Source organism: Leclercia sp. UBA5076 (assembly GCF_002416465.1).
Taxonomy (GTDB): Bacteria; Pseudomonadota; Gammaproteobacteria; order Enterobacterales; family Enterobacteriaceae; genus Enterobacter.
This window is the reverse complement of sequence record NZ_DIAO01000007.1, coordinates 1-57176: the sequence shown is the minus strand read 5'-3', so window position 1 is coordinate 57176 and position 57176 is coordinate 1. Positions and strand designations below refer to the sequence as shown.

Below are 57176 nucleotides of genomic sequence, written 5' to 3'. Positions count from 1 at the left end.
GTGATCATGCCGAGCTACACCTTTGTCTCCACCGCCAACGCTTTCGTGCTGCGCGGGGCGAAAATCGTCTTTGTCGATATCCGTCCGGATACCATGAACATTGACGAGACGCTGATTGAAGCGGCGATCACCGACAAGACCCGCGCCATCGTGCCGGTACACTATGCCGGGGTGGCGTGCGAGATGGACACCATCATGGCGATTGCCAAAAAGCATAACCTGTACGTGGTGGAAGATGCCGCACAGGGAGTTATGTCCACCTACAAGGGCCGCGCGTTGGGCACCATCGGGCACATCGGCTGCTTCAGCTTCCACGAAACCAAAAACTACACCGCAGGCGGAGAAGGCGGCGCGACGTTGATTAACGATCGCGCCCTGGTGGAGCGTGCGGAGATCATCCGCGAGAAAGGGACCAACCGCAGCCAGTTCTTCCGTGGGCAGGTGGATAAGTACACCTGGCGCGATATCGGCTCCAGCTATCTGATGGCGGATCTGCAGGCGGCGTACCTGTGGGCACAGCTGGAGGCGGCAGACCGTATCAACCAGCAGCGTCTGGCGCTGTGGCAGACCTATCACGATGCGCTGGCTCCCCTGGCGCGCAAGGGCCGTATCGAGCTGCCGACCATTCCGGCTGATTGCGTCCATAACGCCCATATGTTCTATATCAAGCTGCGGGATAACGACGATCGCAGCGCGCTTATCGCGTATCTGAAAGAGGCCGAAATTCTGGCGGTGTTCCACTATATTCCGCTGCACTCCAGCCCGGCGGGGGAAGCCTTTGGTCAGTTCGTGGGTGAAGATCGCTTTACCACCAAAGAAAGTGAGCGGTTACTCCGCTTACCGCTGTTCTACAACCTCGCGGCGGTCAACCAGCGCACGGTGATCAATACCCTTCTGAGTTATTTCGGCTGATATGTCTCTGGCGAAAGCATCGGTGTGGACCGCCGCGTCCACACTCGTCAAGATCGGCGCGGGATTGCTGGTGGTAAAACTGCTGGCCGTCTCCTTTGGCCCGGCGGGTGTCGGGCAGGCGGGGAACTTTCGCCAGCTGGTCACCGTCCTCGGTGTACTGGCCGGGGCGGGGATCTTTAACGGCGTGACCAAGTACGTGGCGCAATATCATGACGATAAGGCGCAATTACGCACGGTGGTGGGTACCTCATCAGCGATGGTGCTGGGCTTTTCCACCCTGCTGGCGGTCATCTTTTTACTGGCGGCAGCACCCATCAGCCAGGGGCTGTTCGGTCACACGGGCTATCAGGGTCTGGTAAGGCTGGTGGCGCTGGTGCAGATGGGCATCGCCTGGGCGAACCTGCTGCTGGCGCTGATGAAAGGCTTTCGCGATGCTGCCGGCAATGCGCTGGCGCTCATCGTCGGTAGCGTCATCGGGGTGGTTGCCTATTACGTCTGCTACCGGCTGGGCGGCTATGAAGGCGCACTGCTGGGGCTGGCGCTGGTGCCCGCGCTGGTGGTCGTTCCGGCGGCGTTTATGCTGATGCGCAGGGGCACAATTCCGCTGCACTATCTGAAGCCCGGATGGGATCGGCTTCTGGCGGGGCAGCTGGGCAAATTTACCCTGATGGCGCTTATCACCTCCGTCACCTTGCCGGTGGCCTACGTGATGATGCGAAACCTGCTGGCGGCGCACTACAGCTGGGATGAGGTGGGGATCTGGCAGGGGGTCAGCAGCATCTCCGATGCCTATCTGCAGTTTATTACCGCCTCCTTTAGCGTCTACCTGCTGCCCACGCTCTCACGGCTCACCGCCCGGCAGGAGATCACCCGCGAGATCCTCCGTTCGCTGCGCTTCGTCTTACCGGCGGTGGCGGTTGCCAGCTTTACCGTCTGGTTGCTGCGCGATGTCGCCATCTGGCTGCTGTTTTCCGCCAAATTTACCGCGATGCGCGACCTGTTCGCCTGGCAGTTGGTGGGGGACGTACTGAAAGTAGGCGCTTACGTCTTTGGCTATCTGGTGATTGCTAAAGCGTCGCTGCGGCTCTACATTCTGGCGGAAATCAGCCAGTTTGCGTTGCTGACGGCATTCTCTCACTGGTTGATCCCCGCGCATGGCGCGCTGGGAGCGGCTCAGGCCTATATGGCCACCTATATTGTCTATTTTGCTGCCTGTTGCGGCGTCTTTCTACTTTGGCATAAACGCGCATGACTGCACTGATTCACGTCCTGGGATCGGATATCCCACACCATAACCAGACCGTACTGCGGTTCTTTAATGATGAACTGGCTCCCGGCAGCGCGCTGGCGCGCGAATTTATGGTGGTGGGTAAGGACACCGGCCTTAGCGCCGCCTTCCCGGCACTGCAGCTGACCTTCTGGCCGGACAAAGCTACGCTTGCGAAAGCGGTGATCGCCAAAGCCAAAGCCAACCGCCAGCAGCGGTTCTTTTTTCACGGGCAGTTTAATACCGGCCTGTGGCTGGCCTTGTTGAGTGGTGGGATCAGGCCCGCGCAGTTTAACTGGCATATCTGGGGCGCCGACCTGTATGAAGTCTCCCGGGGCTGGAAGTTCCGTCTCTTCTACCCGCTGCGGCGTATGGCGCAGGGGCGGGTGGGCTGCATCTTTGCCACCCGCGGCGATTTAAACTATTTCGCAAAACAGCACCCGAACGTGCGCGGTGAGCTGCTCTATTTCCCGACCCGCATGGACCCGTCGCTGAACGGGTTAGCCCGGGAGGTGAAACGGGAGGGTAAACTGACGATTCTGGTGGGTAATTCCGGGGATCGCAGTAACGAACATATTGCGGCCCTGAAGGCGGTTCATCAGCAGTTTGGCGATACGGTCAACGTGATCGTGCCGATGGGCTATCCTGCTAATAACGCGGCATACATCGATGAAGTCCGTCAGAGTGGACAGGCATTATTCAGCCCGGACAATTTGCAGATCCTCAGCGATAAGCTGGCCTTTGATGACTACCTGGCATTGCTGCGTCAGTGCGATCTGGGCTATTTCATTTTCGCGCGCCAGCAGGGGATCGGCACGCTCTGTCTGCTGATCCAGGCGGGCATTCCCTGTGTGCTTAATCGCGACAACCCGTTCTGGCAGGACATGACCGAACAGCACATTCCGGTGCTGTTTACCACCGATGACCTGAACGAAGAGGTGGTGCGTGAAGCCCAGCGACAGCTTGCGCAGGTGGATAAAAACGCCATCGACTTCTTCAGCCCGAACTACCTTACGCCATGGCACCAGGCGCTGCGGATCGCCTCAGGAGAGAATGCATGAGCCAGTTGCAATTTAGCGGCCTGCTGGTCATCTGGCTTCTGAGCGCCTTGTTTATCGCCACGCTGACGTGGTTTGAATTCCGCCGGGTGCGCTTTAACTTCAACGTCTTCTTCTCGCTGCTGTTTCTGCTGACCTTTTACTTCGGCTTCCCGCTGACCAGCGTGCTGGTGTTCCGCTTCGATGTGGCCGTCGTACCGCCGGAGATCCTGATGCAGGCGCTGCTGTCGGCGACCTGCTTCTATGGGGTCTATTACGTCGCCTATAAGACGCGGCTGAAACCGGCCAGCAGCGACGCATCGCGACGGCCTTTGTTCACCATGAACCGGGTTGAGACGCATCTGACCTGGATGATGCTGATGGGCATTGCCCTTGTCACTGTCGGTATCTTCTTCATGCACAACGGCTTTTTGCTGTTCAAGCTTCACTCCTACAGCCAGATCTTCTCCAGCGAAGTCTCCGGGGTGGCGCTTAAGCGCTTCTTCTATTTCTTCATTCCGGCGATGCTGGTGATCTATTTCCTGCGTCAGGATGCCCGGGCGTGGCTCTTCTTCCTGGTCAGTACCGTGGCGTTTGGCCTGCTGACCTATATGATTGTCGGCGGCACGCGCGCAAACATCATTATCGCCTTCGCGATCTTCCTGTTTATTGGCATTATTCGCGGCTGGATCTCGCTGTGGATGCTGGCTGCGGCGGGCGTGCTGGGGATTGTAGGGATGTTCTGGCTGGCGCTGAAGCGCTACGGCATGGATGTCAGCGGCGACGAAGCGTTTTACACCTTCCTGTACCTCACCCGCGACACCTTCTCGCCGTGGGAAAACTTAGCCCTGCTGCTGCAGAACTACGACAAAATCGATTTTCAGGGGCTGGCGCCCATTGTTCGCGATTTTTATGTCTTTATCCCCACCTGGCTGTGGCCGGACAGACCGGGCGTGGTGCTGAATACGGCAAACTACTTTACCTGGGAAGTGCTGAACAACCACTCCGGGCTGGCAATCTCACCGACGCTGATCGGTTCGTTGGTGGTGATGGGCGGCGGCTGGTTTATCCTGCCTGGGGCGATTGCCGTTGGGCTGATTATAAAATGGTTCGACTGGCTCTATACGCTGGGCAATCAGGAGACCAACCGCTATAAGGCAGCGATTTTGCATAGTTTCTGTTTCGGTGCCATTTTCAATATGATCGTACTGGCGCGAGAAGGGCTGGATTCGTTCGTCTCCCGCGTGGTCTTTTTCATGGTGGTTTTTGGCGCCTGTCTGCTGATGGCGAAGCTGCTGTACTGGCTGTTCGACAGCGCCGGGTTAGTGCATAAGCGCGAACCGGTAAACGGCAGGGCGCTTTCGCGAGTCTGAGTAAGGATAATAATGACTGATAATACCTCAGCACCGCAGTATGACTTGCGGGGCCTGAAGCTGATTGGCTGGCGTGATATGCAGCATGCGCTGGACTATCTCTGTGCCGGGGACGGGATCAAAACCGGCACGCTGGTGGCCATCAATGCAGAAAAAATGCTTACCCTTGAGGATAACGCCCAGGTGCGCGACCTCATCGAGGCGGCCGAATTTAAATATGCGGACGGGATAAGCGTGGTGCGCTCCGTGCGTAAGAAGTACCCGGGGGCGAACATCTCTCGCGTCGCGGGGGCCGATCTCTGGGAAGCGCTGATGGCGCGGGCGGGGGCAGACGGTACGCCAGTCTTCCTCGTCGGCGGCAAACCTGGGGTTCTGGCGCAAACCGAGCAGAAATTGCGTGACCAGTGGCAGGTGAATATCGTCGGCAGCCAGGACGGCTATTTCAGCCCTGACGAGCAGCAGGCGCTATTTGCCCGTATTCGAGACAGCGGGGCGAAGATCATCTCCGTCGCGATGGGTTCACCGCGCCAGGAGATCCTGATGCGCGACTGCCGTCAGGTCTATCCGGATGCGCTCTATATGGGCGTGGGCGGCACTTACGATGTCTTTACCGGCCACGTAAAGCGCGCGCCAAAAGTGTGGCAGAACCTGGGGCTGGAGTGGCTCTATCGCCTGTTATCCCAGCCGAGCCGGATCACCCGCCAGCTCCGTCTGCTGCGTTATCTCGGCTGGCACTACTCCGGACGCCTGTAATATCTGAATCGCAGCGCGATATACTGCTCGCGCTGCAATCCGCCCGTAAATCTGCTGCTTTTCTCAACAATACATTCATTTTTTTAACGCATCGTTTGCCATTTCACAAAATTTAAGAAACCATTCCCCCCCGTCACTACCGTACCAGGCTGTTTTTGCATCACCCGTAAACATAAACGGTCCATTACGCACAGCCTGTGATAGCGCATCTGTACCTATAACAATAACCGGCGCAGGCCGGGAGAGTCGCAAGCACAACCGAGGATTTATGTCAGAGAAAAAACCGGAGCTTCAGCGTGGGCTGGAAGCTCGTCATATCGAACTTATCGCCCTTGGCGGGACGATTGGCGTGGGCCTGTTTATGGGCTCCGCCAGCACCCTGAAATGGGCCGGGCCGTCGGTCCTGCTGGCGTATATCATCGCCGGGCTGTTCGTCTTCTTTATCATGCGTTCCATGGGGGAGATGCTGTTCCTCGAGCCGGTCGCCGGTTCGTTCGCCGTTTATGCGCATCGCTACATAAGCCCGTTTTTTGGCTATCTCACGGCGTGGTCGTACTGGTTTATGTGGATGGCGGTGGGCATATCGGAGATCACCGCCATTGGGGTCTACGTGCAGTTCTGGTTCCCGGAGATGGCACAGTGGATACCTGCGCTTATCGCCGTGGGGCTGGTGGCGCTGGCGAACCTCGCCGCCGTGCGTCTGTACGGTGAGATCGAATTCTGGTTTGCGATGATTAAAGTAACCACCATTATCGTGATGATTGTCATCGGCGTGGGGGTGATCTTCTTCGGCCTGGGTAACGGGGGTCAGGCGATTGGCTTTGGCAACCTGACGGAACACGGCGGCTTCTTTGCTGGCGGCTGGAAGGGCTTCCTGACGGCGCTCTGCATTGTGGTGGCGTCCTATCAGGGGGTTGAGCTTATCGGGATCACTGCCGGGGAGGCGAAAAACCCGCAGGTGACCCTGCGCAGCGCGGTCGGCAAGGTGCTGTGGCGTATCCTCATCTTCTATGTCGGCGCGATTTTTGTTATCGTCACTATCTTCCCGTGGAATGAGATTGGCAGTAACGGCAGCCCGTTCGTGCTCACCTTTGCCAAAATCGGCATTACCGCAGCGGCGGCGATTATCAACTTTGTGGTGCTGACGGCGGCGCTCTCCGGCTGTAACAGCGGCATGTACAGTTGCGGGCGTATGCTCTACGCGCTGGCGAAAAACCGTCAGCTGCCGGCGGCGGTGGGAAAAGTCTCCGGCGCCGGAGTGCCGGTGGTGGGCGTTGCCATCTCGATTATTATTCTGCTGGTGGGGTCATGCCTGAACTACATCATCCCGAACCCGCAGCGTGTCTTCGTTTATGTCTACAGCGCCAGCGTTCTGCCAGGTATGGTGCCGTGGTTTGTGATCCTGATTAGCCAGCTGCGTTTTCGTCAGGCGCATAAAAACGCGATTGCCAGCCATCCGTTCCGCTCCATTCTCTTCCCATGGGCTAACTATTTAACGATGGCGTTCCTGATCTGCGTGCTTATCGGCATGTACTTCAACGAAGACACCCGCATGTCGCTGTATGTCGGGGCGATATTCCTGGCGGCCGTTAGCGCGGGATACAGGCTTTTTGGCCTGGGGCGACACGTGGAAAGGGTCAAAACGCAGTAATATGCGGCAAAGTGCGCAAAGTCTAAGCAAACGCGCATTTATTTTAAAAAAGCACTAGACAGCAGACCGAGACCTCCGTAATATCCAGCCCCGCAACGGCGCTAAGCGCCCGTAGCTCAGCTGGATAGAGCGCTGCCCTCCGGAGGCAGAGGTCTCAGGTTCGAATCCTGTCGGGCGCACCATTCACCCGGTGCTGGAGCTGCGGTGGTCTGTTAAGTAGGCAGAACCGCGTGAAAGAGTAAAGAATCAAGTAGTGGTGGCTATAGCTCAGTTGGTAGAGCCCTGGATTGTGATTCCAGTTGTCGTGGGTTCGAATCCCATTAGCCACCCCATTATTTAAAGAGTTGTGAATTGCGAAGGTGGCGGAATTGGTAGACGCGCTAGCTTCAGGTGTTAGTGTCCTTAGGATGTGGGGGTTCGAGTCCCCCCCCTCGCACCACGACTTTTAATGAATTGAACTAAAAATTCAAAAAAGCAGTATATCGGCGAGTAGCGCAGCTTGGTAGCGCAACTGGTTTGGGACCAGTGGGTCGGAGGTTCGAATCCTCTCTCGCCGACCAATTTTGAACCCCGCTTCGGCGGGGTTTTTTGTTTTCTGCTTTTCCTGCCCCTGTTGTTTATTGCCGACAGCGATATCCTGGCCTGTCGTGAATAAGTGACATATAACCTATTGAAATGAATCAATATATCGCTTTATCCGTCAGCCTGTCTCTTCCTGGAGACTCTTTGGCCTGATTATTGGCCCATTCTGCCGCCCGTTTCCTGATTGACAGGGATAATTTCCTTTTATCTTAAAAAGTTGAGATACATACAACTTCGTAATGCAACATTGGCACATTGCATGCAATAATATGCGTGTAGATGCTCATTCCACCTCTTATGTTCGCCTTAGTGCCTCATAAACTCCGGAATGACGCAGAGCCATTTACGGTGCTTATCGTCCACTGACAGATGTCGCTTCGGCCTCATCAAACACCCTGGACACAACGTTGAGTGAAGCACCACAAGTTGTCAAACAGACCTGTTTAACGCCTGCTTTTTAGCAGGCGTTTTTTTATGCCTTATCTGCAGTAGCGCGTCAGGATCCCCACCACCATCAGCAGGGCACAGCCCGAAACGCCATACAGCGCCTGTAGCGGCCCCAGCACGTCAGCAACCAGTGCCGTGAGGCCGGTAAAGAGCGATGCGCTGGCGGTTTGCCATCGCCAGGCCCTGCCGCTGGCCGAGGAGATCAGGTCAGCCTGAAAGCTGCTTAACAGGCTAAAAGTGCCCACCGCAAAAACGACGTTCGAAGCGAGATGGGCGACAAAAACGACCCCCAGCGCTTGCATCCCCGATAGCAGCGGGATCGTCCCGTAGGCAAGTAAAAAGAGGCCGAGGCAGGTCAGCAGGAGGCGGTTTTGCCCGGCGTAGCGGGGCAGGCTCTCTCTTTTCAGCAGCAGCGGGCCGCACAGCTGTCCCATGCTGCGGGCAAAAAGCAGAGGCAGGGCCAGCCCGGCAGCATCATTCGGCTCGATCTGCTGCGCCAGTGCAGGCAGCAGCGCCATAGCGGGTGAACCCACGGCGGCGAGGGCAGGAAGCAGCAACAGGCTGCGTTTTTGCTGCGCTCCCAGTGCCTGCCAGCGCATCGCCACCGGTCTTTCGGTTTCTGCTGCCTGCTCAGGCGCCAGAGAAGGCAACGCGCTGCCAGTGAGGCGCAGCATCAGCAACGAGCCCGCAAAGGTGAGCGCGTCGATCCCCAGCAGTGCCAGCGCGGGCAGATGATGAAACAGCACCATACCCAGCCCGGTGCCCAGTAGCACCTGCGAAGCAAAAATCATCGTCTCCAGGCAGGTCGCCGCAGGCAGCTCGGCTTCGGACAATCCTCGCCGAAACAGCAGGGCCAGCGCGGGCCAGCTCATGCCCGTCAGAAAGGCCTCGGTGGACTGCACCGCCAGCAGCGCTACCATGCTGTGAAACTGAATGCCCAGCAGGGGAAACAGCAGGGCGAGCAGACCCAGCCACTCTGTCAGGAGCAGCAGGCCGATGGGTGAAAAACGCATACAGAACTTCTCCCCGACGAGGCTGCCCAGAAATCCCGGTAGCAGGGCAAACAGATATGCCAGGGTCAGTAAAGAGGCGGGAGCCTGCCACTCCAGCAGCAGACCAAAGACCATCACCTGGGTTAAGCCATTTCCCACAGAGGTAAACAGAAAAGCGCAGGCCAGCAGGCGCAGCCAGCGATGACAGCGCAGCGCGTGAAAAAGCGCATACAAAAGCGTGTTCATGAAACGATCCTTTCAAAAACAATTTAATCCACGCCGTAAAAGGCGTGTACAGAAAAAATGTTCAATGAAAGGAGATCGTTACATTGGCGGAGTGGGTCTCTGAAGAAGATGCTAAGAATGTAGCAAATAAAAAAGGAGGCCGTCAGGCCTCCTGTGCAATTATTGCTGCGGGGGATTGTTCTGTAATGTCAGCAGCAGACCGTCGCGGCGCATTTCGGCAGCCTCTTCCGGCAGATGCAGTTTATCCAGCGTATCCGCCAGCCAGGCATAATCGAACGCATCCGGGCGCTGTTTTAACGCGGCGCGGAAGGCGAGGCTGGCCTCTTTCCATTCGCCATGTCTGGCCAGTGACTGACCCAGAGTGCTCCACAGCAGAGGGCGATCGCCCACGGTTTTGATCTGCTGGCGCAGCATTTTCTCGATCTGCTCCGGATTATTGGTTTTCAGGCGTGGGATCACCATCACCAGACGATCGTCGTACTGGCGTTTCAGGCCATCAAGGATGATGCTCTGGGCGGTATCGTGATCGTCACACTCAATCAGGTGTTCCGCCATCGCCACCTGCAGGGTCACCTGCTGGCGCGTTTTGCGGCTCTGATTTTTCCACCAGGCCTTCAGGCCATCGCTACCCTGATCGGCTCGCGCCTGGTCCATCAGCCCGATCCATGCCTGACGTTGCAGGCTGTCGCGCTGCTCTTCATCGCCGACGTCGGCTTTCGCCATCGACGGGATGATGTCCAGCAGCGAGCCCCACGCGCCGGTGCGGATATAGGCCTGCTCAGCCAGACGCAGCACCTCCGGATGACGCGGCGCGATCTCCAGCAGGCGATCGACGCCGTGACGGGCGGCATGGTTTTCGTTACGCGCCAGCTGCAGGCGCACACGGGTGATCTCAACCGGGATCGGATCGTTTTCAGCCAGCTCGGCGGCACGCTCCAGATGCTGATTGGCGCGTGCTTCGTCGCCGCGCTGCTGTGCGGCTTCCGCCGCCAGCAGATAGTTGACCACCGGCTGTTCAGCATGATCGGCATTCTTCGACATCAGCTTCTCAACCTGCTGATAGTCCCCTTCAGCCAGTTTCAGCAGGGCCTGTTCGGTCTGCTTACGGGCACGGCGGCGCTTGCGGCCGACAAACCAGCTGCGGGTATGGGCCCCGGTACGGAAGATGCGGCGCAGGATCCACTCGATCGCCAGAAACGCCACCATCACCAGGATCAAAATGATCACCAGCCCGGTGACGCTGGTTTCGATATTGTAGTTATCGGTCTGGATCAGCACGTAGCCCTGATGACCCGCCAGCATAGGACCCAGCACGATCCCGGCGAGCAGCAGTGCGAAGAGTAATAAAACTTTTAACATAATTACTCTCCTTGCGGTGCGCTGTCAGGGGCGGGAGCTGGAGCTGGGGCAGGAGACTGCTCCGCCGCTTCGCCCGGCTGTGCCAGCAGGTTACGCACGCGCGTCTGCATCAGCTTCTCCAGAATCGGCTGGCTCTCCAGCTTATCCGGAACGTTCATGGTGATGTTCTGTTGGCTCAGCTTGTCCACCTCTTCGAGGAAAGCGGTAGTGGTGGCATCGTCGGTATCGTAGTAAGCGCGTACCCAGGTGGAGACATTATCCAGCGCCTGCTTGTAGGTCTCTTCCTGATGGCGAGGCACAGCCTGCGCGGCCACCAGCAGACGTGAACGCAGGTTCTCGCGCAGGTAGACGTCCTGATTCGGCGCGAGCAGCGGCACGGCGGTCTCATCGCGGCGGCGAACGGTGATAAAGCTGTCCATAAAGTTCTGCCAGCTTTTTTGCAGGTTGATGCGCCACTCGCTCAATGAGCTGGAGAGTTCGCTGCTGTCGGAATCCATCGGGGAGTCGTCGTCGTTATTATCTGCCAGACGCAGGTTATCGATCTGGTTCGACAGCTGATTCACTTTCAGGATGATGCCGTCATAATCCACCTGCGATACGGTCGACAGGCTGGCGATATCCGCAGTGATTGCCCGGCGGGCAGTGATCAGGCTTGGGTCGTTCATGTCGCCCAGGCTGGCATCGGCGCTTTTCAGCAGCGCGGCAGCGGTGGTGACATCCTGATCGCTCCACAGCTTGCGCCCGGCCAGTTTGACCAGGAAATCAGCCTGCGCCAGCAGCCAGGTTTTGGCATCGGTACCGGAAATAGCCGCCACTTTTTGCTGCATTTCATCCAGCTGTTTGGTCAGCTCGTCCTGCTTACGGGTGGCGGCGGCCAGCTGATCGGCCTGCTGTTTGAGCACCCCATCCAGCTCGGCTTTTTGCGACTGCTGCGCCTGTTGCAGGGCGGTGATTTGCGTCACCAGTTCGTCGTTCGTGGCAACCTGATTGGTCGCTTGTTTTTTCACCAGTCCATACAGACCGACGCCAGCGGCCAGCGCAATGGCGATGGCAATCGCGCTTAACGCCAGACTGGTTTTATTGCTGCCATGCTTTTTCTCTGTCGTTTCTGGCTGTGGCGTGGTGTCCACAGTCTCCCTGGTCTCTTCAACCACGGCGGAGGATTTTTCTTGTTCCGTCATTATGGCTTCCCATTATGAGAGGTTATTGTAATGCGCGCAGCAGCGCATCGTTGTCGGCGTTATCAGCGATCCGAATATCTTGCCAGCCCAGTTCCCGGGCGAGGTTCGCCAGACGCTCACTGACGACCAGAAGCCGACAGCGGAGTAACCAGTTTTCACGATACCATTGTGGGATCAGCGACCAGAGGTGTTGCAACATTTCGCCGCTGGTCACCACAAGGGTAGTGACGCCGCGCAACTGCCAGCGCATCGCCTCTTCTGCACCGTCATAGTATTTATTACAACGTTGATAACATTCGCAAAATGTCACTTCTGCTCCGCGCTCGCGCAGCGTGTCGCCCAGCAGTTCCCGCCCACCGTTGCCGCGCAAAATCAGAATGCGCTTTCCCACAACGGTTTGTAATTCAGGTAATTGTAGCAACACTTCACTGGTTTCCCGATCCAGCGGATAGCGAATCTCTTTGCCACTTTCGGTATGCAGCGCCAGGGCGGTGGTTCTGCCGATAGCGAAATAGCGTGGCGCATCCGGCCAGCGCTGGCCTTCCTGCTGCAGCCGGGCGTGGGCAAATGCCACGGCATGTTGCGACAGGGCAAACAGCATGTCATCGGCCCGCAGCGCGGCAAGATGGCCCGCGAGCAGGGGAAGTTCCCGGCCCGGGGAAAACTCAATCAGCGGAAAGCTCCACGCCACCTGCCCCAGTGCGCGCAGACGGCTCACTAACTGATCTCCTGCGGGAGAAGGGCGGGTGACGAGAATACTCATGCCGGGGGTTCTCCATTATAGACATCCGCGAGAATTTCACGGGCGCCGTTATCCAGTAGCTCTTCCGCCAGCGAAATACCCAGCTGTTCGGCGTCCTGCGGTTTGCCGCGACGTTCGCCGCGTACCATCTGCGAACCGTCCGGCGCGCCAACCAGCGCGCGCAGCCACAGTTCGCCATCTGTTAATTCAGCATAGCTGCCAATCGGCACCTGACATCCCCCTTCCAGGCGGGTATTCATGGCGCGCTCCGCCTGCACGCGGATTGCGGTCTCGTCGTGATTGAGCGGTGCCAGCAGCGCATGGGTACGGGTATCGTCGAGCCGGCACTCAATGCCCACCGCGCCCTGGCCCACGGCCGGCAGCGACTGTTCCGGGGAGAGCGCCGCCTTGATACGCGACTCCAGGCCCAGGCGTTTCAGGCCAGCTACCGCCAGAATAATGGCGTCATATTCACCATTATCCAGCTTGCTCAGGCGGGTGCCGACGTTACCGCGCAGGGAGCGGATGATGAGATCCGGGCGATACTCGGCCAGCTGGCACTGGCGGCGTAAACTTGACGTGCCAACGATGCTCCCTTGTGGCAGAGCATCCAGGGAGTCGTAGTGATTCGAGACAAAGGCATCGCGTGGATCTTCCCGCTCGCAAATGGTGACCAGACCCAGCCCCTCAGGGAAATCAACCGGGACGTCCTTCATGGAGTGAACCGCGATATCGGCGCGACCTTCAAGCAGTGCCAGTTCAAGCTCTTTTACGAACAGACCTTTCCCGCCCACTTTCGCCAGCGGTGTATCAAGGATGACATCGCCGCGCGTCACCATCGGCACCAGCTCTACACGCAAACCTGCATGGCAGGCCTCAAGGCGCTGCTTAACATAATGTGCCTGCCAGAGCGCAAGGGGGCTTTGGCGTGTGGCAATTCTTAAAACATTGTCTAACATGCTTGTTACCGTCTTAATCGTCTGCTGACCATCCTAACATTGTTGTCTCAGGACTGTCAGGTTTACGGACGTAGAAGGGGTTCAGGACAGGGCAGCGATTCAGGTTGCCTGCTGCCGTATTCAGGAATTTACACGTTCAGAACGGTGCTACACTTGTATGTAGCGCATCTTTCTTTACGGTCAAACGGCAAGGTGTTAAATTGATCACGTTTTAGACCATTTTTTCGTCTCCATGACCATAAAGATAAGGGCGAAAAAGGGTGACGGCTACTTTCGAAATACTGTGAACGCGTAATCCTCGGTCTTGCTGAAGGTGAGCGCTTTCTGAACATCAGGCGATACGTCTTGTACCTCTATATTGAGACTCTGAAACAGCGACTGGATGCCATCAATCAACTGCGCGTCGATCGCGCGCTTGCTGCAATGGGACCTGCTTTCCAGCAGGTTTACAGTCTGCTGCCGACATTGTTGCATTATCACCATCCGCTGATGCCAGGTTACCTCGATGGTAACGTTCCCAAAGGCATCTGCCTTTTCACGCCTGATGATACCCAACAGCACTATCTGAAAGAGCTGGAACTCTATCGCGGTATGCCGGCGCAGGAGTCGCCAAAAGGCGAACTGCCTATCACCGGCGTCTACACCATGGGCAGCACCTCTTCGGTGGGGCAAAGCTGCTCGTCGGATCTCGATATCTGGGTCTGCCATCAATCCTGGCTTGATAATGAAGAACGTCAACTGCTGCAGCGTAAATGCAGCCTGCTGGAGAGCTGGGCGGCATCGCTCGGCGTGGAAGTCAGCTTCTTCCTGATTGATGAAAACCGTTTCCGCCATAATGAAAGCGGCAGTCTGGGGGGCGAAGACTGCGGCTCGACCCAGCACATCCTGTTGCTGGATGAATTTTACCGTACCGCCGTGCGCCTGGCCGGGAAGCGTATCCTGTGGAGTATGGTGCCGTGCGACGAAGAGGAGCATTACGACGATTACGTCATGAAGCTCTATGCCCAGGGTGTCCTGACGCCAAACGAGTGGCTGGACCTGGGGGGCTTAAGCTCGCTCTCTGCGGAAGAGTACTTTGGCGCCAGCCTGTGGCAGCTCTATAAAAGTATCGATTCCCCGTACAAAGCGGTGCTGAAAACGCTGCTGCTCGAAGCCTATTCCTGGGAATACCCAACCCCGCGCCTGCTGGCGAAAGACATTAAACAGCGTCTGCATGATGGCGAGATCGTCTCTTTCGGTCTTGATGCCTACTGCATGATGCTTGAGCGCGTCACCGAATACCTGAAAGCCATCGACGATCCGACCCGTCTCGATCTGGTCCGTCGATGTTTCTATCTTAAAGTTTGTGAGAAGCTCAGCCGCGAACGCGCCTGCGTCGGCTGGCGTCGTGAAGTGGTCAGTCAGTTAGTTAAAGAGTGGGGATGGGACGAAGAGCGCCTGTCGATGCTCGATAACCGCGCCAACTGGAAGATCGATCAGGTGCGTGAAGCGCACAACGAACTGCTCGATGCGATGATGCAGAGCTACCGTAACCTGATCCGCTTTGCCCGTCGTAACAACCTCAGCGTTTCCGCCAGCCCGCAGGACATCGGGGTGCTGACCCGTAAGCTGTACGCGGCGTTTGAAGCGCTGCCGGGTAAAGTGACGCTGGTGAACCCACAGATTTCGCCGGACCTGTCTGAACCGAACCTGACCTTTATCTATGTTCCACCGGGTCGTGCGAACCGTACCGGCTGGTATCTGTATAACCGCGCGCCGAGCATGGATTCGATCATCAGCCATCAGCCGCTGGAATATAACCGTTACCTGAACAAGCTGGTGGCGTGGGCCTGGTTCAACGGCCTGTTGACCTCCCGCACGCGTCTGTTTATTAAAGGTAACGAGATTGTCGATTTAGCCAAGCTGCAGGAAATGGTCGCCGATGTGTCGCACCACTTCCCGCTGCGTCTGCCTGCGCCTACGCCGAAAGCGCTATACAGTCCGTGCGAAATTCGCCATCTGGCGATTATCGTCAACCTGGAATATGACCCGACGGCGGCCTTCCGCAATCAGGTGGTCCATTTTGATTTCCGCAAGCTGGACGTCTTCAGCTTTGGCGAGCAGCAAAACTGCCTGGTGGGCAGCGTCGATCTGCTCTACCGCAACTCGTGGAACGAAGTGCGTACCCTGCACTTCAACGGCGAGCAGGCGATGATCGAAGCGCTGAAAACGATTCTCGGTAAAATGCACCAGGATGCCGCGCCGCCGGACAGCGTCGAGGTCTTCTGTTACAGCCAGCATCTGCGCGGCCTGATCCGTACCCGCGTACAGCAGCTGGTCTCTGAATGTATCGATCTGCGCCTCTCCAGTACCCGTCAGGAAACCGGGCGCTTTAAAGCGCTGCGCGTCTCCGGCCAGACCTGGGGCCTCTTCTTTGAACGTCTGAACGTCTCGGTGCAGAAGCTGGAAAACGCCATTGAGTTTTACGGCGCCATTTCGCACAACAAACTGCACGGTCTGTCGGTACAGGTTGAGACCAACCACGTTAAACTGCCGCAGGTGGTGGACGGCTTCGCCAGTGAAGGGATTATTCAGTTCTTCTTCGAGGAGACGGGGGAGGATGCCGGGTTCAATATCTACATCCTCGACGAAACCAACCGCGCCGAAGTGTATCACCACTGTGAAGGCAGCAAAGAGGAGCTGGTGCGCGACGTCAGCCGCTTCTACTCCTCTTCCCATGACCGCTTCACCTACGGCTCAAGTTTTATCAACTTCAACCTGCCGCAGTTCTATCAGATTGTGAAGGTGGATGGCCGTGCGCAGGTGATCCCGTTCCGCACCCAGGCGATTACCCCGGTCGTCCCTGACAGACAGGACGTCAGTACCCCGCTGTTGCAGCAGTATTTCTCCTGACGGCCATTGCCCGGTGGCGCTACGCTTACCGGGCCTACAAAGGCACGAACCCGTAGGCCGGATAAGCGAAGCGCCATCCGGCAAAACAGCCTTAGCGGAAGCTCACCTCTTCACCCGACTGCTGCGTCGCAGCCTGCTCAAGCAGATCCCAGAAGGTCTCACCGCTGCGATCGCAAATCCACTCGTCGCCTTTCAGGTCGAAGTGGTAGCCGCCCTGTTTGGTGGCGAGCCAGACCTGGTGAAGCGGCTCCTGGCGATTAATAATGATTTTGCTGCCGTTTTCGAAGCTGATGGTCAGCACGCCGCCGTTGATTTCACAATCGATGTCGCTGTCGCCATCCCAGTCATCCAGGCGTTCTTCGATGGTTTGCCACAGGTTATCGGCGAGGCGATGGAATTCACTGTCATTCATGGTTCTGTTCCTGTTTTTCGTGATGGCGGCAGTATAACGCTAAATAATTCCGGTTGCAGGTTAGCGGCAAACTCTTGCTTTTGTGCCTTCTCCTGCGATGATAGAAAACAGATTTGAACTTACAGGCAACATGATAATGAAAAACGTTTTTCGAACGCTTGCCGTTCTCCTTACGCTGTTTAGCCTGACCGGATGTGGTCTGAAAGGGCCGCTCTATTTCCCGCCAGCAGATGAAACCGCACCACCGCCGACCAAAAAAGTGGAAAGCCCAGTGCAAACCACGATGCCGGATCGTAACGATCGTGGCGATAACAACGGTCCAAGCCAGGTCAATTACTGACAAGCGCTCCTGTCCGCGCAATGGAGTAAATAATGCAGTTTTCTAAGATGCATGGCCTTGGCAATGACTTTATGGTCGTCGACGCGGTAACGCAGAATGTCTTCTTTTCCCCGGAGCTGATCCGCCGTCTGGCCGATCGGCACCTGGGGGTGGGGTTTGATCAGCTGCTGGTGGTTGAGCCGCCCTACGATCCGGATCTCGATTTTCACTATCGTATCTTTAATGCCGACGGCAGCGAAGTCTCCCAGTGCGGCAACGGCGCGCGCTGTTTTGCCCGTTTTGTCCGTCTGAAGGGGCTCACCAACAAGCGCGATATTCGCGTCAGCACCGCCAACGGACGGATGGTACTGAGCGTGACCGACGACGAGCTGGTGCGGGTGAATATGGGCGAGCCGAACTTCGAACCCTCGCAGGTGCCGTTCCGCGCCAACAAAGCGGAAAAGACCTATATCATGCGCGCGGCGGAACAGACAGTCTTGTGCGGCGTGGTCTCCATGGGGAACCCGCACTGCGTGATTCAGGTTGATGACGTGGCGACGGCGCCCGTCGAAACCCTCGGCCCGGTGCTGGAGAGCCATGAGCGTTTTCCGGAACGCGCCAACATTGGATTTATGCAGGTTCTCACCCGCGAACACATCCGTCTGCGCGTTTTTGAACGTGGCGCAGGCGAGACGCAGGCGTGCGGCAGCGGTGCCTGTGCGGCCGTTGCGGTGGGGATTACGCAGGGTTTACTGGCACCAGAGGTTCGCGTGGATTTACCAGGCGGGCGTCTCGATATCGCCTGGAAAGGCCCGGGCCAGCCGCTCTATATGACCGGCCCGGCGACACAAGTTTATGACGGGTTTATCCATCTATGAAACAACCAGGAGAAGAACTGCAGGAGACGCTGACGGCAATGGACGACCGGGCGGTTGTTGATTACCTGTTGCGCCATCCTGATTTCTTTATTCGCAATGCGCGTGTCGTTGAAGAGATGCGCGTCCCGCACCCGATCCGCGGCACGGTCTCGCTGGTTGAGTGGCATATGGCGCGCGCGCGCAACCATATAAACCATCTTGAAGAGAACATCTCCCTGCTGATGGAGCAGGCGAGCAGTAATGAAGGGCTGTTCTATCGCCTCCTGCACCTGCAATCCCGGCTGGCGTCGGCCAGCAGCCTGGACGAATTTCTTCTCCGTTTGCATCGCTGGGCGCGGGATCTGGGGCTGGCGGGTGCCACGATACGCCTCTTCCCGGACCGCTGGCGCATTGGCGCACCCTCACGTTTTACCCATCTGGCCCTGTCGCGTCAGGCGTTTGAGCCGCTGCGCATTCAGCGTATGGGACAAGCGGACCACTATCTTGGACAGCTGAATGGTCCTGAACTCCTGGTGGTGCTGCCAGAGGCCAAAGCCATCGGGTCGGTAGCCATGTCGCTGATGGGACGCGACGGCGAGCTTGGTGTAATGCTGTTTACCAGCCGCGATCCGCATCATTACCAGCAGGGACAAGGCACACAGCTGCTGCAGGAAATTGCGCAGATGCTGCCCGAGCTGCTGGAGCGCTGGATTGAACGCGTATGACGGACGCTCAGCTGGCACCTGCCGTTACCCGTTTTCTGCGCTATCTGGGCGTTGAGCGCCAGCTCAGCCCGATCACCCTGTTGAACTATCAGCGTCAGCTTGATGCCATCATGCAGTTAGCCGATGAAATCGGCCTGACGAGCTGGCAACAATGTGATGCCGCCACGGTGCGCACGTTTGCCGTGCGCAGCCGCCGTAAAGGGCTAGGCCCGGCCAGCCTTGCGCTTCGGCTCTCGGCACTGCGCAGCTTCTTTGACTGGCTGGTCAGCCAGGGCGAACTCAGCGCCAATCCGGCCAAAGGGATCGCCGCCCCGAAAGCGCCGCGCCATCTGCCCAAAAATATCGACGTGGATGACGTTAACCGCCTGCTGGATATCGATCTCAACGATCCGCTGGCGGTGCGTGACCGCGCCATGCTGGAAGTGATGTACGGCGCCGGCCTGCGTCTTTCCGAGCTGGTTAACCTGGATATCAAACATCTCGATCTGGATACCGGGGAAGTGTGGGTGATGGGCAAAGGCAGCAAAGAGCGGCGCTTGCCCATTGGCCGCAATGCCGTGGTGTGGATTGAGCACTGGCTCGATCTGCGCGGCTTGTTTGGTACCGAAGAGGAGGCGCTCTTCCTCTCGAAGCTCGGCAAGCGCATCTCGGCGCGTAACGTGCAAAAACGGTTTGCCGAGTGGGGGATTAAGCAGGGGCTGAACAGCCATGTCCATCCCCATAAACTGCGCCATTCGTTCGCCACCCACATGCTGGAGTCCAGCGGTGACCTGCGTGGCGTCCAGGAGCTGCTGGGCCACGCCAACTTGTCCACCACCCAAATCTATACCCATCTCGATTTTCAACACCTTGCCTCGGTGTACGACGCGGCGCATCCACGCGCCAAACGGGGGAAATAATGCGTTTTTATCGTCCATTAGGCCAAATCTCTGCCCTGACGTTTGACCTTGATGACACCCTTTACGACAACCGTCAGGTGATCCTGCGAACCGAGCAGGAAGCACTGGCCTTTGTACAAAACTATCATCCGGCGTTAAAAGCGCTGGAAAACAAAGAGTTTCACCGTCTTCGCCAGGCGTTACGGCAGACCGAGCCGGAAATCTATCACGATGTGACGGAATGGCGCCGTCGGGCCGTTGAGCTGGCTATGCTCAACGCGGGTCTGACCGCTGCCGAGGCCGCGCTTGGCGCAGAAGCCTCGATGGCGCACTTCGCGACATGGCGCAGCCGTATCGACGTCCCGCAGGAGACGCACGACACGCTGGCTGCGCTTGCCGAAAAGTGGCCGCTGGTGGCTATCACCAACGGCAATGCCCAGCCGGAACTGTTCGGCCTTGGCGACTACTTCCAGTTTGTGCTGCGCGCAGGCCCGCATGGGCGCTCGAAGCCCTTTAACGATATGTACCATCTGGCGGCGGAGAAGCTCGACCTGCCGCTGGGGAATATTCTTCACGTGGGCGATGACCTGACCACCGATGTTGCTGGGGCGATCCGCTGCGGCATGCAGGCCTGCTGGATCAAGCCTGAAAATGCCGATCTGATGACTACGCTGGACAGCCGTCTGCTGCCGCACCTGGAAATTTCACGGTTGGCATCCCTCACCACGCTGATATAATCACCAGTAATATTGTATAAATTACCAGGGTTTTGCGGTCGAAGGCCCGGTAAGCGAAGCGCCAGCGGGCGTTTTGCAGTGTTCCTGATTACTACGTGACGGTGCCAATGGACGTTTCTTACCTGCTCGACAGCCTCAATGACAAACAGCGTGACGCGGTTGCCGCGACGCGCACCAACATGCTGGTACTGGCTGGGGCGGGCAGTGGTAAGACACGCGTGCTGGTGCACCGTATTGCCTGGCTGCAGAGCGTGGAGAACTGTTCGCCATACTCCATTATGGCGGTGACCTTCACCAACAAAGCGGCGGCGGAGATGCGCCACCGTATCGCCCAGCTGATGGGCACCAGCCAGGGCGGCATGTGGGTGGGTACCTTCCACGGGCTGGCGCACCGCCTGCTGCGTGCGCACCACCTGGACGCTAACCTGCCGCAGGACTTTCAGATCCTCGACAGCGAAGACCAGCTGCGTCTCCTGAAGCGCCTGATCAAGGCGATGAACCTCGACGAGAAGCAGTGGCCGCCGCGTCAGGCGATGTGGTACATCAACAGCCAGAAAGACGAAGGGCTGCGTCCGCACCATATCCAGAGCTTTGGTAACCCGATAGAGCAGACCTGGCAGAAGGTCTACCAGGCCTACCAGGAAGCCTGCGATCGCGCAGGACTGGTAGATTTTGCCGAGCTGCTGTTGCGCGCTCATGAACTGTGGCTCAACAAACCGCATATTCTGCAGCACTATCGCGAACGCTTTACCAACATCCTGGTCGATGAATTCCAGGATACCAACAACATTCAGTATGCCTGGATCCGCCTGCTGGCGGGCGACTCCAGCAAAGTGATGATCGTCGGCGACGACGACCAGTCGATCTACGGCTGGCGCGGCGCGCAGGTCGAGAACATCCAGCGCTTCCTGAAGGATTTCCCGGGCGCAGAGACCATTCGCCTGGAACAGAACTACCGCTCCACCAACAACATTCTGAGCGCCGCCAACGCCCTGATTGAAAATAACAACGGGCGCCTGGGCAAAAAGCTCTGGACCGAGGGCATCGACGGCGAGCCGATCTCCCTCTACTGCGCCTTTAACGAGCTGGATGAAGCCCGCTTTGTGGTCAACCGGATCAAAACCTGGCAGGACAACGGCGGGGCGCTGGAGCAATGCGCCATCCTCTATCGCAGTAACGCCCAGTCGCGTGTGCTGGAAGAGGCGCTGCTACAGGCCAGCATGCCCTACCGCATCTACGGCGGCATGCGCTTCTTCGAACGTCAGGAGATCAAAGACGCGCTCTCCTATCTGCGTCTGATCGCCAATCGCAACGACGACGCAGCCTTCGAGCGCGTGGTCAACACGCCAACCCGCGGCATCGGCGATCGCACCCTCGACGTGGTGCGTCAGACCTCCCGGGATCGCCAGCTGACGCTGTGGCAGGCGTGTCGCGAGCTGCTGCAGGAGCGAGCGCTTGCCGGACGCGCAGCCAGTGCGCTGCAGCGCTTCCTGGAGCTTATCGAAGCTCTGGCCCAGGAAACCGCCGACATGCCGTTGCACGTTCAGACCGACCGGGTGATCAAAGACTCCGGCCTGCGCATGATGTATGAGCAGGAGAAAGGCGAGAAGGGCCAGACCCGTATCGAGAACTTAGAGGAGCTGGTGACCGCCACGCGTCAGTTCAGCTACAACGAAGAAGACGAAGACCTGATGCCGCTACAGGCGTTCCTGTCCCATGCCGCGCTGGAGGCGGGCGAAGGGCAGGCCGACACCTGGCAGGACGCGGTGCAGCTGATGACCCTCCACTCGGCCAAAGGCCTGGAGTTCCCGCAGGTATTTATCGTCGGCATGGAAGAGGGGATGTTCCCGAGCCAGATGTCGCTGGATGAGGGCGGACGTCTGGAGGAGGAGCGTCGTCTGGCCTATGTGGGCGTGACCCGCGCGATGCAAAAGCTGACCCTGACCTATGCCGAAACCCGCCGTCTGTACGGCAAAGAGGTCTATCACCGCCCGTCACGCTTTGTCGGCGAGCTGCCGGAGGAGTGTGTGGAAGAGGTACGCCTGCGCGCAAGCATCAGCCGCCCGGTGAGCCATCAGCGTCTGGGGACGCCGGTCTCGGAAAGCGACAGCGGCTTTAAGCTGGGCCAGCGCGTTCGCCATGCCAAATTTGGCGAAGGCACCATCGTCAATCTGGAAGGCAGTGGCGAGCACAGCCGTCTGCAGGTGGCGTTCCAGGGGCAGGGCATCAAATGGCTTGTGGCCGCTTACGCCAGGCTGGAAACCGTGTAACTTTCAGAAAAATATCACTATTTTGTAACTATCTGCTAGCCTTATATGTATAAGGCTATTTATTACCCTTCAGCGTTCCGTTGCGAGTTGACGCCGCCGTGACTGCTGGCGTAACATGCGCGCACGATTACGCTAAGAGGACATTCGCCTTGGACACACCCAGTAGATACTGGCTCAATTCCCTGTCATCCAGGAACAACTCCTAAGGCTATCTCCTCACGCTGATGGCCTTAGTGGTTGTCAGCGACACTTCTTCCCGTCGCGCTGAGTCAGGCTGTTTAATGGTCTGAAACCCAAATTGTTTCTGTGTGCCCACCGAACTGTCCGATATTTTTTGCATTGGGAGTCCCGGTCATGCTGAGCGCATTTCAACTGGAAAAAAACCGACTGATTCGGCTTGAAGCTGAAGAGTCACAACCCCTCATTGATGCCGTTTGGGTGGATCTGGTCGAACCGGATGACGACGAACGCCTGCGCGTACAATCTGAGCTCGGACAAAGCCTGGCCACCCGCCCGGAACTGGAAGACATCGAAGCATCGGCCCGTTTCTTTGAAGACGAAGACGGCCTGCATATTCACTCCTTTTTCTTCTTTGAAGATGCCGAAGATCACGCCGGTAACTCCACCGTCGCATTTACCATCCGCGATGGCCGCCTGTTTACCCTGCGCGAGCGTGAACTGCCTGCGTTCCGCCTCTACCGTATGCGCGCCCGTAACCAGGCGATGGTGGACGGCAACGCCTATGAGCTGCTGCTTGACCTGTTTGAAACCAAAATCGAACAGCTGGCGGATGAGATTGAGAACATCTACAGCGATCTGGAAGAGCTGAGCCGGGTGATCATGGAAGGGCATCAGGGCGATGAGTACGATGAAGCGCTGTCAACGCTGGCAGAGCTGGAAGATATCGGCTGGAAAGTCCGTCTGTGTCTGATGGATACCCAGCGCGCGCTGAACTTCCTGGTGCGCAAGGCACGTCTGCCGGGTGGGCAGCTGGAGCAGGCGCGTGAGATCCTCCGCGATATCGAATCCCTGCTGCCGCACAACGAATCCCTGTTCCAGAAGGTGAACTTCCTGATGCAGGCGGCGATGGGCTTTATCAACATCGAGCAGAACCGCATCATCAAGATCTTCTCGGTGGTTTCGGTGGTCTTCCTGCCGCCTACCTTAGTGGCGTCCAGCTACGGGATGAACTTCGAGTTTATGCCGGAGCTGAAGTGGAGCTTTGGCTACCCGGGGGCGATTGTCTTTATGGTGCTTGCCGGGCTGGCGCCGTATCTCTACTTCAAGCGCCGTAACTGGTTGTGAGTGTTGCGCCCGGTGGCGCTACGCTTACCGGGCCTGGAAAAGCACGAACCCGTAGGCCGGATAAGCGAAGCGCCATCCGGCAAAAAAGCACTACAGCCCTCTGCGCGTCCTGCGCTGGGTATAAATCGCATCCGCCACAAACACCGCCAGCGCCACCCAGATAAACGCGAAAGTCACCATCTTATCCGCACCCGGCACTTCGCCGTAGAACAGCACCGCCAGCAGGAACATCAGCGTCGGGCCGATATACTGGAAGAAGCCCAGCGTTGACAGGCGCAAGCGCGTTGCCGCACCGGTAAAGCAGAGCAGCGGGATGGTCGTGACCACACCGGCGGCCATCAGCATCACGTTCAGCGTCCACGGGTTGCTGCCCATATGGCTGGTGCTGCTGTCGGCGATAGCAAACAGATAAATGGCGGCCACTGGCAGCAGCCACAGGGTTTCAAACAGCATCCCGGTTTGCGCTTCGACGGCGATTTTTTTACGTACCAGACCATAAAAGGCGAAGCTGAACGCCAGCCCCAGAGCGATGATCGGCAGCGAGCCAAAGGTCCACAGCTGAACCAGCACGCCACAAAAGGCGAGAAGCACCGCCAGCCACTGCATCCGACGGAAGCGCTCGCCGAGGAACAACATCCCCAGCACGATATTCACCAGCGGGTTAATGAAATAGCCGAGGCTCGCCTCCAGCATATGCTGGTTGTTCACCGCCCAGATGAACAGCAACCAGTTGCCGCCAATCAATACGGCGGAGAGCGCCAGCAGGAAAATTTTCTTAGGCGTTTGCAGAAGCGTTTTCACCCCTGACCACTGACGGCTTACGCTCATCAGGGCCACCATAAAGAAAAACGACCAGATCACGCGGTGAGTGAGAATTTCATCGGCAGGAACGTAGTGAATCAGCTTGAAGTAGGCGGGCGCGATACCCCAGATAAAATAAGCGGCAAGCGCGAGTAAAACGCCCTGCCGCGTCTGTTTAGCATCCATCAGGAAAATCCGTTACAAATATGTCACGCAATTTTACCTGATTTTACCCTCTCAACCCACCATATAAGTGGCAGTTGCGCTGGCGATATAGAGCTGCTCTTCGTTATGCAGTTCCACGCGGGCGACGGCGACTTTATTGCCTGCACGCAGCAGGCTGCTGCTGGCGGTGAAGCGATTGCCGCGACCCGGACGCAGATAATCGACGCGCAGGTCGATGGTTCCCATTCGCGACAGGCGCTGGCGCAGCTCATCTTCGTTAATGGTGTCGTGGCGGGTCAGGGTGCTGCCAACGCAGACCAGACCGGCTGCAACGTCGAGGGCGGAGGCAATAACGCCGCCATGCAGAATGCTTTGAGCCCAGTTACCGACCATCATTGGCTGATTGTTAAAGCTCAGTTGGGCGAAATCTTTTTCGTAGCGCTCAAGCTCCAGCCCCAGAGCACGGTTGAACGGCATGTGGTAGACGAAAATCTCGCCGACAAGCTTCAGCGCTTCTTCGGCAGTAAGCGTGGCAGACATAACACGTCACATCCTTATTGTTAAAAGAATGTTGATTTTATGCCCCATCAAATTGAATTGCCAGATTCGGAGCACAGGTGAAGCCACTCATCATTAAATATGCTAAAAGGGATCAAAATATTTCTCATTAAAACGCTTTGCAGGAGAGCAACACCGATGCGGACATATCAGGCCGTACTCATGGCGGCGGCTGCGCTGCCTCTTTCGGCATTTGCGCAGGACGCGACAACTCAGGAGGTGCCTGCCGTGCGGGGCAGCATCATCGCTAACCTGTTGGAGGAGCACGATAATCCTTTTACGCTCTATCCTTACGACAGCAATTACCTGATCTATACCGTGACCAGCGACCTCAATAAAGAGGCGATCAAAACCTATGACTGGGCCGACGATTCGCAGAAAGATGAGGTGAAATTCCAGCTGAGTCTCGCCTTCCCGCTGTGGCGCGGGATTCTGGGGCAGAATTCCATTCTGGGCGCCTCCTATACGCAGAAGTCATGGTGGCAGTTATCTAACAGCGATGAATCGTCGCCGTTCCGTGAGACCAACTACGAGCCGCAGCTCTTCCTTGGCTTCGCCACCGACTACTCGCTGGCGGGCTGGACGCTGCGGGACGTGGAATTTGGCTACAACCATCAATCCAACGGTCGCTCCGATCCCACCTCGCGCAGCTGGAACCGTATCTATAGCCGCCTGATGGCGCAGAACGGCAACTGGCTGGTGGAGGTGAAGCCCTGGTATGTAGTGGGTAACATCGACGATAACCCGGATATCACCAAATACATGGGCTACTACCAGCTGCGGGTGGGCTATCAGCTGGGCGAAGCGGTGCTGAGTGTGAAAGGGCAGTACAACTGGAACACCGGCTATGGCGGCGCAGAGATGGGCGTCAGCTACCCGCTGACCAAACATGTTCGTCTGTATACCCAGGTCTACAGCGGCTATGGCGAATCCCTCATCGACTACAACTTCAACCAGACCCGCGTGGGTGTGGGCGTGATGCTGAACGATCTTTTCTAGCCTCCTCGAATGTTTTTCTCTTAAACGTTGAAGTTTCTCTCGCAGGCGCTGAAAATAGCGCCTGTTTTAATTTCGGGCAAATGGGGTTGATGTGGTGCAGGCGGAAGTCGTTAATCAGGAGTCGCTGGCTAAACAGGTTTTGCATGAAACCTTTGGCTATCACCAGTTCCGCCCGGGCCAGGAAACCATCATCAACACGGCCCTTGAGGGGCGTGACTGTCTGGTGGTCATGCCGACAGGCGGCGGTAAATCGCTGTGCTATCAGGTTCCCGCGCTGGTACTGAATGGCCTGACGGTGGTGGTTTCACCGCTGATCTCGCTGATGAAAGACCAGGTCGACCAGCTGCTGGCGAACGGCGTGGCGGCGGCCTGCCTCAACTCTACCCAGACCCGCGAGCAGCAGCAGGAGGTGATGGCCGGGTGCCGCACCGGGCAGGTTCGTCTGCTCTATATCGCTCCGGAGCGTCTGATGCTGGATAACTTCCTTGAGCATCTGGCGCACTGGAACCCGGTACTGCTGGCGGTAGACGAAGCGCACTGTATCTCCCAGTGGGGGCATGATTTCCGCCCGGAGTATGCCGCCCTCGGTCAGCTGCGTCAGCGCTTCCCGTCGGTGCCGTTTATGGCCCTTACCGCCACTGCCGACGACACCACCCGGCAGGATATTGTCCGTCTGCTGGGGCTCAACGATCCGCTGATTCAGGTCAGCAGCTTCGACCGCCCGAACATCCGCTATATGCTGATGGAGAAATTTAAGCCCCTCGATCAGCTCCTGCGCTACGTCCAGGAGCAGCGCGGCAAATCCGGCATTATCTATTGCAACAGCCGGGCGAAGGTTGAAGACACCGCCGCCCGTCTGCAAAGCCGCGGCTTCAGCGCCGCGGCCTATCATGCGGGGCTGGAAAACCACATCCGTGCCGACGTGCAGGAGAAATTCCAGCGCGACGATCTGCAAATTGTGGTGGCGACCGTCGCCTTCGGTATGGGTATCAACAAGCCGAACGTGCGCTTTGTGGTGCATTTCGACATTCCGCGCAATATCGAATCCTACTACCAGGAGACAGGCCGTGCCGGGCGTGACGGCCTGCCCGCCGAGGCGATGCTCTTCTACGATCCGGCGGATATGGCCTGGCTACGTCGCTGTCTGGAAGAGAAACCGCAGGGGCAGTTGCAGGATATCGAGCGTCACAAGCTCAACGCGATGGGCGCCTTTGCCGAAGCGCAAACCTGTCGCCGTCTGGTGCTGCTGAACTATTTTGGCGAGGGGCGCCAGGAGTCGTGCGGCAACTGCGATATCTGCCTCGACCCGCCGAAGCAGTACGACGGGCTGATGGACGCCCGCAAGGCGCTCTCCACCATTGGCCGCGTCAATCAGCGCTTCGGGATGGGCTACGTGGTGGAAGTGCTGCGCGGCGCCAACAATCAGCGCATCCGCGAGATGGGGCATGACAAGCTGCCGGTGTATGGCATTGGCCGCGATCAGAGCCATGAGCACTGGGTCAGCGTGATCCGCCAGCTTATCCACCTGGGCTTTGCCACCCAGAACATTGCCCAGCACTCCGCGCTGCAGCTCACCGAAGCCGCCCGTCCGGTGCTGCGCGGCGAAGTCGAATTGCAGCTCGCCGTGCCGCGCGTGGTGGCGCTGAAACCGCGTGTGATGCAGAAATCCTACGGCGGCAACTATGATCGTAAGCTGTTTGCCAAGCTGCGTAAGCTGCGCAAAGCCATCGCCGACGAAGAGAATATCCCACCTTATGTGGTGTTCAACGATGCCACGCTGATTGAGATGGCCGAGCAGATGCCGCTCAGCGCCAGCGAAATGCTCAGCGTCAACGGCGTGGGCACCCGCAAACTGGAGCGCTTCGGCAAAGAGTTTATGGCGCTTATTCGTTCTCATACCGATGGTGATGATGAGGAGTAGTCAGCCCGGCAAAAAAGTGCCAGGATGATTGCTCCCTGAACTATTTCCCCGCGAGTTAATTATGTTAACCCTGTTTCTGACCGTGGCGCTGGTGCATATTGTGGCGCTGATGAGCCCTGGCCCCGACTTTTTCTTCGTGTCCCAAACGGCGGTGAGCCGTTCGCGCAAAGAGGCGATGATGGGCGTGCTGGGCATTACCCTTGGCGTTATGGTCTGGGCTGCCCTGGCCCTGCTGGGCCTGAACCTGATCCTCGCTAAGATGGCCTGGCTGCATAACATCATTATGGTCGGCGGCGGTCTCTATCTGTGCTGGATGGGCTATCAGATGCTGCGCGGGGCGTTCAAAAAAGAGGATAACGAAGCGTCTGAGCCTAAAATGGAGCTGGCGGCCAGCGGACGCAGCTTTGTGAAAGGGCTGCTGACGAACCTCGCTAATCCAAAAGCCATTATCTATTTCGGCTCGGTATTTTCACTGTTCGTGGGTGAGGATGTCGGTGCCGGGGCGCGCTGGGGCATCTTCCTGCTGATCGTCCTGGAGACGTTTGCCTGGTTCACCGTGGTGGCAAGCCTGTTTGCGTTACCCTCCATGCGACGCGGCTACCAACGTCTGGCGAAGTGGATTGACGGCGTTGCCGGCGCGTTATTCGCCGGCTTCGGCATTCACCTGATCCTGTCGCGTTAAGCGTGCCTTGCTGATGCCAGCAGCGCACCCACCAGCATAAACAGCGAACCGAACACTTTATTCAGGGCCTTCATCTGACGAGGCCCTTTAATCCATGCCGCAATCCGCGTAGCCAGCGTCGCATAGCCAATCATCACAATGATATCGACCACAACAGTGGTCAAGCCGAGCACCACGTACTGCATGATCTGGGGCTGATGCGGCACGATGAACTGCGGAAACAGGGCGGCAAGAAAGACGATGCTCTTCGGGTTGGTCAGGTTCACAAATACCGCCCGCTTAAACAGTTTTCCCCTGCTTTGCGTCTGGGCGAGCGTGTTGAGGTCAAGGGATCCTGCGGCGCGCCACTGCTGAATACCCAGCCAGATCAGATAGGCTGCCCCGGCCCATTTCAGCACTTCGAAGGCCAGCACCGAACGGGAGAAGAGCGTGCCGAGCCCCACGCCGACCAGCACAATGTGAATAGCCAGCCCGGTTTGCAAGCCGGCAATGGACGCCGCTGCGCCGCGATAGCCGTGGTTCATGGCGGTGGTCATGGTATTGATCGCCCCTGAGCCCGGTGAAAGGCTGAGGATAATGGATGTCAGCAGGTAGGCGAACCACCACTCAAAGGTCATTTGAAACTCCCGAATCGTCTATTTTTATGCCACAATACGCTAATGTTGCGTCATTTTACGGCCTGTCACAAAAAAACGATATTCCTTGGCTTACAGGGGCGTAAACCCGATGTTTCAGCTGAATAAGGACTGGGAAACGCGAGAAAAGGCATTTGCTGCTTTCTCCATGGGACCGTTGACCGATTTCTGGCGCCAGCGCGAGGAAGATGAGTTTACGGGCGTTGGGGATATCCCGGTACGCTTCGTTCGTTTCCGTGATGAAAAAAATGACCGGGTGATTGTCGTCTGCCCCGGACGTATCGAAAGCTACATCAAATATGCCGAGCTGGCGTACGATCTGTTCCATCTGGGTTTTGATGTGTTAATTATCGACCATCGCGGGCAGGGACTTTCCGGTCGGATGTTGCCGGATACCCATCGTGGTCACGTGGAAAACTTCAGCGATTACGTCGACGATCTGGCCGCATTCTGGCAGCAGGAAGTGCAGCCCGGCCCGTGGCGCAAGCGCTATATTCTTGCGCACTCCATGGGCGGCGCCATCTCTACGCTCTTTTTGCAGCGCTACGATCACCAGTGCGATGCCATTGCGCTTACCGCGCCGATGTATGGCATTGTGATACGTTTTCCGGACTGGATGGTGCGCCATCTTCTCGACTGGGCTGAGGGCCATCAGCGCATTCGTGAAGGCTACGCCATCGGAACAGGACGCTGGCGGGCTTTGCCGTTTGCCATCAACGTCTTAACCCACAGCCAGCAGCGTTATCGCCGCAACCTGCGTTTCTATGCCGATGAGCCGCGCTTGCGCGTTGGCGGCCCCACCTGGCATTGGGTACGCGAAGGTATTCTGGCGGGTGAAGAGGTGTTGGCGGGTGCCGGTCAGGACGATACGCCCACGCTCATCCTTCAGGCTGAAGAGGAGCGGGTGGTGGATAACCGCATGCACGACCGCTTCTGTGAACGCCGGGCCGCAGCCGGTCACCCTTGCGAAGGGGGTAAACCGCTGGTCATAAACGGCGCGTACCATGAGATCCTTTTCGAAAAGGACGCCATGCGATCGGTCGCACTCCACGCCATCGTCGACTTTTTCGACAGGCATAACTGATATTCACCAGAGGTTAAATTTTTCTATGTACCAGGTTGTCGCGTCTGATTTAGATGGCACGCTGCTCTCCCCCGATCACACTTTATCGCCCTACGCGAAAGAGACCCTGAAACTCCTGACCGCCCGAGGCGTGAATTTTGTCTTCGCCACCGGTCGCCACCACGTTGATGTGGGGCAGATCCGCGATAATCTGGAGATCAAATCCTATATGATCACCTCCAACGGCGCCCGCGTGCACGATCTGGACGGTAATCTGATCTTCACCCATAACCTCGATCGCGACATCGCCACCGATCTGTTCGGGATCATGCACAACAACCCCGACATCATCACCAACGTCTATCGCGACGACGAGTGGTTTATGAACCGTCACCGCCCGGACGAGATGCGTTTCTTTAAAGAGGCGGTATTCAACTATTCGCTGTATGAGCCGGGTCTGCTGGAGCCGGAAGGCATCAGCAAGGTGTTCTTCACCACCGACAGCCACGAAGCGCTGCTGCCGCTGGAGCAGGCGATTAACGCCCGCTGGGGCGATCGGGTTAACGTTAGCTTCTCCACGCTGACCTGCCTGGAAGTGATGGCGGGCGGCGTCTCCAAGGGGCATGCCCTTGAAGCGGTAGCCAAACGCCTGGGCTTTGATCTTAAGGACTGCATCGCCTTTGGCGACGGCATGAACGACGCCGAAATGCTCTCCATGGCGGGCAAGGGCTGCATCATGGAAAACGCCCACCAGCGCCTGAAAGATCTGCACCCGGAGCTGGAAGTGATCGGCACTAACGGCGATAACGCGGTGCCAAAATATCTGCGTAAGCTGTTTCTTGAATAATCTTCATTTGGTTGTTTAACGTTCAGTTGTCAACCGCGGAGTTCGCTACAATGCCTGTCCATCTTTTCAAGAGACAAGCATTGTGGCGCTACTCATTATCACCACTATTCTGTGGGCCTTCTCCTTTAGCCTTATCGGTGAATATCTCGCCGGATATGTCGACAGCTATTTCTCGGTGCTGATGCGCGTAGGGCTGGCGGCGCTGGTGTTCCTGCCGTTCCTGCGTACGCGCGGACAAACGCTGAAAACCCTTCTGCTGTACATGCTGGTAGGCGCGATGCAGCTCGGCATCATGTACCTGTTCAGCTTCCGCGCTTACGTCTACCTGTCGGTATCGGAATTCCTGCTGTTTACCGTGCTCACGCCGCTCTATATCACGCTGATTTACGATCTGCTGAGCAAACGCCGTTTGCGCTGGGGCTACCTGCTGAGCGCGGCGCTGGCGGTGGTGGGTGCGGCGATCATTCGCTACGACAAAGTGAGCGACCACTTCTGGACCGGGCTGATGTTTGTCCAGCTCGCCAACATCAGCTTTGCCATCGGCATGGTGGGGTATAAGCGTTTGATGGAAACCCGTCCGATGCCGCAGCACAACGCCTTTGCCTGGTTTTATATGGGGGCGGCGATTGTGGCGGTCGCGGCGTGGTTTATGCTGGGGAACCCACAAAAACTGCCGACCACGACGGTGCAGTGGAGCGTGCTGGTCTGGCTGGGGGTGGTGGCATCCGGGCTGGGTTACTTCATGTGGAACTATGGCGCCACGCAGGTGGACGCCGGAACGCTTGGGATCATGAACAACGTTCACGTCCCGGCAGGCCTGCTGGTGAACCTCGCCATCTGGCAGGAACAACCGCACTGGCCGAGCTTCATTATTGGGGGGACGGTGATCCTGGCTTCACTGTGGGTGCATCGCCGTTGGGTCGCTCCGCGCTCCGGACAAACGGCAGATGATCGCAAGCGTGATTCCGCGCTGAGCGAATAAAGGCCTCGGTAACCGGTTGACGCTGCTCGCCATCGCGCACGGCGGCGTACAACCGGCTCCATAATCCCTCGCCCAGGGTTCTGGTCACTACCAGGCCCTGGCGTTCAAAGCTCTCCACCACCCAGTGTGGTAACGCGGCAATACCCATGCGGGCCGCCACCATCTGAATTAACAGCAGAGTATTGTCCACGCTTTTCAGCTGCGGGCTGATACCCGCCGGCTGCAGGAAGTGACGCCAGATATCCAGACGACTGCGCTGGACCGGGTAGATCAGCAGCGTTTCGGTCGCCAGATCTTCCGGCGTAATGCGCGTTCTGGCAGCCAGTGGATGATCCGGGGCCAGCACCAGGCGAACTTCAAAATCAAACATCGGCGAATAGTGCAGGCCACTGCGCGGCAGAATATCCGAGGTCATGACCAGATCCAGCTCGCCCTGCTGGAGTGACGGTTGCGGGTCAAAGGTCACGCCGGATTTAAAGTCCATCTCCACCTGCGGCCATCTCTGGCGGAAGTTCTCAAGCGCGGGTGTCAGCCACTGGATACAGCTGTGGCACTCAATGGCGATGCGCAGCCGGGTTTGCTGGGGCTCATGGCAGGCCTGCAACGCGCTGGCGATCTGCGGCAACACCTGATTCGCCAGCTGCAGCAGGATCTCACCCTGCGGCGTGAAGCGTAGCGGCTGACTCTTACGCACAAACAGACGAAAGCCAAGGCGCTGTTCCAGATCGCTGAACTGGTGGGAAAGGGCGGATTGCGTCTGGTGCAGCGCCGCCGCCGCCGCCGCAAGAGAGCCGCAGTTCCGCAACGCCTGGAGCGTTTTCAGGTGTTTTATCTCGATCATGAATGTCCTTCACTTCGCCATGAACAATTTGCGCTTGAGGAATATACAGTACCTACACATTATGGAAGTGTAAACATCTGGACGGCTAAATACTGAAAATTCCATAAGGAGCACATCATGACAATTCGCAACCATACCCTCGGTTTCCCGCGCGTCGGCCTGCGCCGCGAGCTGAAAAAAGCGCTCGAAAGCTACTGGGCGGGTAACGCCACCCGTGATGAACTGCTGGCGGTGGGACGCGAACTCCGTGCCCGCCACTGGGATCAGCAGAAGCAGGCGGGCATCGACCTGCTGCCGGTGGGCGATTTCGCCTGGTACGACCATGTTCTGACGACCAGCCTGCTGCTGGGCAACGTGCCGGCTCGTCATCAGAACAACGATGGCTCGGTAGATATCGACACCCTGTTCCGCATTGGCCGTGGCCGTGCGCCAACGGGTGAACCCGCGGCGGCGGCAGAGATGACCAAATGGTTCAACACCAACTACCACTACATGGTGCCGGAGTTCGTGAAGGGCCAGCAGTTCAGACTGACCTGGACCCAGTTGCTGGATGAGGTGGACGAAGCCCTGGCCCTCGGCCATCAGGTGAAACCTGTTCTGCTGGGGCCGGTAACGTACCTGTGGCTCGGTAAAGTGAAGGGCGAACAGTTTGATCGCCTGAGCCTGCTGCATGAGATCCTGCCGGTGTACCAGCAGGTGCTGGGCGAACTGGCGAAACGCGGCGTTGAGTGGGTACAGATCGACGAACCGGCGCTGGTGCTGGAGCTGCCGCAGGCATGGCTGGATGCCTTCAAACCGGCATACGACGCCCTCGCGGGCCAGGTGAAGCTGCTGCTCACCACCTATTTCGAAGGCGTGACGCCAAATCTCGATACCATCACTGCGCTGCCGGTGCAGGGGCTGCATGTTGATCTGGTGCACGGTAAAGATGACGTGGCAGAACTCCATTCCCGTCTGCCGTCCGACTGGCTGCTCTCTGCCGGGCTGGTGAACGGTCGCAACGTCTGGCGCGCCGATCTGACAGAAAAATATGGTCAGATTAAAGAGATCGTTGGTAAACGCGATCTGTGGATCGCCTCATCCTGCTCCCTGCTGCACAGCCCGATCGACCTCAGCGTCGAAACCCGTCTGGATGCCGAAGTGAAGAGCTGGTTTGCCTTTGCCCTACAAAAATGCGAAGAGCTGGCCCTGCTGCGCGATGCGCTGAACAGCGGCGATACGGCGGCGATTACCGCATGGAGCGCGCCAATTCAGGCCCGCCGCCACTCTACCCGCGTGCACAACCCGGCGGTTGAGAAACGTCTGGCCGCCATCACCGCGAAGGAGAGCCAGCGTCAGAGTCCTTATGAGGTGCGTGCTGAAGCCCAGCGTGCCCGCTTTAAACTCCCGGCCTGGCCGACCACCACTATCGGCTCCTTCCCGCAGACCACCGAGATCCGCGGCCTGCGTCTGGACTTCAAAAAGGGCAATCTGGATGCAGGCAACTACCGCACCGGCATCGCCGAACATATCAAGCAGGCGATTGTGGAGCAGGAGCGCCTGGGGCTGGATGTGCTGGTCCACGGCGAAGCCGAGCGTAACGACATGGTGGAGTACTTCGGTGAGCATCTGGACGGTTTCGTCTTTACCCAGAATGGCTGGGTGCAGAGCTACGGCTCCCGCTGCGTGAAGCCGCCGGTAGTGATCGGGGACGTCAGCCGCCCGGAAGCGATCACCGTCGAGTGGGCGAAGTATGCCCAGTCCCTGACCGACAAACCGGTAAAAGGCATGTTGACCGGGCCGGTGACTATTCTCTGCTGGTCCTTCCCGCGTGAGGATGTGACGCGTGAGACCATCGCGAAGCAGATCGCGCTGGCGCTGCGTGACGAAGTGGCGGATCTGGAAGCCGCCGGTATCGGCATCATTCAGATTGACGAACCGGCACTGCGCGAAGGACTGCCGCTGCGTCGCAGCGACTGGGATGCTTATCTGAAGTGGGGGGTGGAAGCCTTCCGCATCAACGCTGCGGTGGCGAAGGATGAGACCCAGATCCACACCCACATGTGTTACTGCGAGTTCAACGACATCATGGACTCCATCGCCGCGCTGGATGCCGACGTGATCACCATCGAAACCTCACGCTCGGATATGGAGCTGCTGGAGTCGTTTGAAGAGTTCGACTACCCGAACGAGATCGGCCCGGGCGTCTATGACATTCACTCCCCGAACGTCCCGAGCGTAGAGTGGATTGAAGCCCTGCTGCAAAAAGCGGCTCAGCGCATTCCGGCAGAGCGCCTGTGGGTGAACCCGGACTGCGGCCTGAAAACCCGCGGCTGGCCTGAAACGCGCGCCGCACTGGCGAATATGGTGAAAGCGGCGCAGAATTTGCGGCAGGGTTAATTCCGGAGAATAATTGCCGGGCGGCGCGAGGCCTGCCCGGCCTAAGTATGACCCTCCTGAATAATTAAAACTCTCTTGCTATTACCATATAACCATTAAACCTGACTGAGCATTCATCGTCATTTATAAGGCCAGAAGCAATGAATATATCTTCCTTTTGTTTCTTGTTGATATAAGTGTATTTTACAGTGAGGGATTGAGTGTTGTTTTCATAATAACTGTCCAGGTAAGCACCCTCGGGTATTGTCGCTTTTCCCTGTGCCACAGCCATTTTATAATCGATTTTTGCTAATGATTGCGCGTACAGTTTTGATACAGGAGAAAGGTCAATAATTTTAATGGTTGTTTTGTTTCGCTGAATAGTCGACGTATCAATTTGTAAGTCTCGCGAAATGGCATTGAATAAAGCGGTCTCCATTGACGCACCGACAATAGCACATCCATTATTATTTGCGTGCGTAAGAAAAGGATAAATAATCAATAGGTAGAGAGATTTTTTATTAAGCATTAATCCTCCACAACGAGTATTTTATCACTGCTTGCAGCAATGATTTTACGACTGGATAAAGTTAGGATGATACATCCGTAGGATGCCTCTCCCGGATGCAATGAACTTTCCCCATGTATCATGAAGCCATCCCGACCGCACATATCGTTCCCGGCGTAGGGAGTTAATCTCATTGTCCATGCTTTGGTTTTAGAATGATAAAAAGCGGGTCCTATTGTATACGTTCCTCTTGGTAGCGGGCCTTTGTTTTTTACACATTCATTTGCTGAGTCGTTTTTAAACCCAGGCCTACCTGCATACTGACCATCAAACTGATAAGTGCCATCCAGATAAAATGAGTGCGAACTTACTTTATAAACCCACGTCATACCGTAGCCTCCTCCTCAGCATCCCATCTGTCTGTATGAATAATATTTCCATCCAGATAGTGCCATGTGATTATTTCATAAGCTAAATAAAAGGCTTCAAGGTGATTGCGCCTTTCAAAGGTGGTATTTTTAATGTCGAACATTAACGGTTCTATTCCATTAACCCTGACATTTTCCATCATTATACGGAAATATTCCTCTTCCTGACCATTATAATTGATACGGAAAAACTTAAGCTCTGCTTGCTTAAATTTTTGACCAGTAGATACGCCTTTATAAAGGTAAGGCGATGAGCTATCAATTTCTTTGATTAAAGCAAAGTCACCATGGATACGTTTGCCAGTAATTTTACCTGTAAGGTTGTCCGTGGGAAGATCGACAGAATGCATAAACTCTATAATCTCAATGCTTCCTTCTCTTCCTTGTATATCAACTGAACCTTTAACCTGATTTCCTGTATGGTCTGTTAACCAAAGATATACCGGTATAGCCATCCTGTAACCTCCTGTTTGGCAAGTAATATGAATGCCAGCGTACGCCCCACATACAGGAGAGAAAAGCATAACTGTATGGTTAATTTCCTAAAGCGTTTGTAATTTATGATGGCTCACAAAATCAGGGAGGCGATTGTTATTTAAATAGTGATCCTCTCTGTAGAATATATAAATAGATGTTTATATTGCTGGAATTAATAACCATGGATTGTATGCCCGGCAGACGTGCCGGGCGTAAGGGTATTATTTTTTAATGCCATACTGCGCAAACCACGCCAGCATCCGCTGCCAGCCATCCTTCGCTGACTCTTCGTGATAGCTCGGACGGTAATCGGCATTAAACGCGTGACCCGCTCCCGGATAGACCACAATCTCCGCCGTTGCGTTCGCCGCCCGCAGGGCATGACGCATCGTCTCGACGGTATCCAGTGGAATGCCGGTGTCTTCGGCGCCATAGAGCCCCAGCACGGGGGCGTTTAAATCGGTAGCCACATCCACCGGATGCTTTGGTGAGTTCAGGGTTTTCTCGCCGACCAGTTTGCCATACCACGCCACGGCTGCTTTCAGCTGCGGGTTATGGGCGGCATAGAGCCAGCTGATCCGTCCGCCCCAGCAGAAACCGGTCGCCAGCAGACGATGAGGATCGCCACCGTTGCGCGCTGCCCAGTTGGCGACATGATCGAGATCCGCCAGCACCTGCGCGTCCGGCACTTTACTGACCAGATTGCTGAACAGGGTAGGGATGTCGCTGTACTCGTTCGGATCGCCCTGACGGAAGTAGAGCTCCGGCGCGACCGCCAGATAGCCTTCCAGCGCCAGGCGGCGACAGATATCGCGAATATGCTCATGTACGCCGAAAATTTCCTGAATCACGATGACGATCGGCAATGCCCCTTGCGCATTTTTGGGCCGGGCATGGTAAGCAGGCATATTATCGCCCTGGGTCGGAATCGAGGTCTCCCCGGCGGTAATCGCCTCGTCGGGGGTAGTGACAACGGTTGAGGCTTGCAGATCAGCAGCAGGGGCAAATCCAGATGTTCCAGTCATGGCATTCTCCGTACCAATTAGCGCAAAAGTAAATATAGTCCGCAGGTTAACAATCCACAGTGCCCGAAACAGGCTATCTTTTGTGCAACAGATAACGATATAAGTCGTTAATGTGATGTTAATCACTATTTCATGGTAATTAAATGCAATCAATTTCATTCGCGGTGATATCTGTCACGAAATTAAGCTATATGCTCCGGTAAAGTACCGCTTTGCTTCTGCTGACAAACTGACCCACAGAGGAGTTTTCTATGTCTAAGTCTGATGTTTTTCATCTCGGCCTCACTAAAAATGATTTACAAGGGGCTACGCTCGCTATCGTCCCTGGCGATCCTGAGCGTGTGGAAAAGATCGCCGCGCTGATGGATAAGCCGGTTAAGCTGGCAGCCCATCGCGAATTCACGACCTGGCGGGCAGAGCTGGATGGCAAAGCGGTGATCGTCTGCTCAACCGGTATCGGTGGCCCGTCTACCTCTATTGCCGTTGAAGAGCTGGCACAGCTGGGCATCCGTACTTTCCTGCGTATCGGTACGACCGGTGCGATCCAGCCGCACATCAACGTTGGCGACGTACTGGTCACCACCGCGTCCGTGCGTCTGGACGGCGCGAGCCTGCACTTTGCCCCGATGGAGTTCCCGGCAGTGGCCGATTTCGAGTGCACCACCGCGCTGGTGGAAGCCGCGAAATCCGTCGGCGCAACCACTCACGTTGGCGTGACCGCCTCCTCAGACACCTTCTACCCGGGCCAGGAGCGCTACGATACCTTCTCCGGTCGCGTGGTCAGCCGTTTCAAAGGCTCGATGGAAGAGTGGCAGTCTATGGGCGTTATGAACTATGAAATGGAATCCGCTACGCTGCTGACCATGTGTGCAAGCCAGGGTCTGCGTGCCGGTATGGTTGCGGGTGTCATTGTGAACCGTACCCAGCAAGAGATCCCGAACGCCGAGACCATGAAGCAGACCGAAAGCCACGCGGTGAAAATCGTGGTGGAAGCGGCCCGCCGCCTGCTTTAATTACTCCTTTTCTTTGCCAAAGGCCGACCCGTTCGGCCTTTTTCTTTGCGTAGCCCCTCGCAGAAAACTCTTTTCAAACTGGACGTTTATACAGCACAATTCTATTTTGTGCGGGTCATACCTTGATGCAGGGGGCGTCGTGGATATTTCCATCCTTTTTTATGTCGTTATCGCGCTGGTCAGCGTCGGCGTGGGCTGGTTGTTCGCCAGCTATCAGCATGCGCAGGAAAAAGCCGATCAACTGGCCGAACGTGAGGAGATGGTGGCTGCCTTAAGCGCGCTGAAACAACAGGCGGCGCAAAGCGGACACTGGCGCGACGAGTGCGAGCTACTCAATAACGAACTGCGTAATCTGCGGGATATCAATACCTCGCTGGAAGCCGACCTGCGCGAAGTCACCACCCGCCTGGAATCCACCCAACTGCATGCGGAAGATAAAATCCGCCAGATGATCAACAGCGAACAGCGCCTGAGCGAGCAGTTCGAAAACCTGGCGAACCGCATCTTTGAGCAGAGCAACCGCCGTGTTGACGAGCAAAACCGTCAGAGCCTGAACGGTCTGCTGACTCCCCTGCGCGAACAGCTGGACGGTTTTCGTCGCCAGGTGCAGGACAGCTTTGGCCAGGAGGCGCGGGAGCGACACACGCTGGCCCATGAAATTCGCAATCTCCAGCAGCTAAATGCCCAGATGGCCCAGGAAGCGATCAACCTGACCCGGGCGCTGAAAGGCGACAATAAAACCCAGGGCAACTGGGGCGAAGTGGTGTTGACCCGCGTACTGGAAGCTTCCGGCCTGCGTGAAGGGCATGAATATCAGACCCAGGTCAGTATCGAAACAGAATCTCGCGCGCGGATGCAGCCGGATGTCATTGTCCGCCTGCCGCAGGAGAAGGATGTGGTCATCGATGCCAAAATGACGTTGGTGGCCTATGAGCGTTACTTTAATGCCGAGGACGACTACACCCGCGAGACGGCGTTGCAGGAGCATATCGCCTCGGTGCGGAACCACATTCGCCTGCTGGGGCGTAAAGATTATCAGCAGTTACCCGGCCTGCGTTCGCTTGACTATGTGCTTATGTTTATCCCGGTTGAACCCGCCTTCTTACTGGCGCTGGACCGCCAGCCGGAGCTGATCTCCGAAGCGTTAAAAAACAACATTATGCTGGTCAGCCCGACCACGCTGCTGGTGGCGCTGCGTACCATTGCTAATCTTTGGCGCTACGAGCATCAGAGCCGCAATGCCCAGCAGATTGCCGATCGCGCCAGCCGGTTGTACGACAAAATGCGCCTGTTCGTCGATGACATGTCGTCCGTTGGGCAGAGTCTGGATCGCGCCCAGGATAACTATCGTCAGGCGATGAAAAAGCTGGCCTCCGGTCGCGGCAATCTGCTGGCTCAGGCCGAATCGTTCCGCAGCCTTGGCGTGGAGGTTAAACGCGAGATTAATCCGGATTTAGTCGAGCAGGCCACCGCGCAGGATGAAGAGTACCGGTTGCGTGGCGAGGGCGATGTTCAAAAGACAAACAATACGTTAGCAGAGGCACACGCGTCGGCAGACCTGTAGGGCGTTATTCCTGGGGTGGTTGAATCGTAGGGCAAATTCGCCCAATCTGTTACACTTCTCGTACATTTGATTGATAAGCAGGCTCTGAGATGGTTGAAGATTCACAAGACACAACGCACTTTGGCTTTCAGACTGTCGCTAAAGCGCAGAAAGCTGACATGGTGGCCCACGTATTCCATTCCGTGGCGGCGAAGTACGATGTAATGAATGACCTGATGTCATTCGGCATTCATCGCTTGTGGAAGCGCTTCACTATTGATTGTAGCGGCGTGCGTCGTGGGCAAACCGTGCTTGATCTGGCGGGCGGGACCGGCGACCTTACCGCGAAATTCTCGCGTCTGGTAGGGGAAACAGGCCGCGTTGTGCTGGCTGATATCAACGACTCCATGCTGAAAATGGGGCGTGAGAAACTGCGCAATCTCGGTGTGGTCGGCAACGTTGAGTACGTCCAGGCGAACGCCGAGGCGCTGCCTTTCCCGGATAACACTTTTGACTGCATCACCATCTCGTTCGGTCTGCGTAACGTCACCGATAAAGAGAAAGCGCTGCGTTCCATGTACCGCGTGCTGAAACCGGGTGGACGCCTGCTGGTGCTGGAGTTCTCTAAACCGATTATTGAGCCCCTGAGCAAAGCGTACGACGCTTACTCTTTCCACATTCTGCCGCGCATTGGTGAAGTGGTTGCTAACGATGCCGACAGCTATCGCTACCTGGCCGAGTCCATCCGTATGCACCCTAACCAGGACACGTTAAAGGCTATGATGCAGGATGCGGGCTTTGACAATGTTGATTACTTCAACATGACCGCGGGCGTTGTCGCCCTGCATCGCGGGTACAAGTTCTGAGTGGAGGTGGCAGATGCCGTTTAAACCCTTGATCACAGCCGGTGTTGAAAACGTACTCAATACCTTTCTGTATCGCTCGCCCGCGCTCAAAACGGCACGCCAGCGACTGAACGGTAAAGTGCTGCGCGTGGTGGTAAAAGAGTTTTCGACCCCGCTGGTGCTGGTATTTAGCGAGCGTCAGCTCGACGTGCTGGGCGAGTGGGAGGGCGAGGCTGACTGCTCTGTTATCACCCATATGAGTACGCTGCCTAAACTGCGCGATCGCCAGCAGCTCACCGCCCTCATCCGTAGCGGTGAGCTGGAAGTCGACGGCGATATCCAGGTGGTACAAAACTTCGTTTCGCTGGCTGACCTGGCGGAATTTGATCCGGCTGAACTGCTGGCTCCCTGGACGGGCGATATTGCCGCAGAGGGGATCAGTAAAGTGCTGCGCGGCGGTGCCTCATTGCTGAAAAAAGGTTTTCAGCGTCAGCAGCGCTATGCTGCGGAGGTGCTTACCGAAGAGTGGCGCATGGCTCCCGGGCCGCTGGAAGCAGCATGGTTTGCAGAAGAAACCGCCGCGGTTGAACGTTCGGTTGATGCACTGACTAAAAGGCTTGAAAAGCTGGAGGGCAAATGACGCCAGGTGAAATTCGGCGCCTCTATTTTATCATCCGCACCTTTTTGAGCTACGGGCTCGATGAGTTGATCCCTCGAATGCGTATTACCTTGCCGCTGCGCCTCTGGCGGCAAACGCTATTCTGGATGCCAAATCGCCATAAAGACAAGCTGCTCGGTGAGCGGCTGCGGCTGGCGTTGCAGGAGCTGGGTCCGGTATGGATCAAGTTCGGCCAGATGCTCTCGACCCGCCGCGATCTCTTCCCTCCCCAGATTGCCGATCAGCTGGCTCTGCTGCAGGATAAAGTCGCCCCGTTCGATGGCCGGCTGGCAAAGCGGCAGATCGAAAAGGCGATGGGTGATATCCCGGTAGAAAGCTGGTTCGATGACTTCGACATCCAACCGCTGGCTTCGGCCTCTATCGCCCAGGTTCACACCGCGCGGCTGAAAGAGAACGGCAAAGAGGTGGTCATCAAGGTGATCCGCCCGGATATTCTGCCGATCATCAGAGCCGACATGAGACTCATCTACCGTCTGGCTCGCTGGGTGCCGCGTCTGTTGCCTGATGGCCGTCGCCTGCGTCCGATGGAAGTGGTGCGTGAATATGAAAAGACGCTGATTGATGAGCTGAATCTGCTGCGTGAATCGGCGAACGCGATTCAGCTGCGCCGCAATTTTGAAAACAGCCCGATGCTGTATGTGCCGGAGGTCTACTCCGACTATTGCAGCCAGGACATGATGGTGATGGAGCGCATCTACGGCATCCCGGTATCGGACGTCGCGACCCTCGAAAAGCAGGGCACCAACATGAAGCTGCTGGCCGAGCGTGGCGTACAGGTCTTCTTTACCCAGGTGTTCCGCGACAGCTTCTTCCATGCCGACATGCACCCCGGCAATATCTTCGTGAGTTACGAGCACCCGGAAGATCCGCAATACATCGGCATTGACTGCGGTATCGTCGGCTCGCTGAACAAAGAAGATAAGCGCTATCTGGCCGAGAACTTTATCGCCTTCTTCAATCGCGATTACCGTAAAGTGGCTGAACTGCACGTCGACTCCGGTTGGGTTCCTCCGGACACCAACGTCGAAGAGTTTGAGTTCGCTATTCGGACGGTTTGTGAGCCTATTTTCGAGAAACCGCTGGCGGAGATCTCGTTTGGCCATGTGCTGCTGAACCTGTTCAATACCGCCCGACGCTTCAATATGGAAGTGCAGCCGCAATTAGTTTTACTTCAGAAAACATTACTTTACGTTGAAGGGGTGGGGCGGCAACTCTATCCTCAGTTAGACTTATGGAAAACGGCAAAACCGTTCCTTGAGTCCTGGATCAAAGACCAGGTTGGGCTGCCTGCCCTGGTCCGCTCCCTGAAAGAGAAAGCACCTTTCTGGATCGAAAAAATGCCCGAACTGCCGGAACTGGTGTACGACAGTTTGCGTCAGAGCAAAAACTTGCAACATAGCGTAGATAAAATCGCTCGTGAGCTGCAAACCAATCATGTGCGTCAGGGCCAGTCACGGTATCTGTTTGGCATAGGCGCCACGCTGTTGTTAAGCGGCACGCTATTGCTAATCAACCGTCCTGACTGGGAGTTGATGCCCGCCTGGCTGATGGCCGGTGGAGTGGTGGTCTGGCTGGCAGGATGGCGTAAAACACGCTGAATTGCATCGCTATCGCAGGGCCGCATAACGTATAATGCGGCCTGATTAATTTATCATCTACAACTGAGGAAGAAGTATGGGTGGTATCAGTATCTGGCAATTGGTGATTATTGCCGTCATCGTCGTGCTGCTTTTCGGTACCAAAAAACTGGGTTCTATCGGTTCCGATCTTGGCGCCTCCATCAAAGGCTTCAAGAAAGCGATCAAAGACGATGACGAGAAGCAGGACAAATCCAGCCAGGACGCGGATTTCACTGCTAAATCTATCGCCGATAAACCAGACGACGTCAAAAAGGAAAATGCTAAACGCCACGATAACGAGCAGGTGTAATCCGTGTTTGATATTGGTTTTAGCGAACTGCTGCTGGTATTCGTGATTGGCCTCATTGTACTGGGGCCACAGCGTTTGCCGGTGGCAGTAAAAACAATTGCAGGCTGGGTGCGGGCGCTACGTTCGCTTGCGACAACGGTTCAAAACGAGCTGGCGCAGGAGCTTAAGCTGCAGGAGTTTCAGGACAGCCTGAAAAAAGTGGAGAAGGCGAGCATGGATAACCTGACGCCGGAACTCAAAGCCTCCATGGATGAACTGCGCGAAGCGGCGGAATCCATGAAGCGCTCCTACAGCGTTAACGACCCGGAAAAAGCGAGTGATGAAGCCAACACCATTCGCAATCCGCTGGTCAAAGATAACGAAGCGCAGCACGAAGGCGTGACGCCTGCTACCGCAGAACACCAGGCCAGTGCGCCCGAACAGACGCCTTCAGAGCCGGTGATCAAAAATTCAGAACCGACGCCAGCGTCCGCAGAGAAGAAGCCTGCCCCCGTCGCTGATGCGTCCCCCTCGTCGAGTGATAAAGCGTAAATATGGCAGTAGATGAAACTCAACCGCTGATTACGCACCTGATCGAGCTGCGTAAGCGCCTGCTGAACTGCATTATTGCGGTCTTCCTCATTTTTATAGGCCTGGTCTATTTCGCCAACGACATCTATCAGGTGGTCTCTGCGCCGCTGATTAAACAGATGCCGCTGGGTGCAACCATGATTGCGACCGATGTCGCGTCGCCCTTCTTCACGCCGATTAAGCTGACCTTCTGGGTGTCGCTGATTGCTTCTGCCCCGGTGATCCTTTACCAGGTCTGGGCCTTTATTGCCCCTGCGCTGTATAAGCATGAACGCCGTCTGGTGATCCCGCTGCTGGTCTCCAGCTCGCTGCTGTTTTATATCGGCATGGCCTTCGCCTACTTCGTGGTTTTCCCCCTGGCCTTTGGCTTCCTGGCAAACACCGCGCCGGTAGGGGTCCAGGTCTCGACGGACATTGCCAGTTATCTGAGCTTTGTGATGGCGCTGTTTATGGCCTTCGGCGTGGCGTTTGAGGTGCCGGTTGCCATCGTGCTGCTCTGCTGGGTGGGGATCACCACGCCGGAAGACTTGCGTAAAAAGCGTCCGTACATTCTGGTGGGTGCCTTCGTCATTGGCATGATGCTAACGCCGCCGGATGTCTTCTCGCAAACCCTGCTGGCAATCCCGATGTATTGCCTGTTTGAGGTCGGCGTCTTCTTCTCGCGCTTCTATATTGGAAAGCGACGTGAAGATCACGAGGAAGAGTCAGAAGAATAAAACCAACCGCCCGCCAGGGCGGTTGTCATATGGGAGCGAGTATGTTTGATATCGGTCTGAACCTGACCAGTCCCCAGTTTGCCCAGGATCGCGATGAGGTCGTTGCCAGGGCCTTCGCTGCCGGGGTAAAGGGCTTACTGCTGACGGGCACCAACCTGCATGAAAGTGAGCAGACGCAGCAGCTGGCGCAACGTTACGATCGCTGCTGGTCAACGGCAGGCGTTCATCCTCACGACAGCAGCCAGTGGACGACAGAGAGCGCAGATACGCTGCGGGCGTTAGCCGCCTCGCCTGAGGTCGTGGCAATCGGAGAGTGTGGCCTCGACTTTAATCGCAACTTCTCCACCCCCACCGAGCAGGAGCATGCCTTTAGCGCCCAGCTTGCACTGGCCGCGGAGCTGGGTATGCCAGTATTTATGCACTGCCGTGACGCTCACGAACGCTTTCTGGCGTTGCTGGAACCCTGGCTGGATAAACTGCCCGGCGCGGTGCTGCACTGTTTTACCGGCACGCGTGAGGAGGCGATAGCTTGTCTGGATCGTGGCTTATATCTGGGGATCACCGGCTGGGTCTGCGATGAACGGCGCGGGCTGGCGCTGCGTGAACTGTTACCGGTTATTCCTGCCGAACGCCTGCTGATTGAGACCGATGCGCCGTACCTGCTGCCGCGCGATCTCAGCCCTAAACCGGCCTCAAGGCGTAATGAGCCAGCCTGGCTGGGCCATATACTTGAGCGGGTGGCCCACTGGCGCGGCGAAGAGACGCAGTGGCTGGCTGCGCAGACGGATGACAACGTGCGTCGTCTGTTTGGCGTCGACTTTTAAACTTTGCGGAAACTGGTGTTTTTCACGCTCTGCTTCACTTCTTTATTCAGCAAGTTCAGCAGCAGCATGGAGCGGGCTTCCCCATCCGGCTCAGCGAAAATCGCTACCAGCCCTTCGAACGCCCCTTCGGTGATCACCACATCATCGCCGGAGAAGGGCGTATCAGGATCGGTCATGCCTTCTGGCTGTTTATAAACCGAGAGCTGGTGGATGACGGAAGAGGGCACCGTGGCCGGATGAACGCCAAAGCGCACGAAGTGGCTGACGCCGCGTGTCGCATTGATGGTGGTGGTGTGGATCACTTCAGGGTCGAATTCAACAAACAGATAGTTAGGAAACAGCGGCTCGCTGACGGTTGTACGTTTACCGCGAACCATTTTTTCCAGCGTGATCACAGGCGTCAGACAGTTCACTGCCTGGCGTTCCAGATGTTCCTGAGCACGCTGAAGTTGCCCACGCTTGCAATACAGTAAATACCAGGCCCGCATAATGACTCTTTTCCGCTTGTTATGCCGGCAAGCATATCAAAACCCTGGCGGGATCGCTAAGCTGATTATAATGGCAGTACGCAGAAGAAGCCGTGAATCTTCACGCTAATTTAACAAAAATACAGCATCACGCAGTCTTACGCCGTATAATGAACCGCATACAGAGAGAGCTTGACTAACTGCATGAAATACAACGATCTACGCGACTTCCTGGAACTGCTGGAAAAGCAGGGCGAACTCAAACGTATTACCCTGCCTGTCGATCCTTATCTGGAGATGACAGAGATTGCCGACCGCACCCTGCGTGCCGGTGGGCCAGCGCTGCTGTTTGAAAATCCGAAAGGCTACACCATGCCGGTGCTCTGTAACCTGTTTGGCACACCCAGGCGTGTGGCGATGGGGATGGGGCAGGAGGATGTCAGCGCGTTGCGTGAAGTAGGTAAGCTGCTGGCTTTTCTGAAAGAGCCTGAGCCACCAAAAGGTTTTCGCGATCTCTTTGATAAGCTGCCGCAGTTTAAGCAGGTGTTGAACATGCCGACCAAACGGCTGCGTGGTGCCCCCTGCCAGCAGAAAATCGTGGAAGGCGATGCGGTCGATCTGACCCGAATTCCCATCATGCAGTGCTGGCCAGAAGACGCCGCCCCGCTGATCACCTGGGGCCTGACCGTAACGCGCGGGCCGCACAAAGAGCGCCAGAATCTTGGGATCTACCGTCAGCAGCTGATCGGTAAAAACAAACTCATTATGCGCTGGCTGTCGCACCGCGGCGGCGCGCTTGATTTCCAGGAGTGGTGTGCTGCGCATCCGGGCGAACGCTTCCCGGTCTCCGTGGCGCTGGGTGCCGATCCGGCCACTATACTCGGCGCAGTGACGCCGGTGCCCGACACGCTGTCGGAATATGCCTTTGCCGGGTTACTGCGTGGCACCAAAACCGAAGTGGTGAAGTGCGTTTCTAACGATCTGGAAGTGCCCGCCAGCGCTGAAATCGTCCTCGAAGGCTACATCGAAGCTGGAGAGATGGCCCCGGAAGGGCCGTATGGCGACCACACCGGCTATTACAATGAAATAGACAACTTCCCGGTATTTACCGTGACGCACATTACCCAGCGGAAAGATGCGATTTACCACTCCACCTATACCGGCCGTCCACCAGATGAACCTGCCGTACTGGGCGTGGCGCTCAACGAAGTGTTTGTGCCTATTCTGCAAAAACAGTTCCCGGAGATCGTTGATTTCTATCTGCCGCCGGAAGGGTGCTCTTATCGCCTGGCGGTAGTAACCATTAAGAAGCAGTATGCGGGTCACGCTAAACGGGTGATGATGGGCGTATGGTCTTTCCTGCGCCAGTTTATGTATACCAAGTTTGTGATCGTTTGCGATGATGACGTCAACGCCCGAGACTGGAATGACGTAATCTGGGCCATTACCACCCGTATGGATCCGGCACGCGATACCGTGTTAGTCGAAAACACGCCAATTGATTACCTGGATTTTGCCTCGCCGGTTTCCGGTCTTGGCTCAAAAATGGGACTGGATGCCACCAATAAATGGCCCGGCGAAACCCAACGTGAATGGGGTCGACCGATCAAAAAGGATCCTGAGGTGACTGCGCGAATTGACGCGATCTGGGATGAACTGGCCATAATGAATAACGGTAAAGACGCCTGAATGCGCCCGTTATGCCCTATAGACTTCCCGACAGAGAGAGCGAATGACAACCTTAAGCTGTAAAGTGACCTCGGTAGACGCTATCACCGACACTGTATATCGCGTCCGTTTAGTACCTGAATCGGCGTTCTCCTTCCGCGCTGGCCAGTATTTGATGGTGGTGATGGATGAACGGGATAAGCGCCCTTTCTCAATGGCCTCCACGCCGGATGAGCAAGAGTTTATCGAGCTGCACATTGGGGCGTCGGAGCTCAACCTGTATGCGATGGCGGTGATGGATCGCATTCTGAAAGAGAACGTGATTGAAGTTGATATGCCTCACGGGGAAGCCTGGCTGCGCGATGACGAAGAGCGTCCACTGATCCTGATTGCCGGCGGCACCGGTTTCTCCTACGCGCGCTCTATTCTGCTGACGGCGCTGGCGCGTAATCCGGACCGGGATATCACCATCTACTGGGGTGGCCGCGAGTCGAAGCACCTTTACGATCTGTCCGAGCTGGAAGCGCTGAGCGTGACCCATCCAAACCTGCGCGTTGAGCCGGTGGTGGAGCAGCCGGAAGAGGGATGGCGCGGCCGCAGCGGCACCGTGTTAACGGCGGTATTGCAGGATCATGGCACCCTGGTAAATCACGATATCTATATTGCCGGTCGTTTCGAAATGGCGAAAATTGCCCGTGACCTGTTCTGCAACGAGCGTGGCGCGCGTGAAGATCGTCTGTTTGGCGACGCATTTGCCTTTATTTGAGACGAAAAAAACCCGCCCCTGACAGGCGGGAAAACGGCAACTAAAACTTTCCCCGTCATCATTCACGCTGCCTCTTTGTTGGCTGCCTTTGCTCACCCCGGTCACATAGTTAACTATGCTCCCGGGGATTCGCGCAGTTGCCGCCGCGATGCAACGCGAATGATTTAGGGGAATATTCTTCGATTACACCCTCTCAAACACCGTCGCGATCCCCTGACCCAGGCCGATACACATAGTCGCCAGACCAAACTGAGCATCTTTACGTTCCATCAGGTTAATCAGCGTGGTGCTGATACGCGCCCCGGAACAGCCCAGCGGGTGACCCAGCGCAATGGCGCCGCCGTTGAGGTTAATCTTCTCGTCGATCTGATCCATCAGGCCCAGATCCTTAATGCACGGCAGGATCTGCGCGGCGAAGGCTTCGTTCATCTCGAACACGTCGATATCGCTGGTGGAAAGCCCGGCTTTTTTCAGCGCCAGCTTTGAGGCCGGTACCGGGCCGTAACCCATAATCGATGGATCGCAGCCCACGACCGCCATCGAGCGGATACGGGCGCGCGGCGTCAGACCCAGCTCGCGGGCGCGGCTTTCGCTCATGACCAGCATGGCGGCAGCACCATCGGAGAGGGCGGAAGAGCTGCCCGCCGTCACGGTGCCGGTCACCGGATCAAAGGCCGGTTTCAGCGCGGAGAGCGCTTCAACGGTGGTTTCCGGACGGATCACTTCGTCGAAGTAGAACTGTTTCAGCACGCCATCGGCATCGTGGCCGCCCGTCGGCAGGATCTCATTTTTGAAGGCGCCGGACTGCGTCGCGGCCCAGGCACGGGCGTGCGAGCGGGCGGCAAAGCTGTCCTGCATTTCACGGCTGATGCCGTGCAGACGGGAGAGCATCTCTGCCGTTAGCCCCATCATGCCCGCGGCTTTCGCCACGGTACGGCTCATGCCGGGATGAAAATCGACGCCGTGGCTCATCGGCACGTGGCCCATGTGTTCCACACCGCCAATCATGCACACCTGCGCGTCGCCGGTCATGATCATGCGTGCCGCATCGTGCAGGGCCTGCATCGACGAACCGCACAGGCGGTTGACGGTGACAGCCGGTACTGAGTGCGGGATTTCCGCCAGCAGCGCGGCGTTACGGGCAATGTTAAAACCCTGCTCCAGGGTCTGCTGTACGCAGCCCCAGTAGATATCGTCCAGCGCGGTGGCTTCCAGCGCCGGGTTGCGCGCCAGCAGGCTACGCATTAAATGTGCGGAGAGATCTTCCGCGCGCACGTTACGAAATGCGCCGCCCTTCGAACGGCCCATCGGGGTGCGAATTGCATCGACAATGACAACCTGTTCCATTGTGACTCCTTAAGCCGTTTTGATTGCGCCAACCGGACGGGCAGGCTCAACCGGAGGATAGTACGCTTCGTTGTGACGCGCTTTGGCACGCAGACCTTCCGGGGCGTGATACAGCGGGCCGAGATGCTCGTACTGTTGCGTCATATCCAGATAGCGGGCGCTGCCGAGCGTATCCAGCCAGCGGAACGCGCCGCCGTGGAACGGAGGGAAGCCCAGGCCGTACACCAGCGCCATATCGGCTTCCGCCGGGCTGGCGATAATGCCCTCTTCGAGACAGCGCACCACTTCATTGACCATCGGGATCATCATGCGGGCAATGATCTCTTCGTCGCTGAAATCACGCTTCGCCTGGCTGACCTCTGCCAGCAGGCTGTCCACGGTGGCATCTTCCTCTTTCTTCGGTTTGCCCTTGCTGTCTTCTTTATAACGCCAGAAGCCGAGGCCGTTTTTCTGACCGTAGCGATTCGATTCAAAGAGTGCGTCGATGGCATCGCGGTAATCTTTCTGCATCCGCGCCGGGAAACCAGCCGCCATTACTGCCTGGGCGTGATGGGCGGTATCAATGCCGACAACATCCAGCAGATAGGCCGGGCCCATTGGCCAGCCAAACTGTTTTTCCATCACTTTGTCGATCTTGCGGAAATCCGCCCCGTCGCGCAGCAGCTGGCTGAAACCGGCAAAGTAGGGGAACAGCACGCGGTTGACGAAGAAGCCCGGGCAGTCATTCACCACAATCGGGGTTTTGCCCATCTTGCTGGCCCACGCCACCACTTTGGCGATCGTTTCATCGGAGGTCTTTTCTCCGCGAATCACTTCAACCAGCGGCATACGGTGCACCGGGTTAAAGAAGTGCATACCGCAGAAGTTTTCCGGGCGCTTCAGCACGCTGGCCAGTTCGCTGATTGGTATGGTAGAGGTGTTGGATGCCAGCACAGTCTCCGGGCGAACCTTCTCTTCTGTTTCCGCCAGCACCGCTTTTTTCACTTTCGGGTTTTCAACTACCGCTTCGACGACCACATCCACGCGATCGAAACCGCTGTATTCCAGCGTCGGATGAATAGTAGAGATCACCCCGGAGAGCTTCAGACCGTCGATCTTGCCGCGCTCCAGCTGTTTGTTCAGCAGCTTGGCCGCTTCCGTCATGCCCAGCGTCAGGGATTTGTCGTTGATATCTTTCATGACAACCGGCACGCCTTTCCATGCCGACTGATACGCAATACCGCCGCCCATAATGCCCGCACCCAGCACCGCAGCCTGTTTTGGCGTCTCGACATGTTTGGTCAGCTGCTTCGCTTTGCCCTTCACGAACTGATCGTTGAGGAAAATACCCACCAGGGCACGCGCTTCGTTGGTGTGAGCCAGCGGAACGAAACTTTGGTTTTCTAATTTCAGTGCTTCGTCACGGCCCAGACGTGCGGCGGCTTCGATGGTTTTCACCGCGGTGATGGGCGCCGGATAGTGTTTACCCGCCGTCTGCATCACCATGCCTTTAGCGATGGTGAAGCTCATGGTGGCTTCAATTTTACTTAAGTGCAGCGGCTCCAGTTTCGGCTGGCGTTTTGCTTTCCAGTCGAGATCGCCGTTAATCGCCTGGCGCAGTATCGCCAGTGCCCCTTCATGAAGTTTTTCCGGCTTAACGACGCCATCCACCAGACCGAGTTTTAATGCCTGATCGGCACTGACATCTTTACCCGCGGCAATAATTTCCAGGGCGCTATCGGCACCCAGCAGGCGCGGCAGACGTACCGAGCCGCCAAAGCCCGGCATGATGCCCAGCTTCGTTTCAGGCAGACCAATGCGCAGATCCGGCGTCGCCAGACGATAATCGGTCGCCAGCACGCATTCACAGCCGCCACCCAGCGCATAGCCATTAACCGCAGAAAGGGTCGGGACCGGCAGATCTTCCAGACGGTTAAAGACGCTGTTGGCGAAATGGAGCCACTGGCTCAGCTGCTCCTGTGGTACCAGGAACAGCGAGAGGAATTCGGTGATGTCTGCGCCGACAATAAATGCCGCTTTTTCGGAACGCAGCAGCAGACCTTTTAAATCGGTTTGTTTTTCAAGAACGTCCAGCGCCTGGCCAAGGCTGGCCACGGTTGCGGTATCAAGCTTGTTCACTGAGCCGGGGGCGTCGAACACCAGTTCGGCAATGCCACCTTCCAGCCAGTCTACGTACAGGGTGTCGCCTTTGTAGAGCATGTCAGTCTCCTGAATCCAGCAATTGGATCTGGTCATACCAGATGAAACGGAGTGTGGGTTTTGTGTTAATGAAATGCAAATTAGTCATTAAATAATTGTAGGTCTGATCACGCTCGGCGAAGATCACGCAGCTTTTCTGAGGTGTGCTAAGATGCGGGGACTTGAGGTCAAAACGAAAGGAATAATGATGGACTCACTGGCCGCGCTCTACAAAAATCATATTGTTACGTTACAGGAACGTACACGCGACGTACTGGCTCGCTTTAAGCTGGATGCGTTGCTCATCCACTCCGGCGAACTGTTTAATGTCTTCCTTGACGATCATGCTTATCCCTTCAAAGTGAATCCGCAATTTAAAGCCTGGGTGCCGGTAACGCAGGTTCCCAATTGCTGGTTGCTGGTGGATGGTGTGAACAAGCCGAAACTCTGGTTCTATCTGCCAGTGGATTACTGGCACAACGTGGAGCCGCTGCCGACCTCATTCTGGACGGACGAGATAGAGGTGATTGCCCTGCCGAAAGCGGACGGTATTAGCAGCCAGTTACCCGCGGCTCGCGGTAACATTGCCTATATTGGCCCGGTGCCTGAACGGGCACTTGCCATGGAGATCACAGCGGAAAACGTCAACCCGAAAGGGGTGATCGACTATCTGCACTATTACCGCTCATATAAGACCGACTATGAACTGGCGTGTATGCGTGAAGCGCAAAAAACCGCGGTTAACGGCCATCGTGCGGCACATGAAGCGTTCCTGTCCGGCATGAGCGAGTTCGATATTAACCAGGCTTACCTGACGGCGACCGGCCATCGTGATACCGATGTGCCTTACAGCAACATCGTGGCGCTGAACGAACATGCGGCGGTGCTGCATTACACCAAACTCGATCACCGCGCGCCGTCCGAAATGCGCAGCTTCCTGCTGGATGCCGGGGCGGAATATAACGGTTATGCCGCTGACCTGACCCGTACCTGGGCCGGAAACAGCGACACCGAGTTCGCTGCGCTTATCAAAGACGTGAATGATGAACAGCTTGCCCTGATCGCCACCATGAAGGCGGGCGTGAGCTACGTGGAGTACCACATCCAGTTCCATCAGCGCATTGCGAAACTGCTGCGTAAGTACCAGATCGTCAGCGATATGAGCGAAGAGGCGATGGTGGAAAACGACCTGACCGGGCCCTTTATGCCGCACGGTATCGGCCATCCGCTGGGTCTGCAGGTCCACGATACGGCGGGCTTTATGCAGGATGATACCGGTACGCACCTGGCGGCGCCGTCTAAATATCCCTACCTGCGCTGCACCCGTATTCTGCAACCGCGCATGGTGCTGACCATCGAGCCGGGCATCTACTTTATAGAGTCGCTGCTGGCGCCGTGGCGTGAAGGGCAGTTCAGCAAACACTTCAACTGGCAGAAAATCGAAGCGCTGAAGCCGTTTGGTGGGATCCGTATCGAAGATAACGTGGTGATCCACGAGAACGGTACTGAAAACATGACGCGAGATCTGAAGCTGGCGTAATGGAAAGCTGGCTCATACCGGCAGCGCCGGTCACCTTTACGGAAGAGATCAAGAAAAGCCGTTTCATCACGCTGTTGGCGCATACCGACGGCGTGGAGGCGGCGAAGGCGTTTGTAGAGTCAGTAAGAGCGGAGCATCCCGACGCCCGCCACCACTGCGTGGCGTGGGTGGCCGGGCCGCCTGACGACTCGCAAAAGCTCGGGTTCTCGGATGATGGTGAACCGGCGGGCACGGCGGGCAAACCCATGCTCTCGCAGCTCATGGGCAGCGGCGTTGGCGAAATCACCGCCGTCGTGGTGCGATACTACGGCGGCGTATTACTGGGAACGGGCGGGCTGGTCAAGGCCTATGGCGGCGGCGTCCAGCAGGCGCTTAATCAGCTGACGACTATCCGCAAAACGCCACTTACCGAATATACTTTATTGTGCGATTACGCCCAGTTATCCGGCATCGAGGCCTTGCTGAAGCAGTATCAGGGCCTGATCGTACTCAGTGACTACCAGGCGATGGTGCACTTGCGGGTGGCATTACCCCAGGCGGCGCTTCCGGCATTCTCAGCAAAACTGGCTGATTTTAGTCGTGGTTCGTTGCAATTGCGGCCGATTGAAGAATAATCCCCACCCTACTTATTGAATACCAAAGGAAGCGGCAGAGATGCATTTTCGTGCCATAACCCGAATTGTTGGATTGCTGGTCATACTTTTCTCCGGGACGATGATCCTCCCGGGACTGGTAGCGCTTATTTATCGGGATGGTGCGGGCCGCGCCTTTACGCAGACCTTTTTCGTCGCGCTGATGATTGGCTCCCTGCTGTGGTGGCCTAACCGCCGTCAGAAAGGGGAGCTGAAATCCCGGGAAGGCTTCCTGATCGTGGTGCTGTTCTGGACCGTGCTGGGCAGCGTGGGGGCATTACCCTTCATCTTCTCGGAACAACCCAACCTGACGATCACCGATGCCTTCTTCGAATCCTTTTCCGGGCTGACCACCACCGGAGCCACCACGTTGGTGGGGCTGGACTCATTACCTCATGCCATCCTTTTTTACCGGCAGATGCTGCAATGGTTCGGCGGTATGGGGATCATCGTATTAGCCGTAGCTATCCTGCCAATATTGGGCGTCGGGGGGATGCAGCTCTACCGTGCCGAAATGCCGGGGCCGCTGAAAGATAATAAAATGCGCCCGCGTATTGCCGAGACGGCCAAAACGTTATGGCTGATCTATGTTCTGCTGACGGTCGCCTGTGCGCTGGCGCTGTGGTTCGCCGGGATGCCAGCCTTTGATGCCATTGGCCATAGTTTTGCGACCATCGCCATTGGTGGGTTCTCAACCCATGATGCCAGCGTCGGCTATTTTGACAGCCCTACAATCAATACCATCATTGCTATCTTCCTGCTTATCTCCGGCTGTAACTACGGCCTGCACTTCTCGCTGTTAAGCGGCCGTAACCTGAAGGTGTACTGGCGCGACCCGGAGTTCCGCATGTTCATTGGCGTGCAGCTGACGCTGGTGGCTATCTGTACCCTGGTGCTGTGGCTACACGATGTCTATGACTCGGCGGTCACCACCCTTAATCAGGCTTTCTTCCAGGTGGTATCGATGGCGACCACCGCAGGGTTCACCACCGACAGTATCGCGCGCTGGCCGCTCTTCCTGCCTGTGCTGCTGCTCTGTTCGGCCTTTATCGGCGGCTGTGCCGGTTCGACGGGCGGTGGCCTGAAGGTGATCCGCATTCTGCTGCTCTTTAAACAGGGGAACCGCGAGCTTAAGCGTCTGGTACACCCGAATGCGGTTTACAGCATCAAACTGGGCAACCGCGCACTGCCGGAGCGTATTCTGGAGGCGGTGTGGGGCTTCTTCTCTGCCTACGCGCTGGTCTTTATCGTCAGCATGCTGGCGATCATCGCGACGGGCGTGGATGACTTTTCGGCGTTTGCCTCCGTGGTCGCCACACTGAACAACCTGGGGCCGGGCCTTGGCGTGGTCGCAGACAACTTTGCCAGTATGAACCCAACCGCGAAGTGGATCCTGATTGCCAATATGCTGTTCGGGCGTCTTGAGGTCTTTACGCTGTTGGTTCTCCTGACACCAACATTCTGGCGCGAATAAGGGAGCCGTTTGTGAAAACATTAATTCTATTTTCAACGCGCGACGGGCAGACGCGGGAGATTGCCGCTTTTCTGGCTTCTGAGTTAAAAGAGCAGGGTATCTATGCGGATGTCGTCAATCTGAACCGCACAGAAGAGATTGCGTGGCAGGAGTATGACCGCGTGGTGATTGGCGCCTCGATTCGTTACGGTCATTTCCATCCTGCGGTGGATCGCTTCGTGAAAAAGCATACGGCAATGCTGAATAGCCTGCCTGGCGCTTTCTACTCTGTGAATCTGGTGGCGCGTAAAGCGGAAAAGCGCACGCCGCAAACCAACAGCTACACGCGCAAGTTTTTACTGAACTCACCCTGGAAGCCAACTGCCTGTGCTGTCTTTGCGGGGGCGCTGCGTTATCCGCGCTACCGCTGGTACGATCGCTTTATGATTCGCCTTATTATGAAGATGACAGGCGGCGAAACGGATACCCGTAAAGAGGTGGTCTATACCGACTGGTCCCAGGTCTCCAGTTTCGCCCGGGAAATTGCGCAATTAACCCGCAATTCGCGGCATTAATAGTCGCAAAGGTCGAAAAGTAAGCGAACGGAAAACTTTTTAAGATTTCTGCTTGTCACCGTCAGATAACTCCCTATAATGCGCCACCACTGACACGGAACAACGGCAAACACGCCGCCGGGTCAGCGGGGTTCGGTAAGAACCTCACGGAGAAAAGCGAAAATAATCGCTTGACTTTGAGGCGGGGAAGCGTAATATGCACACCCCGCGCCGCAGCGAAAAAGCGAAGCGGCACTGCTCTTTAA

The 57176-nt window shown here is 56.8% G+C and carries 54 protein-coding genes and 4 tRNA genes (1 of these 58 running past the window's edge); 41 read left to right on the top strand and 17 right to left on the bottom strand.

Annotated elements, in window-relative coordinates:
* The 10 genes from rffA to B3X29_RS07180 form a co-directional block, all read left to right on the top strand.
* Positions 1-912: the 3' portion of a dTDP-4-amino-4,6-dideoxygalactose transaminase gene (gene rffA, locus B3X29_RS07225; RefSeq protein ID WP_103177460.1), read on the top strand. The gene continues 219 nt to the left of window position 1, outside the view; only the last 912 of its 1131 coding nucleotides appear in the window; its start codon lies beyond the left edge, outside the window; the stop codon is at positions 910-912.
* A 1-nt stretch (position 913) separates the two neighbouring features.
* A complete protein-coding gene (gene wzxE, locus B3X29_RS07220; RefSeq protein ID WP_159340421.1) occupies positions 914-2164 on the top strand; it encodes a lipid III flippase WzxE in 1251 nt (416 codons plus the stop codon).
* Positions 2161-3240: a TDP-N-acetylfucosamine:lipid II N-acetylfucosaminyltransferase gene (locus tag B3X29_RS07215; protein ID WP_156655358.1), complete on the top strand. Its 1080-nt coding sequence runs from the start codon at positions 2161-2163 to the stop codon at positions 3238-3240. The genes wzxE and B3X29_RS07215 overlap by 4 nt, the downstream gene beginning before the upstream one ends.
* Positions 3237-4589, top strand: coding sequence for an ECA oligosaccharide polymerase (wzyE, locus tag B3X29_RS07210; protein ID WP_103177457.1), 1353 nt, complete (start codon positions 3237-3239; stop codon positions 4587-4589). The genes B3X29_RS07215 and wzyE overlap by 4 nt, the downstream gene beginning before the upstream one ends.
* 12 nt (positions 4590-4601) lie before the next feature.
* The gene (gene wecG, locus B3X29_RS07205) at positions 4602-5342 is read left to right on the top strand and encodes a lipopolysaccharide N-acetylmannosaminouronosyltransferase (RefSeq protein WP_159340422.1); all 741 of its coding nucleotides are present in this window, start codon (positions 4602-4604) and stop codon (positions 5340-5342) included.
* A gap of 268 nt (positions 5343-5610) precedes the next feature.
* Positions 5611-6993 carry a bifunctional threonine/serine APC transporter ThrP gene (gene thrP / locus B3X29_RS07200; RefSeq protein WP_156655356.1) on the top strand — a complete coding sequence of 461 codons (1383 nt, stop codon included), beginning with the start codon at positions 5611-5613 and terminating at the stop codon, positions 6991-6993.
* Between the two features lie 105 nt (positions 6994-7098).
* Positions 7099-7175, top strand: a tRNA-Arg gene (locus B3X29_RS07195).
* Positions 7176-7249: 74 nt separating this feature from the next.
* Positions 7250-7325: transfer RNA gene (locus tag B3X29_RS07190), tRNA-His, on the top strand.
* A gap of 21 nt (positions 7326-7346) precedes the next feature.
* Positions 7347-7432, top strand: a tRNA-Leu gene (locus B3X29_RS07185).
* A gap of 44 nt (positions 7433-7476) precedes the next feature.
* Positions 7477-7553 (top strand) — tRNA-Pro (locus B3X29_RS07180).
* Between the two features lie 501 nt (positions 7554-8054).
* Here the strand turns inward: B3X29_RS07180 and B3X29_RS07175 are convergent.
* From B3X29_RS07175 to hemC, 5 genes are all read right to left on the bottom strand, one after another.
* Positions 8055-9260: an MFS transporter gene (locus B3X29_RS07175; protein ID WP_159340423.1), complete on the bottom strand. Its 1206-nt coding sequence runs from the start codon at positions 9258-9260 to the stop codon at positions 8055-8057.
* Between the two features lie 159 nt (positions 9261-9419).
* Positions 9420-10619: a protoheme IX biogenesis protein HemY gene (gene hemY, locus B3X29_RS07170; protein ID WP_103177453.1), complete on the bottom strand. Its 1200-nt coding sequence runs from the start codon at positions 10617-10619 to the stop codon at positions 9420-9422.
* A gap of 2 nt (positions 10620-10621) precedes the next feature.
* On the bottom strand, positions 10622-11800 hold the full coding sequence (gene hemX, locus B3X29_RS07165) for a uroporphyrinogen-III C-methyltransferase (RefSeq protein WP_290513168.1): 1179 nt from the start codon (positions 11798-11800) through the stop codon (positions 10622-10624).
* Positions 11801-11822: 22 nt separating this feature from the next.
* Complete coding sequence (hemD, locus tag B3X29_RS07160; protein ID WP_159340425.1) at positions 11823-12563, bottom strand: uroporphyrinogen-III synthase; 741 nt, start codon at positions 12561-12563, stop codon at positions 11823-11825.
* Positions 12560-13501: a hydroxymethylbilane synthase gene (hemC, locus tag B3X29_RS07155; RefSeq protein ID WP_103177450.1), complete on the bottom strand. Its 942-nt coding sequence runs from the start codon at positions 13499-13501 to the stop codon at positions 12560-12562. The genes hemD and hemC overlap by 4 nt, the downstream gene beginning before the upstream one ends.
* A 345-nt stretch (positions 13502-13846) precedes the next feature.
* On the opposite strand from hemC, the gene cyaA reads away from it, so the two are divergent.
* Positions 13847-16393, top strand: a complete 2547-nt coding sequence (gene cyaA, locus B3X29_RS07150; protein WP_159340426.1) for a class I adenylate cyclase — start codon at positions 13847-13849, stop codon at positions 16391-16393.
* Between the two features lie 91 nt (positions 16394-16484).
* Here cyaA and cyaY read toward each other — a convergent pair whose 3' ends face one another.
* On the bottom strand, positions 16485-16805 hold the full coding sequence (gene cyaY / locus B3X29_RS07145; RefSeq protein WP_103177447.1) for an iron donor protein CyaY: 321 nt from the start codon (positions 16803-16805) through the stop codon (positions 16485-16487).
* 136 nt (positions 16806-16941) lie between these two features.
* On the opposite strand from cyaY, the gene lptM reads away from it, so the two are divergent.
* The 8 genes from lptM to corA all read left to right on the top strand — a co-directional run bounded on the left by lptM (position 16942) and on the right by corA (position 23896).
* Positions 16942-17145, top strand: coding sequence for an LPS translocon maturation chaperone LptM (lptM, locus tag B3X29_RS07140; RefSeq protein WP_103177446.1), 204 nt, complete (start codon positions 16942-16944; stop codon positions 17143-17145).
* A gap of 32 nt (positions 17146-17177) precedes the next feature.
* Complete coding sequence (dapF, locus tag B3X29_RS07135; RefSeq protein ID WP_114388254.1) at positions 17178-18002, top strand: diaminopimelate epimerase; 825 nt, start codon at positions 17178-17180, stop codon at positions 18000-18002.
* A complete protein-coding gene (locus tag B3X29_RS07130) occupies positions 17999-18706 on the top strand; it encodes a DUF484 domain-containing protein (protein WP_103177444.1) in 708 nt (235 codons plus the stop codon). The genes dapF and B3X29_RS07130 overlap by 4 nt, the downstream gene beginning before the upstream one ends.
* Positions 18703-19605 (top strand): tyrosine recombinase XerC, encoded by a 903-nt coding sequence (xerC, locus tag B3X29_RS07125; RefSeq protein ID WP_156655353.1) that lies wholly within the window; start codon positions 18703-18705, stop codon positions 19603-19605. Before B3X29_RS07130 ends, xerC begins: the two co-directional genes overlap by 4 nt.
* Positions 19605-20321, top strand: coding sequence for a 5-amino-6-(5-phospho-D-ribitylamino)uracil phosphatase YigB (gene yigB / locus B3X29_RS07120; RefSeq protein WP_103177442.1), 717 nt, complete (start codon positions 19605-19607; stop codon positions 20319-20321). The genes xerC and yigB overlap by 1 nt, the downstream gene beginning before the upstream one ends.
* Positions 20322-20428: 107 nt before the next feature.
* Entirely contained in the window at positions 20429-22591 is a 2163-nt protein-coding gene (uvrD, locus tag B3X29_RS07115; RefSeq protein ID WP_103177441.1) for a DNA helicase II, read from the top strand.
* A 149-nt stretch (positions 22592-22740) separates the two neighbouring features.
* Complete coding sequence (gene ysgD / locus B3X29_RS07110) at positions 22741-22797, top strand: YsgD/CorL family protein (protein WP_212743980.1); 57 nt, start codon at positions 22741-22743, stop codon at positions 22795-22797.
* A gap of 148 nt (positions 22798-22945) precedes the next feature.
* Entirely contained in the window at positions 22946-23896 is a 951-nt protein-coding gene (gene corA, locus B3X29_RS07105; protein WP_039031208.1) for a magnesium/cobalt transporter CorA, read from the top strand.
* A 90-nt stretch (positions 23897-23986) separates the two neighbouring features.
* Here corA and rarD read toward each other — a convergent pair whose 3' ends face one another.
* Together rarD and yigI are read right to left on the bottom strand one after the other, a co-directional pair.
* On the bottom strand, positions 23987-24883 hold the full coding sequence (gene rarD / locus B3X29_RS07100; protein ID WP_114316424.1) for an EamA family transporter RarD: 897 nt from the start codon (positions 24881-24883) through the stop codon (positions 23987-23989).
* 51 nt (positions 24884-24934) lie between these two features.
* On the bottom strand, positions 24935-25402 hold the full coding sequence (gene yigI, locus B3X29_RS07095) for an acyl-CoA thioesterase YigI (protein ID WP_103177439.1): 468 nt from the start codon (positions 25400-25402) through the stop codon (positions 24935-24937).
* A 156-nt stretch (positions 25403-25558) separates the two neighbouring features.
* Here yigI and pldA point away from each other — a divergent pair, with 156 nt between their 5' ends.
* The 3 genes from pldA (at position 25559) to rhtC (ending at position 29022) form a co-directional block, all read left to right on the top strand.
* Positions 25559-26419, top strand: a complete 861-nt coding sequence (gene pldA / locus B3X29_RS07090; protein ID WP_103177438.1) for a phospholipase A — start codon at positions 25559-25561, stop codon at positions 26417-26419.
* A gap of 91 nt (positions 26420-26510) precedes the next feature.
* Positions 26511-28340, top strand: coding sequence for an ATP-dependent DNA helicase RecQ (recQ, locus tag B3X29_RS07085; protein WP_103825341.1), 1830 nt, complete (start codon positions 26511-26513; stop codon positions 28338-28340).
* Positions 28341-28401: 61 nt separating this feature from the next.
* Entirely contained in the window at positions 28402-29022 is a 621-nt protein-coding gene (gene rhtC, locus B3X29_RS07080; protein WP_103177436.1) for a threonine export protein RhtC, read from the top strand.
* On the opposite strand, the gene rhtB is transcribed toward rhtC, so the two are convergent.
* Entirely contained in the window at positions 29019-29639 is a 621-nt protein-coding gene (gene rhtB, locus B3X29_RS07075) for a homoserine/homoserine lactone efflux protein (protein WP_103177435.1), read from the bottom strand. The two genes, rhtC and rhtB, sit on opposite strands and share 4 nt — an antisense overlap.
* A 109-nt stretch (positions 29640-29748) precedes the next feature.
* On the opposite strand from rhtB, the gene pldB reads away from it, so the two are divergent.
* From pldB to B3X29_RS07060, 3 genes are all read left to right on the top strand, one after another.
* Positions 29749-30741 (top strand): lysophospholipase L2, encoded by a 993-nt coding sequence (pldB, locus tag B3X29_RS07070; RefSeq protein WP_103177434.1) that lies wholly within the window; start codon positions 29749-29751, stop codon positions 30739-30741.
* A gap of 25 nt (positions 30742-30766) precedes the next feature.
* Entirely contained in the window at positions 30767-31567 is an 801-nt protein-coding gene (yigL, locus tag B3X29_RS07065; RefSeq protein WP_103177433.1) for a sugar/pyridoxal phosphate phosphatase YigL, read from the top strand.
* Positions 31568-31649: 82 nt separating this feature from the next.
* Positions 31650-32549, top strand: coding sequence for a carboxylate/amino acid/amine transporter (locus B3X29_RS07060; RefSeq protein ID WP_103177432.1), 900 nt, complete (start codon positions 31650-31652; stop codon positions 32547-32549).
* On the opposite strand, the gene metR is transcribed toward B3X29_RS07060, so the two are convergent.
* Positions 32437-33390 carry an HTH-type transcriptional regulator MetR gene (gene metR / locus B3X29_RS07055; RefSeq protein ID WP_156240006.1) on the bottom strand — a complete coding sequence of 318 codons (954 nt, stop codon included), beginning with the start codon at positions 33388-33390 and terminating at the stop codon, positions 32437-32439. The two genes, B3X29_RS07060 and metR, sit on opposite strands and share 113 nt — an antisense overlap.
* A 117-nt stretch (positions 33391-33507) precedes the next feature.
* On the opposite strand from metR, the gene metE reads away from it, so the two are divergent.
* A complete protein-coding gene (gene metE / locus B3X29_RS07050; RefSeq protein WP_159340427.1) occupies positions 33508-35769 on the top strand; it encodes a 5-methyltetrahydropteroyltriglutamate--homocysteine S-methyltransferase in 2262 nt (753 codons plus the stop codon).
* Between the two features lie 64 nt (positions 35770-35833).
* Here the strand turns inward: metE and B3X29_RS07045 are convergent, their stop codons facing one another.
* From B3X29_RS07045 to B3X29_RS07030, 4 genes are all read right to left on the bottom strand, one after another.
* Positions 35834-36277 carry a Shiga toxin A subunit gene (locus B3X29_RS07045; RefSeq protein WP_159340428.1) on the bottom strand — a complete coding sequence of 148 codons (444 nt, stop codon included), beginning with the start codon at positions 36275-36277 and terminating at the stop codon, positions 35834-35836.
* Positions 36277-36645 carry a tlde1 domain-containing protein gene (locus tag B3X29_RS07040; RefSeq protein WP_159340429.1) on the bottom strand — a complete coding sequence of 123 codons (369 nt, stop codon included), beginning with the start codon at positions 36643-36645 and terminating at the stop codon, positions 36277-36279. Before B3X29_RS07040 ends, B3X29_RS07045 begins: the two co-directional genes overlap by 1 nt.
* Complete coding sequence (locus B3X29_RS07035) at positions 36642-37139, bottom strand: Hcp family type VI secretion system effector (RefSeq protein ID WP_159340430.1); 498 nt, start codon at positions 37137-37139, stop codon at positions 36642-36644. The genes B3X29_RS07040 and B3X29_RS07035 overlap by 4 nt, the downstream gene beginning before the upstream one ends.
* Positions 37140-37382: 243 nt before the next feature.
* Complete coding sequence (locus tag B3X29_RS07030; RefSeq protein WP_103177426.1) at positions 37383-38186, bottom strand: dienelactone hydrolase family protein; 804 nt, start codon at positions 38184-38186, stop codon at positions 37383-37385.
* 251 nt (positions 38187-38437) lie between these two features.
* On the opposite strand from B3X29_RS07030, the gene udp reads away from it, so the two are divergent.
* The 9 genes from udp (at position 38438) to tatD (ending at position 46305) form a co-directional block, all read left to right on the top strand.
* Entirely contained in the window at positions 38438-39199 is a 762-nt protein-coding gene (udp, locus tag B3X29_RS07025) for a uridine phosphorylase (protein WP_045417628.1), read from the top strand.
* A 139-nt stretch (positions 39200-39338) separates the two neighbouring features.
* Entirely contained in the window at positions 39339-40763 is a 1425-nt protein-coding gene (gene rmuC, locus B3X29_RS07020) for a DNA recombination protein RmuC (RefSeq protein ID WP_159340431.1), read from the top strand.
* Between the two features lie 89 nt (positions 40764-40852).
* Positions 40853-41608, top strand: a complete 756-nt coding sequence (gene ubiE / locus B3X29_RS07015) for a bifunctional demethylmenaquinone methyltransferase/2-methoxy-6-polyprenyl-1,4-benzoquinol methylase UbiE (RefSeq protein WP_103177424.1) — start codon at positions 40853-40855, stop codon at positions 41606-41608.
* Positions 41609-41621: 13 nt separating this feature from the next.
* A complete protein-coding gene (gene ubiJ / locus B3X29_RS07010) occupies positions 41622-42227 on the top strand; it encodes a ubiquinone biosynthesis protein UbiJ (RefSeq protein ID WP_103177423.1) in 606 nt (201 codons plus the stop codon).
* On the top strand, positions 42224-43864 hold the full coding sequence (gene ubiB / locus B3X29_RS07005; RefSeq protein WP_103177422.1) for a ubiquinone biosynthesis regulatory protein kinase UbiB: 1641 nt from the start codon (positions 42224-42226) through the stop codon (positions 43862-43864). The genes ubiJ and ubiB overlap by 4 nt, the downstream gene beginning before the upstream one ends.
* Before the next feature lie 76 nt (positions 43865-43940).
* A complete protein-coding gene (tatA, locus tag B3X29_RS07000; protein WP_103177421.1) occupies positions 43941-44195 on the top strand; it encodes a Sec-independent protein translocase subunit TatA in 255 nt (84 codons plus the stop codon).
* A 3-nt stretch (positions 44196-44198) separates the two neighbouring features.
* Positions 44199-44726, top strand: a complete 528-nt coding sequence (gene tatB, locus B3X29_RS06995) for a Sec-independent protein translocase protein TatB (protein WP_103177420.1) — start codon at positions 44199-44201, stop codon at positions 44724-44726.
* Positions 44727-44728: 2 nt separating this feature from the next.
* Positions 44729-45481, top strand: a complete 753-nt coding sequence (gene tatC, locus B3X29_RS06990) for a Sec-independent protein translocase subunit TatC (RefSeq protein ID WP_103177419.1) — start codon at positions 44729-44731, stop codon at positions 45479-45481.
* Positions 45482-45522: 41 nt separating this feature from the next.
* Positions 45523-46305 carry a 3'-5' ssDNA/RNA exonuclease TatD gene (gene tatD / locus B3X29_RS06985; RefSeq protein ID WP_159340432.1) on the top strand — a complete coding sequence of 261 codons (783 nt, stop codon included), beginning with the start codon at positions 45523-45525 and terminating at the stop codon, positions 46303-46305.
* On the opposite strand, the gene rfaH is transcribed toward tatD, so the two are convergent.
* A complete protein-coding gene (gene rfaH, locus B3X29_RS06980) occupies positions 46302-46793 on the bottom strand; it encodes a transcription/translation regulatory transformer protein RfaH (RefSeq protein WP_103177417.1) in 492 nt (163 codons plus the stop codon). The two genes, tatD and rfaH, sit on opposite strands and share 4 nt — an antisense overlap.
* A gap of 183 nt (positions 46794-46976) precedes the next feature.
* Here rfaH and ubiD point away from each other — a divergent pair, with 183 nt between their 5' ends.
* Positions 46977-48461, top strand: a complete 1485-nt coding sequence (ubiD, locus tag B3X29_RS06975) for a 4-hydroxy-3-polyprenylbenzoate decarboxylase (protein WP_159340433.1) — start codon at positions 46977-46979, stop codon at positions 48459-48461.
* Positions 48462-48504: 43 nt separating this feature from the next.
* Positions 48505-49206, top strand: a complete 702-nt coding sequence (gene fre, locus B3X29_RS06970; protein WP_103825360.1) for an NAD(P)H-flavin reductase — start codon at positions 48505-48507, stop codon at positions 49204-49206.
* Positions 49207-49389: 183 nt separating this feature from the next.
* On the opposite strand, the gene fadA is transcribed toward fre, so the two are convergent.
* The gene (fadA, locus tag B3X29_RS06965) at positions 49390-50553 is read right to left on the bottom strand and encodes an acetyl-CoA C-acyltransferase FadA (RefSeq protein WP_103177414.1); all 1164 of its coding nucleotides are present in this window, start codon (positions 50551-50553) and stop codon (positions 49390-49392) included.
* A 9-nt stretch (positions 50554-50562) separates the two neighbouring features.
* Positions 50563-52752: a fatty acid oxidation complex subunit alpha FadB gene (gene fadB, locus B3X29_RS06960; protein WP_156655349.1), complete on the bottom strand. Its 2190-nt coding sequence runs from the start codon at positions 52750-52752 to the stop codon at positions 50563-50565.
* Positions 52753-52939: 187 nt separating this feature from the next.
* Here fadB and pepQ point away from each other — a divergent pair, with 187 nt between their 5' ends.
* Genes pepQ through hemG form a run of 4 tightly spaced genes read left to right on the top strand, consistent with a single transcriptional unit; the run spans position 52940 to position 56931 of the window.
* Complete coding sequence (gene pepQ / locus B3X29_RS06955) at positions 52940-54271, top strand: Xaa-Pro dipeptidase (RefSeq protein WP_103177411.1); 1332 nt, start codon at positions 52940-52942, stop codon at positions 54269-54271.
* The gene (locus tag B3X29_RS06950) at positions 54271-54885 is read left to right on the top strand and encodes an IMPACT family protein (RefSeq protein ID WP_156655348.1); all 615 of its coding nucleotides are present in this window, start codon (positions 54271-54273) and stop codon (positions 54883-54885) included. Before pepQ ends, B3X29_RS06950 begins: the two co-directional genes overlap by 1 nt.
* A gap of 40 nt (positions 54886-54925) precedes the next feature.
* A complete protein-coding gene (gene trkH, locus B3X29_RS06945; RefSeq protein ID WP_103177409.1) occupies positions 54926-56377 on the top strand; it encodes a Trk system potassium transporter TrkH in 1452 nt (483 codons plus the stop codon).
* An 11-nt stretch (positions 56378-56388) separates the two neighbouring features.
* Positions 56389-56931 carry a menaquinone-dependent protoporphyrinogen IX dehydrogenase gene (gene hemG, locus B3X29_RS06940; protein WP_103177408.1) on the top strand — a complete coding sequence of 181 codons (543 nt, stop codon included), beginning with the start codon at positions 56389-56391 and terminating at the stop codon, positions 56929-56931.
* The last annotated feature ends 245 nt before the right edge of the window (positions 56932-57176 follow it).

Bases quoted from the DNA above. Each gene is read 5' to 3' on its own strand.
- hemC (WP_103177450.1), bottom strand. From the start codon at position 13,501: ATGTTAGACAATGTTTTAAGAATTGCCACACGCCAAAGCCCCCTTGCG.
- rhtC (WP_103177436.1), top strand. From the start codon at position 28,402: ATGTTAACCCTGTTTCTGACCGTGGCGCTGGTGCATATTGTGGCGCTG.
- fadA (WP_103177414.1), bottom strand. From the start codon at position 50,553: ATGGAACAGGTTGTCATTGTCGATGCAATTCGCACCCCGATGGGCCGT.
- udp (WP_045417628.1), top strand. From the start codon at position 38,438: ATGTCTAAGTCTGATGTTTTTCATCTCGGCCTCACTAAAAATGATTTA.
- trkH (WP_103177409.1), top strand. From the start codon at position 54,926: ATGCATTTTCGTGCCATAACCCGAATTGTTGGATTGCTGGTCATACTT.
- metE (WP_159340427.1), top strand. From the start codon at position 33,508: ATGACAATTCGCAACCATACCCTCGGTTTCCCGCGCGTCGGCCTGCGC.
- ubiD (WP_159340433.1), top strand. From the start codon at position 46,977: ATGAAATACAACGATCTACGCGACTTCCTGGAACTGCTGGAAAAGCAG.
- ubiB (WP_103177422.1), top strand. From the start codon at position 42,224: ATGACGCCAGGTGAAATTCGGCGCCTCTATTTTATCATCCGCACCTTT.
- yigB (WP_103177442.1), top strand. From the start codon at position 19,605: ATGCGTTTTTATCGTCCATTAGGCCAAATCTCTGCCCTGACGTTTGAC.
- B3X29_RS07215 (WP_156655358.1), top strand. From the start codon at position 2,161: ATGACTGCACTGATTCACGTCCTGGGATCGGATATCCCACACCATAAC.
- B3X29_RS07035 (WP_159340430.1), bottom strand. From the start codon at position 37,139: ATGGCTATACCGGTATATCTTTGGTTAACAGACCATACAGGAAATCAG.
- cyaY (WP_103177447.1), bottom strand. From the start codon at position 16,805: ATGAATGACAGTGAATTCCATCGCCTCGCCGATAACCTGTGGCAAACC.
- wzxE (WP_159340421.1), top strand. From the start codon at position 914: ATGTCTCTGGCGAAAGCATCGGTGTGGACCGCCGCGTCCACACTCGTC.
- hemY (WP_103177453.1), bottom strand. From the start codon at position 10,619: ATGTTAAAAGTTTTATTACTCTTCGCACTGCTGCTCGCCGGGATCGTG.
- rarD (WP_114316424.1), bottom strand. From the start codon at position 24,883: ATGGATGCTAAACAGACGCGGCAGGGCGTTTTACTCGCGCTTGCCGCT.
- rfaH (WP_103177417.1), bottom strand. From the start codon at position 46,793: ATGCGGGCCTGGTATTTACTGTATTGCAAGCGTGGGCAACTTCAGCGT.
- pldA (WP_103177438.1), top strand. From the start codon at position 25,559: ATGCGGACATATCAGGCCGTACTCATGGCGGCGGCTGCGCTGCCTCTT.
- tatD (WP_159340432.1), top strand. From the start codon at position 45,523: ATGTTTGATATCGGTCTGAACCTGACCAGTCCCCAGTTTGCCCAGGAT.
- fre (WP_103825360.1), top strand. From the start codon at position 48,505: ATGACAACCTTAAGCTGTAAAGTGACCTCGGTAGACGCTATCACCGAC.
- rhtB (WP_103177435.1), bottom strand. From the start codon at position 29,639: ATGACCTTTGAGTGGTGGTTCGCCTACCTGCTGACATCCATTATCCTC.
- thrP (WP_156655356.1), top strand. From the start codon at position 5,611: ATGTCAGAGAAAAAACCGGAGCTTCAGCGTGGGCTGGAAGCTCGTCAT.
- pldB (WP_103177434.1), top strand. From the start codon at position 29,749: ATGTTTCAGCTGAATAAGGACTGGGAAACGCGAGAAAAGGCATTTGCT.
- metR (WP_156240006.1), bottom strand. From the start codon at position 33,390: ATGATCGAGATAAAACACCTGAAAACGCTCCAGGCGTTGCGGAACTGC.
- tatA (WP_103177421.1), top strand. From the start codon at position 43,941: ATGGGTGGTATCAGTATCTGGCAATTGGTGATTATTGCCGTCATCGTC.
- B3X29_RS07175 (WP_159340423.1), bottom strand. From the start codon at position 9,260: ATGAACACGCTTTTGTATGCGCTTTTTCACGCGCTGCGCTGTCATCGC.
- B3X29_RS07030 (WP_103177426.1), bottom strand. From the start codon at position 38,186: ATGACTGGAACATCTGGATTTGCCCCTGCTGCTGATCTGCAAGCCTCA.
- dapF (WP_114388254.1), top strand. From the start codon at position 17,178: ATGCAGTTTTCTAAGATGCATGGCCTTGGCAATGACTTTATGGTCGTC.
- hemD (WP_159340425.1), bottom strand. From the start codon at position 12,563: ATGAGTATTCTCGTCACCCGCCCTTCTCCCGCAGGAGATCAGTTAGTG.
- ubiJ (WP_103177423.1), top strand. From the start codon at position 41,622: ATGCCGTTTAAACCCTTGATCACAGCCGGTGTTGAAAACGTACTCAAT.
- corA (WP_039031208.1), top strand. From the start codon at position 22,946: ATGCTGAGCGCATTTCAACTGGAAAAAAACCGACTGATTCGGCTTGAA.
- wzyE (WP_103177457.1), top strand. From the start codon at position 3,237: ATGAGCCAGTTGCAATTTAGCGGCCTGCTGGTCATCTGGCTTCTGAGC.
- pepQ (WP_103177411.1), top strand. From the start codon at position 52,940: ATGGACTCACTGGCCGCGCTCTACAAAAATCATATTGTTACGTTACAG.
- B3X29_RS07040 (WP_159340429.1), bottom strand. From the start codon at position 36,645: ATGACGTGGGTTTATAAAGTAAGTTCGCACTCATTTTATCTGGATGGC.
- xerC (WP_156655353.1), top strand. From the start codon at position 18,703: ATGACGGACGCTCAGCTGGCACCTGCCGTTACCCGTTTTCTGCGCTAT.
- yigL (WP_103177433.1), top strand. From the start codon at position 30,767: ATGTACCAGGTTGTCGCGTCTGATTTAGATGGCACGCTGCTCTCCCCC.
- tatC (WP_103177419.1), top strand. From the start codon at position 44,729: ATGGCAGTAGATGAAACTCAACCGCTGATTACGCACCTGATCGAGCTG.
- uvrD (WP_103177441.1), top strand. From the start codon at position 20,429: ATGGACGTTTCTTACCTGCTCGACAGCCTCAATGACAAACAGCGTGAC.
- ubiE (WP_103177424.1), top strand. From the start codon at position 40,853: ATGGTTGAAGATTCACAAGACACAACGCACTTTGGCTTTCAGACTGTC.
- fadB (WP_156655349.1), bottom strand. From the start codon at position 52,752: ATGCTCTACAAAGGCGACACCCTGTACGTAGACTGGCTGGAAGGTGGC.
- B3X29_RS07045 (WP_159340428.1), bottom strand. From the start codon at position 36,277: ATGCTTAATAAAAAATCTCTCTACCTATTGATTATTTATCCTTTTCTT.
- B3X29_RS06950 (WP_156655348.1), top strand. From the start codon at position 54,271: ATGGAAAGCTGGCTCATACCGGCAGCGCCGGTCACCTTTACGGAAGAG.
- wecG (WP_159340422.1), top strand. From the start codon at position 4,602: ATGACTGATAATACCTCAGCACCGCAGTATGACTTGCGGGGCCTGAAG.
- hemX (WP_290513168.1), bottom strand. From the start codon at position 11,800: ATGACGGAACAAGAAAAATCCTCCGCCGTGGTTGAAGAGACCAGGGAG.
- yigI (WP_103177439.1), bottom strand. From the start codon at position 25,402: ATGTCTGCCACGCTTACTGCCGAAGAAGCGCTGAAGCTTGTCGGCGAG.
- lptM (WP_103177446.1), top strand. From the start codon at position 16,942: ATGAAAAACGTTTTTCGAACGCTTGCCGTTCTCCTTACGCTGTTTAGC.
- B3X29_RS07130 (WP_103177444.1), top strand. From the start codon at position 17,999: ATGAAACAACCAGGAGAAGAACTGCAGGAGACGCTGACGGCAATGGAC.